Source organism: Lysobacter sp. Root667 (assembly GCF_001427715.1).
Taxonomy (GTDB): Bacteria; Pseudomonadota; Gammaproteobacteria; order Xanthomonadales; family Xanthomonadaceae; genus Lysobacter.
Genome location: NZ_LMHF01000010.1, coordinates 1 through 56,696, shown reverse-complemented (window position 1 = coordinate 56,696; position 56,696 = coordinate 1). Strand labels below are relative to the sequence as shown.

The 56,696-nt window shown below is 67.7% G+C and carries 47 protein-coding genes, 2 pseudogenes and 1 riboswitch (1 of these 50 running past the window's edge); of the genes and pseudogenes, 24 read left to right on the top strand and 25 right to left on the bottom strand.

Annotation, left to right across the window (positions count from 1 at the left end):
• Both ASD78_RS08080 and ASD78_RS08075 read left to right on the top strand, forming a co-directional pair.
• On the top strand, positions 1-203 hold the end of the coding sequence (locus ASD78_RS08080; RefSeq protein WP_156087658.1) for a hypothetical protein. It extends 901 nt beyond the left edge of the window; 203 of the gene's 1,104 nt are visible here — the last part of the coding sequence; the start codon falls outside the window, past its left edge; its stop codon occupies positions 201-203.
• 342 nt (positions 204-545) lie between these two features.
• On the top strand, positions 546-1,181 hold the full coding sequence (locus ASD78_RS08075; RefSeq protein WP_056100068.1) for a hypothetical protein: 636 nt from the start codon (positions 546-548) through the stop codon (positions 1,179-1,181).
• A 746-nt stretch (positions 1,182-1,927) separates the two neighbouring features.
• On the opposite strand, the gene ASD78_RS19975 is transcribed toward ASD78_RS08075, so the two are convergent.
• On the bottom strand, positions 1,928-3,073 hold the full coding sequence (locus ASD78_RS19975) for a UvrD-helicase domain-containing protein (RefSeq protein ID WP_082575499.1): 1,146 nt from the start codon (positions 3,071-3,073) through the stop codon (positions 1,928-1,930).
• Positions 3,070-4,752: an AAA family ATPase gene (locus ASD78_RS08070; RefSeq protein WP_200944139.1), complete on the bottom strand. Its 1,683-nt coding sequence runs from the start codon at positions 4,750-4,752 to the stop codon at positions 3,070-3,072. The genes ASD78_RS19975 and ASD78_RS08070 overlap by 4 nt, the downstream gene beginning before the upstream one ends.
• Positions 4,753-4,983: 231 nt before the next feature.
• Here ASD78_RS08070 and ASD78_RS08065 point away from each other — a divergent pair, with 231 nt between their 5' ends.
• Positions 4,984-5,388, top strand: coding sequence for a hypothetical protein (locus ASD78_RS08065; protein WP_056100065.1), 405 nt, complete (start codon positions 4,984-4,986; stop codon positions 5,386-5,388).
• Positions 5,389-5,641: 253 nt separating this feature from the next.
• Entirely contained in the window at positions 5,642-5,824 is a 183-nt protein-coding gene (locus ASD78_RS08060) for a hypothetical protein (RefSeq protein WP_056100062.1), read from the top strand.
• Here the strand turns inward: ASD78_RS08060 and ASD78_RS21500 are convergent.
• The 7 genes and pseudogenes from ASD78_RS21500 to ASD78_RS08030 form a co-directional block, all read right to left on the bottom strand.
• Positions 5,797-6,246 (bottom strand): annotated as a pseudogene (locus ASD78_RS21500) (XVIPCD domain-containing protein); the annotation flags it as partial. The gene ASD78_RS08060 and the pseudogene ASD78_RS21500 sit on opposite strands and share 28 nt — an antisense overlap.
• Before the next feature lie 704 nt (positions 6,247-6,950).
• Positions 6,951-7,382, bottom strand: coding sequence for a hypothetical protein (locus tag ASD78_RS20640; protein WP_156087657.1), 432 nt, complete (start codon positions 7,380-7,382; stop codon positions 6,951-6,953).
• A 235-nt stretch (positions 7,383-7,617) separates the two neighbouring features.
• A complete protein-coding gene (locus ASD78_RS20635) occupies positions 7,618-8,661 on the bottom strand; it encodes a hypothetical protein (protein WP_156087656.1) in 1,044 nt (347 codons plus the stop codon).
• A gap of 667 nt (positions 8,662-9,328) precedes the next feature.
• Positions 9,329-10,618: a threonine synthase gene (gene thrC, locus ASD78_RS08045; protein ID WP_056100055.1), complete on the bottom strand. Its 1,290-nt coding sequence runs from the start codon at positions 10,616-10,618 to the stop codon at positions 9,329-9,331.
• A complete protein-coding gene (locus tag ASD78_RS08040; protein ID WP_056100053.1) occupies positions 10,615-11,598 on the bottom strand; it encodes a homoserine kinase in 984 nt (327 codons plus the stop codon). Before ASD78_RS08040 ends, thrC begins: the two co-directional genes overlap by 4 nt.
• The gene (gene thrA / locus ASD78_RS08035; protein WP_056100049.1) at positions 11,595-14,102 is read right to left on the bottom strand and encodes a bifunctional aspartate kinase/homoserine dehydrogenase I; all 2,508 of its coding nucleotides are present in this window, start codon (positions 14,100-14,102) and stop codon (positions 11,595-11,597) included. Before thrA ends, ASD78_RS08040 begins: the two co-directional genes overlap by 4 nt.
• A 355-nt stretch (positions 14,103-14,457) precedes the next feature.
• Complete coding sequence (locus ASD78_RS08030) at positions 14,458-15,150, bottom strand: hypothetical protein (protein WP_056100045.1); 693 nt, start codon at positions 15,148-15,150, stop codon at positions 14,458-14,460.
• Positions 15,151-15,573: 423 nt separating this feature from the next.
• Between ASD78_RS08030 and ASD78_RS08025 the strand changes: the two genes are divergently transcribed.
• Positions 15,574-16,725: a M23 family metallopeptidase gene (locus tag ASD78_RS08025; RefSeq protein ID WP_156087655.1), complete on the top strand. Its 1,152-nt coding sequence runs from the start codon at positions 15,574-15,576 to the stop codon at positions 16,723-16,725.
• An 84-nt stretch (positions 16,726-16,809) separates the two neighbouring features.
• On the opposite strand, the gene ASD78_RS20630 is transcribed toward ASD78_RS08025, so the two are convergent.
• Both ASD78_RS20630 and ASD78_RS08015 read right to left on the bottom strand, forming a co-directional pair.
• The gene (locus ASD78_RS20630) at positions 16,810-17,478 is read right to left on the bottom strand and encodes a hypothetical protein (RefSeq protein WP_156087654.1); all 669 of its coding nucleotides are present in this window, start codon (positions 17,476-17,478) and stop codon (positions 16,810-16,812) included.
• 98 nt (positions 17,479-17,576) lie between these two features.
• On the bottom strand, positions 17,577-17,828 hold the full coding sequence (locus tag ASD78_RS08015) for a hypothetical protein (RefSeq protein ID WP_055902129.1): 252 nt from the start codon (positions 17,826-17,828) through the stop codon (positions 17,577-17,579).
• A gap of 445 nt (positions 17,829-18,273) precedes the next feature.
• A riboswitch (TPP riboswitch) is annotated at positions 18,274-18,378 on the top strand.
• A gap of 90 nt (positions 18,379-18,468) precedes the next feature.
• Between ASD78_RS08015 and thiC the strand changes: the two genes are divergently transcribed.
• The 7 genes from thiC (at position 18,469) to ASD78_RS07985 (ending at position 30,400) form a co-directional block, all read left to right on the top strand.
• Positions 18,469-20,346: a phosphomethylpyrimidine synthase ThiC gene (gene thiC, locus ASD78_RS08010; protein ID WP_055902126.1), complete on the top strand. Its 1,878-nt coding sequence runs from the start codon at positions 18,469-18,471 to the stop codon at positions 20,344-20,346.
• 1,412 nt (positions 20,347-21,758) lie between these two features.
• Entirely contained in the window at positions 21,759-22,445 is a 687-nt protein-coding gene (locus tag ASD78_RS08005; protein WP_056100033.1) for an ion channel, read from the top strand.
• A gap of 287 nt (positions 22,446-22,732) precedes the next feature.
• A complete protein-coding gene (locus ASD78_RS08000; protein ID WP_156087653.1) occupies positions 22,733-25,090 on the top strand; it encodes a winged helix-turn-helix domain-containing protein in 2,358 nt (785 codons plus the stop codon).
• Between the two features lie 143 nt (positions 25,091-25,233).
• Positions 25,234-26,166 (top strand): helix-turn-helix domain-containing protein, encoded by a 933-nt coding sequence (locus tag ASD78_RS07995; protein ID WP_056100028.1) that lies wholly within the window; start codon positions 25,234-25,236, stop codon positions 26,164-26,166.
• Positions 26,167-26,465: 299 nt separating this feature from the next.
• Entirely contained in the window at positions 26,466-26,645 is a 180-nt protein-coding gene (locus tag ASD78_RS21790) for a hypothetical protein (protein ID WP_343123535.1), read from the top strand.
• A 26-nt stretch (positions 26,646-26,671) separates the two neighbouring features.
• Entirely contained in the window at positions 26,672-29,272 is a 2,601-nt protein-coding gene (locus ASD78_RS07990) for a TonB-dependent receptor (RefSeq protein ID WP_343123534.1), read from the top strand.
• 138 nt (positions 29,273-29,410) lie between these two features.
• Positions 29,411-30,400, top strand: a complete 990-nt coding sequence (locus tag ASD78_RS07985; RefSeq protein ID WP_056100025.1) for an aspartyl/asparaginyl beta-hydroxylase domain-containing protein — start codon at positions 29,411-29,413, stop codon at positions 30,398-30,400.
• A 397-nt stretch (positions 30,401-30,797) separates the two neighbouring features.
• Here ASD78_RS07985 and ppa read toward each other — a convergent pair whose 3' ends face one another.
• A complete protein-coding gene (gene ppa / locus ASD78_RS07980) occupies positions 30,798-31,352 on the bottom strand; it encodes an inorganic diphosphatase (protein ID WP_055902112.1) in 555 nt (184 codons plus the stop codon).
• Between the two features lie 372 nt (positions 31,353-31,724).
• Here ppa and ASD78_RS07975 point away from each other — a divergent pair, with 372 nt between their 5' ends.
• Positions 31,725-33,239, top strand: coding sequence for an adenosine deaminase (locus tag ASD78_RS07975; RefSeq protein ID WP_056100023.1), 1,515 nt, complete (start codon positions 31,725-31,727; stop codon positions 33,237-33,239).
• A gap of 69 nt (positions 33,240-33,308) precedes the next feature.
• On the opposite strand, the gene ASD78_RS21495 is transcribed toward ASD78_RS07975, so the two are convergent.
• Together ASD78_RS21495 and ASD78_RS07970 are read right to left on the bottom strand one after the other, a co-directional pair.
• Positions 33,309-33,674 (bottom strand): OmpA family protein, encoded by a 366-nt coding sequence (locus ASD78_RS21495; RefSeq protein WP_235566479.1) that lies wholly within the window; start codon positions 33,672-33,674, stop codon positions 33,309-33,311.
• Positions 33,675-33,728: 54 nt separating this feature from the next.
• Positions 33,729-35,753, bottom strand: a pseudogene (locus tag ASD78_RS07970) (sodium-translocating pyrophosphatase); the annotation flags it as partial.
• A 188-nt stretch (positions 35,754-35,941) separates the two neighbouring features.
• Here ASD78_RS07970 and ASD78_RS07965 point away from each other — a divergent pair.
• On the top strand, positions 35,942-36,451 hold the full coding sequence (locus tag ASD78_RS07965; protein ID WP_156087652.1) for a hypothetical protein: 510 nt from the start codon (positions 35,942-35,944) through the stop codon (positions 36,449-36,451).
• 67 nt (positions 36,452-36,518) lie between these two features.
• Here ASD78_RS07965 and ASD78_RS07960 read toward each other — a convergent pair whose 3' ends face one another.
• The 6 genes from ASD78_RS07960 to ASD78_RS07935 form a co-directional block, all read right to left on the bottom strand.
• Complete coding sequence (locus ASD78_RS07960) at positions 36,519-37,001, bottom strand: DUF2846 domain-containing protein (protein WP_056100013.1); 483 nt, start codon at positions 36,999-37,001, stop codon at positions 36,519-36,521.
• Between the two features lie 7 nt (positions 37,002-37,008).
• The gene (locus ASD78_RS07955) at positions 37,009-37,683 is read right to left on the bottom strand and encodes a hypothetical protein (protein ID WP_056100010.1); all 675 of its coding nucleotides are present in this window, start codon (positions 37,681-37,683) and stop codon (positions 37,009-37,011) included.
• A gap of 366 nt (positions 37,684-38,049) precedes the next feature.
• Positions 38,050-38,856 carry a hypothetical protein gene (locus ASD78_RS07950; RefSeq protein ID WP_055902095.1) on the bottom strand — a complete coding sequence of 269 codons (807 nt, stop codon included), beginning with the start codon at positions 38,854-38,856 and terminating at the stop codon, positions 38,050-38,052.
• 161 nt (positions 38,857-39,017) lie between these two features.
• The gene (locus tag ASD78_RS07945) at positions 39,018-39,458 is read right to left on the bottom strand and encodes a VOC family protein (RefSeq protein ID WP_056100007.1); all 441 of its coding nucleotides are present in this window, start codon (positions 39,456-39,458) and stop codon (positions 39,018-39,020) included.
• A 243-nt stretch (positions 39,459-39,701) separates the two neighbouring features.
• Positions 39,702-40,520, bottom strand: coding sequence for an AraC family transcriptional regulator (locus ASD78_RS07940; RefSeq protein WP_056100003.1), 819 nt, complete (start codon positions 40,518-40,520; stop codon positions 39,702-39,704).
• Between the two features lie 10 nt (positions 40,521-40,530).
• Entirely contained in the window at positions 40,531-41,787 is a 1,257-nt protein-coding gene (locus ASD78_RS07935; RefSeq protein WP_056100001.1) for a 6-phosphofructokinase, read from the bottom strand.
• 169 nt (positions 41,788-41,956) lie between these two features.
• Here ASD78_RS07935 and ASD78_RS07930 point away from each other — a divergent pair, with 169 nt between their 5' ends.
• The 5 genes from ASD78_RS07930 (at position 41,957) to ASD78_RS21670 (ending at position 46,274) form a co-directional block, all read left to right on the top strand.
• Entirely contained in the window at positions 41,957-42,535 is a 579-nt protein-coding gene (locus ASD78_RS07930) for an adenylate kinase (protein WP_055902085.1), read from the top strand.
• A gap of 234 nt (positions 42,536-42,769) precedes the next feature.
• Positions 42,770-44,176 carry a UDP-N-acetylmuramate:L-alanyl-gamma-D-glutamyl-meso-diaminopimelate ligase gene (gene mpl, locus ASD78_RS07925; protein ID WP_056099998.1) on the top strand — a complete coding sequence of 469 codons (1,407 nt, stop codon included), beginning with the start codon at positions 42,770-42,772 and terminating at the stop codon, positions 44,174-44,176.
• A 364-nt stretch (positions 44,177-44,540) separates the two neighbouring features.
• Positions 44,541-44,927 (top strand): hypothetical protein, encoded by a 387-nt coding sequence (locus ASD78_RS07920; RefSeq protein WP_055902080.1) that lies wholly within the window; start codon positions 44,541-44,543, stop codon positions 44,925-44,927.
• 39 nt (positions 44,928-44,966) lie between these two features.
• Positions 44,967-45,569, top strand: coding sequence for an LON peptidase substrate-binding domain-containing protein (locus tag ASD78_RS07915; RefSeq protein WP_055902075.1), 603 nt, complete (start codon positions 44,967-44,969; stop codon positions 45,567-45,569).
• Positions 45,570-46,139: 570 nt separating this feature from the next.
• Entirely contained in the window at positions 46,140-46,274 is a 135-nt protein-coding gene (locus tag ASD78_RS21670; protein ID WP_255355378.1) for a hypothetical protein, read from the top strand.
• A gap of 25 nt (positions 46,275-46,299) precedes the next feature.
• Here ASD78_RS21670 and ASD78_RS07910 read toward each other — a convergent pair whose 3' ends face one another.
• Positions 46,300-48,321 carry a bifunctional DedA family/phosphatase PAP2 family protein gene (locus ASD78_RS07910; RefSeq protein ID WP_056099996.1) on the bottom strand — a complete coding sequence of 674 codons (2,022 nt, stop codon included), beginning with the start codon at positions 48,319-48,321 and terminating at the stop codon, positions 46,300-46,302.
• Positions 48,322-48,453: 132 nt separating this feature from the next.
• Between ASD78_RS07910 and ASD78_RS07905 the strand changes: the two genes are divergently transcribed.
• Positions 48,454-49,110, top strand: a complete 657-nt coding sequence (locus ASD78_RS07905) for a serine/threonine protein kinase (protein ID WP_056099992.1) — start codon at positions 48,454-48,456, stop codon at positions 49,108-49,110.
• A gap of 179 nt (positions 49,111-49,289) precedes the next feature.
• Entirely contained in the window at positions 49,290-50,135 is an 846-nt protein-coding gene (locus ASD78_RS07900) for an NAD(P)-dependent oxidoreductase (RefSeq protein ID WP_056099988.1), read from the top strand.
• 86 nt (positions 50,136-50,221) lie between these two features.
• Here ASD78_RS07900 and ASD78_RS07895 read toward each other — a convergent pair whose 3' ends face one another.
• A complete protein-coding gene (locus ASD78_RS07895; protein WP_056099986.1) occupies positions 50,222-51,808 on the bottom strand; it encodes a M20/M25/M40 family metallo-hydrolase in 1,587 nt (528 codons plus the stop codon).
• Between the two features lie 58 nt (positions 51,809-51,866).
• Between ASD78_RS07895 and ASD78_RS07890 the strand changes: the two genes are divergently transcribed.
• Together ASD78_RS07890 and ASD78_RS07885 are read left to right on the top strand one after the other, a co-directional pair.
• Positions 51,867-52,265, top strand: a complete 399-nt coding sequence (locus ASD78_RS07890) for a glutathionylspermidine synthase family protein (RefSeq protein ID WP_235566468.1) — start codon at positions 51,867-51,869, stop codon at positions 52,263-52,265.
• A 121-nt stretch (positions 52,266-52,386) separates the two neighbouring features.
• On the top strand, positions 52,387-53,613 hold the full coding sequence (locus tag ASD78_RS07885; protein ID WP_056099978.1) for an acetylornithine/succinyldiaminopimelate transaminase: 1,227 nt from the start codon (positions 52,387-52,389) through the stop codon (positions 53,611-53,613).
• Positions 53,614-53,807: 194 nt separating this feature from the next.
• Here the strand turns inward: ASD78_RS07885 and hemL are convergent, their stop codons facing one another.
• Both hemL and thiE read right to left on the bottom strand, forming a co-directional pair.
• Positions 53,808-55,091: a glutamate-1-semialdehyde 2,1-aminomutase gene (gene hemL / locus ASD78_RS07880; protein WP_055902056.1), complete on the bottom strand. Its 1,284-nt coding sequence runs from the start codon at positions 55,089-55,091 to the stop codon at positions 53,808-53,810.
• Complete coding sequence (thiE, locus tag ASD78_RS07875) at positions 55,084-55,746, bottom strand: thiamine phosphate synthase (RefSeq protein WP_056099976.1); 663 nt, start codon at positions 55,744-55,746, stop codon at positions 55,084-55,086. Before thiE ends, hemL begins: the two co-directional genes overlap by 8 nt.
• Positions 55,747-55,816: 70 nt before the next feature.
• Here thiE and ASD78_RS07870 point away from each other — a divergent pair, with 70 nt between their 5' ends.
• Positions 55,817-56,008: a rubredoxin gene (locus ASD78_RS07870; protein WP_055902052.1), complete on the top strand. Its 192-nt coding sequence runs from the start codon at positions 55,817-55,819 to the stop codon at positions 56,006-56,008.
• Between the two features lie 10 nt (positions 56,009-56,018).
• Here the strand turns inward: ASD78_RS07870 and ASD78_RS07865 are convergent, their stop codons facing one another.
• Positions 56,019-56,468: a DUF192 domain-containing protein gene (locus ASD78_RS07865; protein ID WP_055902048.1), complete on the bottom strand. Its 450-nt coding sequence runs from the start codon at positions 56,466-56,468 to the stop codon at positions 56,019-56,021.
• Between the last annotated feature and the right edge of the window lie 228 nt (positions 56,469-56,696).

Genomic DNA, 56,696 nt, shown 5'->3' with positions numbered 1-56,696 from the left:
ATTGTGCGTTGACCGGTTACGACCTCATCCGCATTCAGGCCATTCCGGGGGACATGGAGAAGGCCAATGCCGCAGCGCGCGGTTTTCCGAAACTCAGCCAACTCTTGACCAAGATCCAGTACCGCGAGCTGACGATGGCGGCAAAGGCCGACCCAAAAAAGCGGGATGGTAGGCAGGTGTATTTTGTTGAACTGGGGAAATGAGGCCGGCCGGTTGTTAGCGGCACGATCTCGTTTCCCGGTTTGTCGCCGCGGCCGCTTTTGGCGTTCGCGGCGATCTAGGTTTGCGGGAGGGCCTCGCTCACCCTGATGGCGGTATGCGTCCTTGAACGCCCAGGTCCCGATCGCCGAAGAAGGGTTGGCGTGCACTTTTGCCGAGCGTCCTCGAAAAAGTGCACTCTCCAGCGCGCAATCGAACAGGAAACACTCAGCATCGCCGCTAGTGGGGGCTTGGCGGCGCTGGACATGCAAACGGGCGAGATCGTCGGCGCCTGAACGCCACACCGCCGGCCGCGCCGCGGCCGGCCTATCAGGGGAAACGCAAGAATGTGGAAGTGGCTGTGCGCAATTGCGCTACTGGCTGCGTCGGCCAATGCCGCCGCGCAAACCGAAAACTACAAGCACGTCGGCTCGCGCTCGCCGGCCGGGCAGCTCGACAAGGACTACTACGCCTTCTCCTACATCGCGCCCAGCAGCACCTACGGCGATATCGAGTGGGAGGAATACCGCGACAAGAAGGAAAAGCGCAACACGGTCATGGTGATCGGCCTGAGCGGTTACGACACCTACGCGCTGAGCGTGCTCTACAAGGGCAAGTCCGAGGCCGGCCAGTCCGTTCTGGACGCAGCCAAGCAGCGCTACCCCAGCGCCAACTTCGCCGTCACCGACCTCAACCCCGGTTGCGCGACCACGCCCGTGGACAAGCCCTTCGCCCTGGACGGCCGCATGCTCACCTTCCTGGCCGTATGCGTCGACGAGCGCTCGCGCGCTGTGTACGAGCTGGGCATCTCCTGGAGATCGCTGATCCTGGCGATGAAATCCCTGGACCGCGTGGCTGAAGAATCGGAAGCCTGCGCCGAGCAGAAGCGCAACGACCCGCAAGCGCGCTGCCCCGATTACCTGGGCGCCTATTCCGCCGCCTACCGCAAGGCCCTGGGTAGCTTCGCGATGAAGGGCAAGTAGGACGCGGCGAGCGCAGCGAACCGCCTCGCGCCGCGGCGCACCTGCTAGCCCCCAACCGCTTCTGAGCCCCTCTCCCGCGTGCGGCGCCCGAAGGGTGTGCAAGGCTGAGAGGGGTTGGGGTGAGGGCAAGCAAGCAAACAACCTCGCACCACAACCGAGCCCCGACTCGCGCCCACCGAACAGAGCGCCACGCCCGATCGCTCCAGCGCCCATCCCACGCCGCCCCACGTACCAAGCAAAATCGCACCACCCTTGCGGAGATAACAGCATGAACAACCCGCCCCCGTTCTGCGCCCTCTACCGCTAGCGCCTGCATCCGGGCACCGAACAGACCTTCATCGAAGCCTGGTCGCGGCTGACCCAACTGTTACGTGCCGAACGGGGCTCGCTCGGATCGCGCTCGCACCGAGGGCCGGACGACGTTTGGTACAGCTATATGCTGTAGCCACCGGCGGCGGCGAAGGCCGAAGGGCTCGCGCGTCCGTCCGCGGATGCTGAGGTGTGGGGCGGATGCGCTCGTGCATCGCTGAGAGTTTGCCTGACCTGATCCTTGAGCCGGTTGCCGACCTTCTTGCTCCGCTTCGGAAGGTTGATGCCTGAGGAAAGTGACGCTGACCCCATTCCCTGGATGGCGGTATGCGCCCTTTAGCGCCCACGTCCGGATCGCCAAAGAAGGCTCAGAGCGCACTTTCGCGGCCCCATGTTTCAGTGGGTCACTTTCAACTGCTTCGATGTTGGTCGTTAATTTAGGGCTCTGCTCGGTAGATCGACATCCCGTTGGGTGGAGTATCGCTCTTCCAGTTGGTACGGATCGCGACGCTAAGTCTTGCTCTTGTTAGGGCGACATAGAATCTGGCTCGCGTTTGGGATTTCAGTGCGACTGAACTGGATTCAATCCATTTCGCCATATCCCTTGTCGGAAGGACGGTGACTCGGTCAAACCCCATTCCTTTTGACTGTCCAAAGTTCATTGCCGGGAAGCGAATATCCACGTTTTGCTCTGTCACTTTGTCCCGGAGCTGCATAGGTGAGAACTTCTCCATGTAAGCCCCGTAGTCCTTCGGTCGAACGATAAAGACACCAGAGTGGTGGTCTGCTCCGCTCCGGCATTCTGTGCAATCGCAGGGTATAGATTTCGGCATTCCGGGATATAGGCGCGATGAAAATTCGCATACCTCTACCGGATTCCTGTGCGACGTCCGAAGTGATTCTGTGTCTACTTCAAAGCCTAGTCTCTTTGGTGCTTTTTCTCTTAAGAAATCCACAATTCTCCCGTCAAGATACCGCTTGTACTTCGCGTCATTATGGGTCACGTACACTGTCTGGCGTGGGTCTCCAACCAATAGAACTCGCGTGGAACTTTTGAATAGCGCAATGATCAAGTCCAGGTCGTGGCCTGCCAAATCTTGGCACTCATCTACAAACACGTGAGCAAATATTTTTGAGATTCTATCGAATACGGCTTCGCCACTCTTGGCGTTGCAGCAGGATGCAAGTTTGGCTAATTTGTCCGAGTAAATACGGTAGTCGGGAGTAAAGTAGTGTCGAGTGAAGTTCTCCTTCTCGCCCCAATAGCGTGCTCGTCCGGGACGACTCAATGGGTGCTCTCCAGAACGCCCCGACACCAGCAACATTCCATTCACCTGAGAATCGAATAGCATTCCCTGAAATGGCTTCACCCCATGCACGATAAGAAAGGTGAACCACGTCATGATTGTTACATTGGCGGGGACGTATCCCACTTGTTCGATGAACTTCCGCCTGATCTCGGCTTCGTTGTTCTCTGTATATGTTGTGATAAGGACCCTTTCTCCCTTCACCGCTAGAGCTTCCTGTACCAAACGCCGGGTCTTGCCGGATCCTGCTGCAGCGATGATCAGGAGATTCTTCATGACGGATCGCCAATTGCCTCAAGGATGTAGCTGGGATACTTGATCTTCTTCGCAGATTCGAAAATGGCAAGGGCGCAGTCCGTCTTGTTTCTCTTCATGTGCCGGTGGAGGTCGTCCTCTGACGTCGGTTTTAGTCCAATCACCTCCGCCATTGCTTGCCAACCGTTCTCCTTGACGAGCTTTGGTTCAAGCGTGTTGTAGTTGAATGGCAACCCCGATATCTGCAGGCCGCCAGAGTCGACGGTAGTGTCGTAGCAAACTTTTATGCCTGGCTTTGTGGAGTAGTTCGCGTACTTTTTGGCCACAGCGGTGGGATCACCGTCGTTGTCCGTCATCACGGCCACTGGAATCACGAGCTTATTGGCGAGCTCAAGGAACCGCAGGAAGGATGTGCCTACCGAAATCACGTCGATATCGTCTGCGATGGGAAGTCGGCCATGTCTGTCCAAGTACGCTCTCTGGACAATCAATTCGTCTGAATCGCCTTCGACTAGAATGGCTCGCTTAGCCAGGGTCAGTCTTAAGGTGTCGTATCCGGCGAGCTTCCTGAAGAACTTGTCGGCGTCCAAATCGCCAACACGTGCAAGATTCTGGTTGCGCAGAACCGCAAGATTTTCCAGCCCCAGCTTGTTGGCTACGAAGCTGCTGTGCGTGGAAATAATCAGCTGCTTTCCATTGCTTTCCTCGGAAATGTCATGGAGCAGTTCATTCAACCGGCCGTGGGATAGGTGATTCTCAGGTTCTTCTATGAGGATCACTGGGGCCTTGGTGGCTTTTCTTCCATTCAATGCCAGTTTTGTCTTAACAATGCATTGCTCACCTTTTCCGATCTGATGAAAAGGGACATCGTCGACGAAGGTCATCAAGCTACTTTCCCAGGCAGTATGGGAAGATAGATCGACAGAGATGCTTACTGTCTTCCTGCTTATTTTTGCTGCCTTATTGAGCTTATCGTTTATGCCTTTGATCGCATCGTCGCGCATAAACTCTTCGCGCAGATGGCGATGGGCCTGTGATACGGATGCTCGCTCATCTTCCTCTAGTAGATCTTTTACGATTCGAGATACATACAAGTCAGAACCGTTCTGTAGTCGAGAGCTAGCGGAGTCGATCATTGCGGCCTTCAAGGGGATGTCGCGCGCTGTGATCCCCTTTCTCGCAAAAGACCACATGGATGCTTCGTAGTACTCAACCGGGATTGAGTTCAGGTCCTTCTTTTCGAGAAGGGCTTGATAGCCTGAGGCATAGCTGTTTTCGTTGAACGCAATTCTATATGTGACTCCACTCGCTTTAACTTTGTCAGAATTTCCATCTCCCGTAAACTCGGCGTACTCGGGGCCCTCGCCTGAGAAGTAAACTTCAATAGATATTTCAGGTGGAGTTTGTGGTTTGGAACTCTTAAGGCTGGCGATGTATTCTCGTTCGACTTGCCTATTAAAGAGGTAGGTCGAAAGCTCATTGCGTACGTAGCGGCCACTCAGTAAGCCAGTAAGCGCGAGGTTTATGGCTTCTAGAATTGTTGACTTCCCCGATTCGTTGTTGCCAACAATGATGTTCACGCCGTCTTTGAACGTAGTCTCGAACATGCCCCTGTAGCATTTGAAGTTACTTATTTTTACTTTTCTAATTTTCATCACGCCCCCCAATATGACGAGAAATAGTACAGACACCTCATTCATCTCTTTGCTCTCGCAGTCTACGAGTTTATTTAAGAACCGGTGGATTCAAGGCTTGCATCGTCCGGAGAGGATGGTTGGCGACCGCTAGATGCTGTCATTCGACGTGGGATATCGACTTTTCCGATACCCAGGCCCCAGCGATATAAGAGTGTCCGGAGCGCCTACCCGGACCCCGCTGGATAGCTACCGGGCCCGACGCCTCCGACCCTTCCACAGGTAAGGACCGCAGTCATGACCCTCCCCGACCAACTCACCCTCCCGCCCGACCTACTCCTGCAGCTCTGGCCCGCCCCGGACGACCCCACCACCGACGCCCTCGCCCTGTCCGCCCTAGGCCCGGAGCGCCTGGACCGCTTGTGCCTGCACGCCACCGACCGGACACAACGGGCGATGGAGGAGGCGCGCGGCTTGTTGGAGGTCGCGCTGGAAACCTTGGAGTTGCAGTTGTCGGCCGACAGCCAGCGGCGTTTGCTGGAGCGGGCGGACGACGAGCTGGCCGCGGCGCTGCGCTGGGGCACCTTGGCGGCCAATGCGCGCTTCTGCCGGGAGCAGCCGGAGCTGGCGCGGCAGCTGGCCGGGGCGGTGGATGAGGCACGCGCAGGCCACACAGGCAAACGCCGGGCGGGCGCGGGGTAGGGCGCGCCGCGTTGGGCTTGGGTGGCGCGCGCGGCACACGAATCTCGGGAGACTCCTGCAAGCGATTCGGAATTCGCCTACAGCGTGGCGCGGAATTTCCCTATTTCGCGGCGGCACCGGTCCGCGACACTCTGGGTGCGTCCGGGCATGACGCCCGGGCCGTACCGCAGGGGCCGATGGCCGTTATGCACGTAACGGTTGCGGTGGTCCGGGCGGTGCGTCCGTCCACTCAGTACGCAGAAGGAACTCGTGTATGAGTCAGCACCTGTTGTCGCTGCCCCTGCCCGACGATCAGCTGGCCGCGATCGACGCGAGCTTGAGCCAACTGGAGTCGCAGCTGTCCGGGCTGGTGTCGTTGCAGATCGAGGAGTGTCGCGCGCGCAAGCTGCGGGCGCATCGGCTGCGCCTTCACGTCGCCGATCTGGAGGCCCTTTGAGCGGGGTCGTCGATGCCGGTTGCCAGCTTCGGTTGCTGCACCGACATTCGTTCCTGGGCGATGCTTTGGTTGGCGGCCCGTAGTATTTCGTCCGACTGCTCGACGGGGGTGCGGATCGCGGTCTCGACCGATACGAAGGCGCGCTTGTGGGCAGGGTCGTCCAGCTTTCCCTCGACCGCGAAAATGTTGCCTGTCGTCCCCATCACCACATGATCGACACGGTTCAGGGCGTGCGCCGCAAGCGACGGGCCACGCGCGTCCGGGTACATCTGCCGATGGTCCTTGCATGCGGCCAGCAGGCAACGGCTGACGCGTTCGCTGATGTCGTCGTAGGCCTTGCCGACCGCTTGGTCGACCTTGCGTACGCCGGCACGGATCTGCTCCAGCAGGGCGTGGTCCGGGTGACTGGGGTCGGCGGGGCTGCTTGGGGCGTTGCGGGAGGCATGCGGCTCCAGCTTCGGGGCGATGTACTGCGCGTAGTCGCGCAGGTACGAGTCGCGATGGGTCAGCTGGCGGTCCGCGTTCTGATCTTGCAGCGGTCCGCCCAGGGTGTAGGGCCTGTCCGGCACCTGGGTCGCAATCCGGTCGATGACGGTTTTGTCGTCCAACTCGCCATTGCGCCATTGCTTGTACATCTGACCCAGTTCCATCCCCTGGAGGTAGCCGATGGAGCCGAATGGAAAGCCATCCTTGAAGTCCGGGTGCCGTTCCAGGTCCTTGAAGATGGGGAACGCGTTGAAGATGGCCTGGGCTTCAAGCCCGGCCCGGTACTGCACGTATTCGTCGGCGGTTTTGCCGGTGAACGGCACGGTGCCGGTGTTGTAGCGGTCGTGGCCGATCTCGTGGGCGAGGGTGCCGAAGGCGAAGCGTTGGGGCGATTCTAGGGCGTCTGGTTCGCGTGCTCTTTCCCAGGCTTCTTTGTTAACTGTGATCTTTGGCGGTTCAGTTGACTCGTAATAGGGCAGGCGAATGCCACTCATCTGGTTAATGGTTCCGCCATTCCTGAAAAAATTTGCGAAGCCAGAAGTGGCATGTTCCGATTCGCGAATCCACTCTTGGATCTTTCCCGGCATTCTGAGGAATTCTTGATCCTGCTTAAGGAAATCAATGTCGCTCTGCGCGTCGGTCATCGCGCAGTTCTTTTGATTGGATGCACATTGATCGAAGTCACGCAGCGATAGGTTTCAGGCGTGGTCGTGAAACTGACCCGCACACCATTGCCCTTGGCATCGTAATTCCTGCCGCGATCGACCCCGTGCGCGTCCTGAAACACAGGGCTCAGTGTCGCCTTTGAGATTTCCGCCGCTCGCGTAGGAGACAAGCAGGGCTCCGACTCCAATCCGATGTTGAGAGTTTCTGAGGGCACGCCAATCCATACGAAGCTCAAGATGTAGCCATCTCCAAGCTGCATGGGTCCGTCCCTCCGAAGATCAGCGGGCGGAAGCGGCCTGAAGCCGGGAAATGTTCGGCGCAGCTCGGCGCCAGCTTTCGCGACACCCGCCGGCCCCTCCAACGGCCAGCGCAGCAGATCCTCGATGGTCATCGTGTTCTTCGACACGCCCGCAGATCCGGAGACGGGGGAAACGGCATGAGAGGGCGTTGTCGCCGGAGCGGGCGCGCTAGTGGCGCAGCCCTGTAGCCCGAGGAAGCACATCAGCGTTGACGATGCGGCTATGGGAAACCTTTTTCCATTCATCTTTCTCATTCTCCTTCTCCTCGGACCGAAGTGGCTCGGAGTTGCCTGAAGAACTCTTGATCCTGCTTTGGAAAATCAATATCGCTTTGCATGTCGATCATCGGTCAGTTCCTTGGATCAGATGCACCTGGATCGAATCTACGCAGCGATAGGTCTCTGGGGTGGTGGTGAAATTGATCCACACACCATTGCCCTTGGCGTCGTAGTTCCTGCCGCGATCGACGCCGTGTGCGTCCTGAAATACCGGGTTCAGTGTCGCCTTTGAAATCTCCGCCGCTTGCGCAGGCGTTAAACAAGGCTCCGACTCCAGTCCGATGCTGAGACTTTCCGAAGGCCCGCCAATCAGCACGAAGCTCAAGACGTAGCCATCCGCAAGCTGCATAGGCCCATTGCCAAGAAAATCAGCGGGCGGAAGTGGTTTGAACACCGGGAATGTGCGGCGCAACTCGGCGCCAGTTCTAGCGACGCCCGCCGGCCCTTCCAACGGCCAACGCAGCAGGTTCTCGACGGTGATCATGTCTTTCGACACGACTGCAGATTTGGAGGCGGGTGAAACCATAGGAGATGGCGTTTCAGTTCCATCGATCGGATGCACCTGGATTGATGTCACGCAGCGATAGGTCTCTGGGGTGGTGGTGAATCTGATCCGCACTCCATTGCCCTTGGCGTCGTAGTGCCTGCCGCGATCAATCCCATGTGCATCTTGAAACACAGGGCTTAGTGCCGCTCCTGAAATCTCCGCAGCGCGTTTAGGAGGAAAGCAAGGCTCCGACTCCAAGCCAATGCTTAGACTCTCGGTGGGCACGCGAATCCACACGAAGCTCAAGATGTAACCATCTGCGAGCCGCATGGGTCCGTCCCTCTGAAGATCAGCGGGTGGAAGCGGCTTAAAGTCAGGAAACTTCCGGCGCAGCTCAGTGCCAGCTTTAGCGACACCCGCCGGCCCCTCCAACGGCCAGCGCAGCAGGTTGTCGACAGTCATCGCTTGCTTCGGTGCAGCTGCATATTCCGACGATGGCGACGCTGCTGGAGAGGGCGTTGCCGGTGGAGCGGGTGCGGTTGTCGTAGCGCATCCCTGCAGGCCGGCGACCCAGATCAGTGCCGCCAATGCGCGTGCGGGGCAGCTGCTTTTCTTGTGCATCTTTGCCCTCTCCTTAGGCGGAAGCAGAGACGATCGCCGAGGCATGCTGGGTAGCTCGGTGCAAGGGTGTCAAGGGTGTTTTTTCGAGTGGGTGTAGCGGTTGCGGATGCTTTCCGTGCTTGGTGTGCGGTTTCGCTGGCGGAGGTGTGCCGGGTGGTGGGTGGAGAGTGCCGGATGGGGGATTTCTTGCAGGCGAATCTGCGTGGGGTGAGTTTGTTGATGAGGCGCTGGGATGTTGAAGAGCGTGAGGTGTCGAGTTGCTGAGGGGTTTGAGGGTGGTTGTGGGAGCTGCGATGGGCGTGGGTGGGTGCGCTGCTTCGGTGAGATGGTCGCGGCTTACGCCGCTCCTACCCCAAGGCTAGGTTGCGTTTAGGGGTGGGGAGGCGATCGCGGCTTACGCCGCTCCCACAGAGAGCGGTGGGTATGAGTCGTGGCTTGCGATGCTCCTGCCCCAAGGCTGAGGTTGCGTTGGGGGATGGGGAGGCGATCGCGGCTTGCGCCGCTCCCATAGAGAGCGGCGGGTATGAGTCGCGGTTTGCGTTGCACCTACCCCAAGGCTGAGGTTGCGTTGGGGGGTGGGGGGGCGATCGCGGCTTACACCGCTCCCACAGAGAGCGGCGAAGGCGGTCGCGGCTTACGCCGCTCCTACCCCAAAGCGGTGGGGTGTTTATCGGTGCAGCAGGTGTTCGCGCAGGGCGGGGTAGTCGGCGGGCAGCGGGTCGGCCGAGGCCGGGCGCGCGAGGGCGGCGGCCAGGGCCGGTGGGGGTTCGACGGGGTGGCCGACGAGGGGCTCGACGATGCTGTCGAACTTGGCCGGGTGCGCGGTGGCGACCACGGCCCAGGGGCGGGTGTCGCCTTCCGATCGCAGGCGTTCCAGCAGGTGCAGGCCGGTGGCGGTGTGCGGGCAGGGCACTACGCCGTGGCGCTGCGGGGCGTGGCGGATGGTTTCGGTGATGGTGGTGTCGTCGACGGCGGTGGCGTGGATGGCGGCGCGCAATGCGTCGTCGTCGTCGAACCAGTGGCGCAGGCGTTCGACGTTGCTGGGCGCGCCGACGTCCATGGCGTTGGCCAGGGTCGCGCGGGTCGGCTGCGGGGCGTAGTCGGCGCCGTTCAAGTAGCGCGGCAGGGTGTCGTTGGCGTTGGTGGCCAGGCGGATCTCGCCGATCGGCGGGCCCATGCGCTGGGCGACCAGCGCGGCGCAGGCGTTGCCGAGGTTGCCGGTGGGCACGATGAAGTTCAGCGGCGTGCCGTGGGCGTGGTGATGGTGGACGGCGGCGTGGGCGTAGTACGCGGCCTGCGGCAGCAGCCGGCCCAGGCTGATGCTGTTGGCCGAGCTCAGCGGCCGCGCGCGGCGCAGTTCGGTGTCGGACAGGGCTTGCTTGGCCAGGCGTTGGCAGTCGTCGAAATCGCCGTCCACGCGCAGCGCCTGCACGTTGTCGCCCCAGCAGCCCAGGCCGTGGGCCTGGCGCGGCGAGACGCGGCCGTCGGGGTAGAGGATCAGCACGCGGAAGCCGGGGCGGCGGTGGAATGCGGCGGCGACTGCGGCGCCGGTATCGCCGGAGGTCGCGACCACGATGGTGGTCGGCGCGGCGTCGGGCTGGCGCAGGCCGGCCAGGGCTTCGGCCAGGAAGCGCGCGGCGTAGTCCTTGAATGCGGCGGTGGGGCCGTGGAACAGCTCCAGCAGCAGGTCGTCGTCTTGCGACAGCGGGCGCAGCGGTGCGGGGAAGGCGTAGGCGCTGCGGCACAGGTCGGGCAGGCGTTCGCGCAAGGCGGACTGGGCGAAGTAGGGCGCGAGCACGGCGTGCGCGGTGTCGGCCAGTGCGTCGTAGACGGGCAGCGCGGCGAGCGTGGGCAGGTGTTCGGGCACGTACAGGCCGCCGTCGGGCGCGAGACCGGCGGACAGGGCGTCGTCGATCGCGGTCGCGGCGGTTTGGCCGCGGGTGCTGAAGAAGTTCATGCGATCAGCTCCGCGCGTGGTCCCGCCACCGGAGTGACGTAGGCGCGCGAGTCGAAACCGGCGTCGGCGAAGGCCTGGCGCATCGACGGCGCAGCGGCGCGCGCCTGCGCTTCGGATTCGAACCAGGCGAAGGTGCTGGGGCCGGCGCCGGAGATGCTGGCGCCTAGGGCGCCGTGGTCGAGCGCGGCGGCTTTGACGGCGGCGAAGCCGGGGATCAGCGGGGCGCGGCGCGGTTCGACCAGCAGGTCGACCAGGCCTTCGCGCAGCAGGCCGGCGTCGCCGCGCTGCAGGCCGGTCAGGAACAAGGCCAGGTGCGCGCTCTGTTCGACCACGGTGTGCAGCGGATACGGGTCGGCGAGCACGGCGCGCGCGCGCCGGGTTTCCAGGACCTGGTCGGGATGCACCACCACCGCGTACAGCCAGGACGGCACGGCCAGCGGAATCATGCGGGTGGCGGTGGCCATGACCACGCCGCCCAGCAGCATCGGCGCGACGTTGTCGCCGTGGCGGCTGCCGCTGGACACCGACTCGCCGTCCAGCGCGAATTCGTACAGCGCTTCGCGCGGCAGCGGCGCGTCCAGCAGGGCGTTGGCCGCGACCACGGCGGCCACGCAGGAGGCGGCCGAACCGCCCAGGCCGGAGCCCAGCGGGATGCCTTTTTCCAGTTCCAGTTCGAAGCCGTGGCCCAGGCCGAGTTTGTCGCGCAGCGCGATCAGGGCCTGGCCGGCGGTGTTGCGCGCGGCCTCCAGCGGCAGTGAGTCGGCGCCGGCGACGTCGCCGCGGATCGCGGCGATGCGCACTTCCGGCGCGGCGATGCGGCGCACCACGGCGACGTCGCGCGGGCCGTCGATGGAGTGGCCGAGCAGGTCGAAGCCGACGCCGATGTTGCCGACGCTGGCGGGCGCGAACGCGCGCACGCTGCCGGCGGCGTCGGTGCGCGCGGCATCGATGGGGGACGAACCGGGTGTTGCGGCGCTCATGCGCGGGCTCCGAGGGTCTGCGCGATGGAAAGGATGTCGCCGAACACGCCGGCCGCGGTGACGTCCGGCCCCGCGCCGGGCCCTTGCACCACCAGCGGATTATCCGCGTAACGGCGGGTGCGGAACTGGATCAGGTTGTCGGTGAGCGCGCCGTGCATGGAGGCGTGGCCCGGCGGCGGCGAGACCACGCCGACGCTGGCGCGGCCGTCGCGGTCCAGCCGCGCCAGGTAGCGCAGGCCCAGGCCGGCGGCGCGGGCGGCGTCGAAGCGCTGTTTCAGCGGCGCGTCGAGTTCGTCCAGGCGCGCCATGAACTCGTCCTTGGACACCGTGCGCAGCGCGTCGGGGACCAGGCTTTCGACGTCGACCTGTTCCAGCGACAGCGGCCGCCCGGCTTCGCGCGCCAGGATCACCAGCTTGCGGGCGACGTCGGTGCCGGACAGGTCGTCGCGCGGGTCGGGCTCGGTGTAGCCCAGGCGGTGGGCTTCGCGCACCAGTTCGGAGAACGCGGCGCTGCCGTCGTAGCGGTTGAACAGCCAGGCCAGGGTGCCGGACAGGATGCCTTCGACTTCGGTGAGCTCGTCGCCGGTGTCGAGCAGCGAACGCAGGGTCTGGATCACCGGCAGGCCGGCGCCGACCGTGGCTTCGTAGCGGAACTTGCCGCCGCCGTTGCGGGTGGCGGCGCGGATTGCCTCGTAGCGCGCAAGCGGGCCGGCGCCGGCCTGCTTGTTGGGCGTGACCACGTGGATGCCGGCGGCCAGCCACTGCGGGTAGTAGGCAGCGACCGCGTCGCTGCCGCTGCAGTCGACGATCAGCGCGTGCGGCAGGTGTTCGGCGCGTACGTGCGCGGCGAAGCGTTCCAGGTCCAGGGCTTCGCCGCTTTCGAGGGTCGCGACCGCGTCCTGCGGCGGCATCGCCTTGGCCGACAGCTGCATGCGCCGGCTGTCGGCGATCGCGCGCAGGCGCAGTTCCAGGCGCGAGTCGTGTTCGAAGCGCGGCTGCGCCGCCGCCAACTGCGCGAGCAGCGCGCGGCCGACCTTGCCGGGGCCGATCAGGCCCACCGACACGCACTGCGGCGACAGCCAGAACGCGGAGTGCGCGGCGCGCAATGCGCGCGTTGCGTCGCGCGCGCCGATCGCGACCGAGATGTTGCGCTCGCCCGCGCCCTGGGCGATCGCGCGTACGTTGACCCGCGCCTGCGCCAGCCCGCCGAGCAGGCGCGCGGCCACGCCCGGGGTGCCGACCATGCCGTCGCCGACCGCGGCCAGCACGCACACGTCGGGGGTGACGCTGACTTCCTGGGCCTGGCCGTCGGCCATGGCGTCGGCGAAGGCGGCGACGATGGCCTCGCGTCCGCGCTGGGCCTGGTCGGCGCGCACCACGCAGCAGATCGAATGCTCGGACGAGCCCTGCGAGATCATGGTCACCGACACGCCGGCGCCGCGCAGCGCGCCGAACAGGCGCTCGGCGGTGCCGGGCACGCCGACCATGCCGTTGCCGATCAGCTCGAGCACCGCCAGGTCGTGGACCAGGCTCAGGCCCTTGACCGGAGCGCCGTCGGCCGAGGGCGTGGTGCTGATCAGGGTGCCCGGCGCCTGCGGGTTGCGGGCGTTGCGGATGCGCAGCGGGATACCGCGCTGCTGCACCGGCGCCAGGGTCTGCGGGTGCAGCACCTTGGCGCCGAAGTAGGCCAGTTCGCAGGCTTCGGCGTAGGACATCGACGGCAGGCAGACCGCGTCGGGCACCAGGCGCGGGTCGGCCGAGAGCACGCCGTCGACGTCGGTCCAGATGGTCAGCGCGTCGGCGTCGAACAGGTGGGCGAAGATCGCGGCGGAGTAGTCGCTGCCGTTGCGGCCCAGCGTGGTGGCCTCGCCGTCTGCGTCGCGGGCGACGTAGCCGGTGACGACGATGCGCTCGCCGGGGTGGCGCGCGCGCCAGTCGCGCAGGCGCGCGCGGCTGGCGTCCCAATCCACGGCCACGCCCATTTCGCCGGGATGCACGACCAGCACCTCGCGCGCGTCCAGCCGCTGCCAGCCGGCGGCGTCGCCGCCGAGCGCGGCGTGCATCAGGTACGAGGACAGCACTTCGCCCAGGCCCGGCAGGGCGGCGGCGATGCGCTGGGCCTGTTCTTCGGGCCAGCGTCCGACGACCAGGCGGTCCAACTGCGCGTGCAGCGCGGCGAGTTCGCGCCGCAGCGCCTGCGCCACGCGGTGGCGGCCACCGGGATCGAGCTCGGCGGCGGCATCGAGGTGGCGCTGGGACAGGCTGGAGAGGGCGGGTTCCAGGGCGCGGCCCGCGCGCGCGGCGGCGGCCAGCTCGACCAGGGCGTCGGTCACGCCCTGCATCGCCGAGACCACCACCAGGCGCGCGGACGCGCCGTCGTCGATCAGCGGCGGGACGGCGCGGTAGCGGGCGGCGTCGGCGACGCTGCTGCCGCCGAACTTGTGCACGTGGCAGGCGGGTGCGGCGACGGCAACAGCGGCGGACGAGGGTGGCGCGGACGACATGGCGAGAGCTCCGTTTGGGGCTCCGCGGCGCGACTCGGGGGAGGCCGGCAGGCCGCACCCGGATCGGGTGCGGAGCGGCGTGTTTGGATCAGTTGGACACGCCCGTCCGCACCACTGGGGTAGTGGTGGTACCGGTGGTGGTAATCGACAGCGCCCGCGCGGCCGGGCCCCGGCCTTGCGGCTGGGCGGCGATGCGGGCGGTGGCGAGAGCGGGGTGCATGGGCGACAGCAATACCCGAGGTTTGTGCGGTGCGTCAAGCGGCGCCGACGCAGGTCGCGTTTTGCGGGGGGCAGGCTTGTGCGGGTATGGGCGCGGGTGGGCGCCGGTACCGGCCGGCGCCGTCGCGCCGCGGACTCAGCGCAGCTTTTTCGCCCGCGGCGCGCGCTGGGGCTTGGCCGCGGCCGGCGCCGGCTCGGCCGCGCCCCAGGGCGGCGGCGGGATCGCCAGCGGCTGGGTCAGGTCGAATTCGACCCGGAACAGCCGCCCAGGCCGGGCCAGCTTGTAGACGAAGCTGCGGCCGTCATCGAGTTCGATCGACCACACGTTCTGCGCGGATTCCGGCCGGCCCAGGCGCCGGAACAAGGCGCGCGAGTCGGGGTCGGCGGGGAAATCGGCCTGGGCGCTGCCGGCGTCGATGGCGATGCGGCTGCTGTCGCCGCCATAGCCCGAGAGCGGGTCGGCGGCGCCGTCGGCGTGGCGGTGGTCGTGTTTGAGCTGCAGCGCGTGGCCGTGCTGGCTCAGCACCCAGGTGCGCGAGCGGTCGCTGCCGACGTGGAAGGGGATGCGGATCTCGCGCTTGCCGCATTCGCGCACATGCATCACCAGGGCGCGGCCGGAATAGGGGTCGGCGGCGTTTTCCGGGATGTCGGCGACCACCCTGCCCAGGTAGGCATTGCCGCACAGCGCGGACAGGCGCCGGAACAGCTCGCTGGCGTCGTCCGCGACCGGCGCGGGGGCCTCCTCGCCGCGGAACGGCCACAGCGAACAGGCACTGGTGGCGAGTACGACGCAGAACAGGGCGATCAGGCGCGGGGAGGGTCGATTCATGCGGCCGGAGCGTGCGTCGTGGCGATGACGGCATCGTGGCACGCAGGGCGCCGGTACCGATAGGTGCAGGGTGCGCGGTTTTGCGATACGTCGCAGGCACTTGATGTGAATAGGAAAAGTGCGCTTGTCGCGCCGCCGGCGCGCAGGAGTTGCTGCGGTGCCTGCGCCGGCCGCAGCCGCGCTCATGTCGATTTGGAATGACGGAACTGCGGGATTTGTCTCATTTGGACCTAAACGACCGGACCTGTGTCCCGCGACATCGCCACTCCCGGGCGCCAAAGTTTTTCCGCCGCGCATCCCTCAAGGGCGGCGGATGCGGGCGGAGTGGAGAGACGTTTAGCCGGACGTTACGACTCGGCGCGGGACCCGACGGCTCGGGACGGCGCGGACAGTTCGCCCATTCATCTATCAAGGAGCAAGACCATGAAGGAGATTTCCCAGGCAAGAATGGCGCTGTTGGCGTGCTGTATCGCCGCTGCGATGTGCGGCAACGCGGTCGCGGCGGAACCCGCGGCGATCGCCGGGCTGTCCGGGCAGGACCTGGTCTACAGCTACGACGAGATGTTCGACTTCGACATCGACGCCTACCTGGCCAAGCGCGCGCCGCATCTGTCGCGTTACGGCGAAACGATCTCGCACTGGGCCGGCTACAGCGGCATCAGCCCGAAGGTGCTGATCGCGCTGATGGAACAGCAAAGCGGCGTGGTCACGCGCAAGCGCGCCGCCGCCGATGCGCTGAGCCGTCCTTACGGCAAGCTCGCCCAGGGCCGCGATTTCAGCGCGCAAACCCGCGAGGTGGCGCTGGCCTTGCGCGAGGCCTTGTATGCGCAGGACGGGCCGAACGCGAAAGGCCCGGTGTCGCTGGCGCGCGCCAATCCGATTCAATCCTTGTTCGCGCGCGCCGGCGCCAGCGAATCCAGCGCGGCCTACAGCGGCGACAGCGAGTTCCAGCAGGTCTACGCCGGCCTGTTCAACGAAACCCGCAAGGCCGCCCCGGCCTCGGCGCGATTCGCCGCCGGTCCGGACGTCGGCGCCTTGGCCGGTCCGGCCAACGGCTTCCTGCAGTTCCCGTATCCGCGCGGGCAGCGTTGGCACGTCGGCGGCGCGCACACCAACACCGGCTCGGGCAACTACCCGATGTCGTCGCTGGACATGTCGCTGGGCGGCGGTTGGGGCAGCAACCAGAGCGGCACCTGGGTGTCCTCGTCGGCGGCCGGCTCGTTCAAGCGGCATTCCTCGTGTTTCGCCGAAGTGGTCCACAGCGGCGGCTGGTCGACGACCTACTACCACCTGATGAACATCCAGTACGGCACCGGCGCCAGCATCGCGGCCAACACCCGCATCGCCAATCCGGCCAACACCCAGGCCCAGGCGCTGTGCAACGGCGGCGCGTCCACCGGCCCGCACGAGCACTGGTCGCTGAAGTCCAACGGCAGCTTCTATCACCTCAACGGCGTGTACGTGTCGGGCTTCCAGATCACCGCGATCGGCACCAGCTACGACACCAACTGCAGCCGTTTCTATCTGACCAAGAACGGAACCCGGTACTGCTCGGGCTGGTTCACCAACCCGTGATGCGGCTGCGGATGCGCCGACGCGCTCGGTGATCCGCACGGCGTGCCCGGCTGGCGTTTCCAGCCGGGCAACGCTTTTGGCCGCCTATCGCCGCTTGCCGGAAGTGATGAATCCGCCTGTGCCGCGCGTCGTGAAGAGGAACCGCGCTTCGGTCGAGCCATCGGGCGAGGCGATCAAGCGATAGGAAAATGCGGGAATGGGTAAGGTCGCCTGGCCCTGGAGCGTATTGGCCCAGGCCTGGAGTTCCTTGCGCTTCGTGCCGATATTGATCGAGCCCGCGCAGAACGTTCCGCCACAGGCGAAGCGATCCAAGGTGCCCAGCTCGGGGTGGCGTTGCAGCGACTCTTCGACCTCGATGCGATAAGCCGAGCTTCGTTGGCCCGCATCCGAAACCTTTGCCGCCTGCAGCGAAACCATGAAGTCGTCGAAGTGTTCGGATACCAAGGTGTCGTTGGCCCGGTCGTTCACCATGCCTTGAGTCAGTAGTGCGGATTCCACCGGCGATAAGGCCTGTGCATTGTCGGCGCTAGGGTTCTTGGCGATGCCTGTCTCGGGATCGGTGCGTGCGGTTCGAGGGGCTGTTTGTTCGGAGCCGCCGACCGATGGACCTGTGACTGGCCCTGCAGTTGAGGCCTCCGGCTGCTCAAGTGCGACGGGCGGTTTGGCCTGTCGCTCAGCTGCGCGACGATTCAGAAGCCAGGCAGATAGCGCAATTGCTGACAAGGCGATCGCGGCGATGAATAGCTTTCGCATTCCAGAACTCCTTGGGCCTCTGCGAGCCTGCAGCCTTGCAGGCAGACATGCACCGAAGCCCCTTCACCGCATCGTTCAAGGAGGGGCTCGGATGGAGCTTAGGACTCCGGAGGAGTCGTATCGGTCAGGTCCTCGGTTTTGATCGAGCCGCCCTTGGAGTCGGTGACCGAGGTTCCTCCGCCAGGATAGGTGCGGACAACGCACTCGTTCTGACACGTGTAACGCACGTTGTTGACGATGACCGATTCCGCAGCGACGACGGCGAACGTCGCCGCCAGCAGGAGCAAGAGTTTCTTATGCGCCGTATTCTTCGTGAGCTTCATTTTCGTCCTTCCATAGATGATGGTCATGCATGCGACGGATGGTTTCGGTCGCATCTCGAGTCTAGTTTCCAGTGCCGAAAAAGATAGACGGGGGAAATGTGGTTTCAGCTCGCCGATAAGGTGGCGGGCGCAGTCTGAATGTGTGTGTTCCGTGGCTTGCCGTGGGCGCGCGCTGGTCAGGCGGTCGATCTTGCCGAGCTACGCTTGGACAGCTGAGGCGGCGTCGCCTAACGGATCAGGTTCAGCCCCATCCGCAACCACCTGGCACTGCGTGCGGATAATCTCCGGCGATGGGCGGCGAGCGCGGGTTAGGAGATACGACTCGCCGCGGGCCTGCGCCGCAGCTGCGGGCAAGGTGCCGGCGCGGGTCCGCTCTGCCTGGTCCGCTCGGCCAGATCCGTGAGGCATGCCCGGGCGGAATCGCGCCCGCCCGGCGGATACTGGCCCTGCAGCGTCTATCGTGGTGAAATGCGCACTGAAGCGGGGGTACCGCGGCGGTTCCAGGCCGGCGGTTGAGACAGTCCCTTCGAACCTGATGCGGTTGAGACCGCCGTAGGGAAGCTTCGCCGGCCGCGCTTCGCGACCGCGCGCCGCCCGCTTTGTGCGTTCACTCGCATGCGCCCGCACGTCCCGTGCGGATGTCTTCACCCAAAGCGGATCCGATCCCATGAATGCGGTGCCCTCCGAACTGCTGCAGCAGGCCGAACGTCTTTCGGCCGACGTCGTGCGTCCGATCCCCGGTTCGCGCAAGATCCACGTCGAAGGGTCGCGCCCGGACCTGCAAGTGCCGATGCGCGAGATCGCCCTGGCGCGCACGCCGACCATCTTCGGCGGCGAGGACAACGCCGCGCTCGCGGTCTACGACACTTCCGGCCCTTACACCGATCATGAGGCGGTCATCGATCTCGCCGCCGGCCTGAAGCCGCTGCGCGCGACCTGGATTGCCGAGCGCGGCGACACCGAGGTGCTGAGCGGGCTGTCGTCGGAGTTCGGCCGCAAGCGCGAGCACGACCCCAAGCTGGCGCACGTGCGCTTCGGCAACCGGCCGCTGCCGCGCCGCGCCGTCGCCGGCGCCAACGTCACCCAGATGCACTACGCGCGCCGCGGCATCGTGACGCCGGAAATGGAATACATCGCGATCCGCGAGAACCAGCGCCTGGAGTCGATCCGCGAAGCGCACCTGCTGAACCAGCACCCGGGCCACAGCTTCGGCGCGAACATCCAGAAGATCATCACGCCCGAATTCGTCCGCGACGAAGTCGCGCGCGGCCGCGCCATCATCCCCAACAACATCAACCACCCGGAAAGCGAGCCGATGATCATCGGCCGCAACTTCCTGACCAAGGTCAACGCGAACATCGGCAACTCCGCGGTGTCCTCGGGCATCGCCGAGGAAGTGGAGAAACTGGTGTGGTCGATGCGCTGGGGCGCGGACACGGTCATGGACCTGTCCACCGGCAAGCACATCCACGAAACCCGCGAATGGATCATCCGCAATTCGCCGGTGCCGATCGGCACGGTGCCGATCTACCAGGCGCTGGAGAAGGTCGACGGCCGCGCCGAAGAACTGACCTGGGAGATCTTCCGCGACACCCTGATCGAACAGGCCGAGCAGGGCGTGGACTACTTCACCATCCACGCCGGCGTGCTGCTGCGCTACGTGCCGCTGACCGCCAAGCGCGTGACCGGCATCGTCTCGCGCGGCGGCTCGATCCTGGCCAAGTGGTGCCTGGCGCACCACAAGGAGAATTTCCTCTACACGCACTTCGAGGACATCTGCGAGATCATGAAGGCCTACGACGTGGCCTTCTCGCTCGGCGACGGCCTGCGTCCGGGCTCGATCGCCGACGCCAACGATGCGGCCCAGTTCGGCGAGCTGGAAACCCTGGGCGAGCTGACCAAGATCGCCTGGAAGCACGATGTCCAGACCATGATCGAAGGCCCCGGCCACGTGCCGATGCAGCTGATCAAGGAGAACATGGACAAGCAGCTGGAGGTGTGCGGCGAGGCGCCGTTCTACACCCTCGGCCCGCTGACCACCGACATCGCGCCGGGTTACGACCACATCACCTCCGCGATAGGCGCGGCGATGATCGGTTGGTTCGGCACCGCGATGCTGTGCTACGTGACGCCGAAGGAGCACTTGGGCCTGCCCAACAAGCAGGACGTGCGCGAAGGCCTGATGGCCTACAAGATCGCCGCGCACGCGGCCGATCTGGCCAAGGGCCACCCCGGCGCGCAGGCGCGCGACAACGCGATGAGCAAGGCGCGCTTCGAGTTCCGCTGGGAAGACCAGTTCAACCTGGGCCTGGACCCGGAGCGGGCGCGCGAGTACCACGACGAGACGCTGCCCAAGGATGCGCACAAGGTCGCGCATTTCTGCTCGATGTGCGGGCCGCATTTCTGCTCGATGAAGATCACGCAGGACGTGCGCGACTACGCCAAGGAGCATGGGGTTGAGGAGGCGGCTGCGTTGAGCGAGGGGATGGCGGAGAAGTCGGCGGAGTTTTTGGCGCAGGGGGCGGAGGTTTATCGGCGGGCGTAGGCTTGCCGATCTGCCGGCGGCCTCGGCCTCGGCCGCGTTCGCGCCGCTCTTGCTTTGGGGTAGGAGCGGCGTGAGCCGCGACCGCGACCTTCGGCTGCCGCGCTGGCTTCGATTCGGATTGGCTCCGCTTTATGCTTCCTGTGGGAGCGGCGTAAGCCGCGATTGCGAACTCCGGCGTTCTGCGATGGCTTCGGTTCTTTAGGTCAAAGGCTTCCGCCCGCTGCGCGTGCGGGTCACTTTCTCTTGCTACTCGCCTTGGGGTAGGAGCGGCGTGAGCCGCGACCGCGATCTTCGGCTGCCGCGCTGGCTTCGATTCGGATTGGCTCCGCTTTCTGCTTTCTGTGGGAGCGGCGTAAGCCGCGATTGCGAACTCCGGCGTTCTGCGATGGCTTCGGTACTTTAGGTCAAAGGCTTCCACCCGCTGCGCATGCGGGTCACTTTCTCTTGCCACTCGCCTTGGGGTAGGAGCGGCGTAAGCCGCGACCGCGATCTTCGGCTGCCGCGCTGGCTTCGATTCGGATTGGCTCCGCTTTCTGCTTTCTGTGGGAGCGGCGTGAGCCGCGATTGCGAATTCCGTTTGCTGCGTTGGTTTCGTTCTTAAGCAACAGCTTCCGCCCGCTGCGCATGCGGGTCACTTTCTCTTGCTAGCCCAAGAGAAAGTAACCAAAGAGAAGGGCTGTTTCTTGACAACCCTCCCGTGCGGGTTCGGAGCTGGCGCGGGGATTTTTCGAAGGAACATCCTGTTCCTCGAAAAACGGCGCGCGTCCTGCGCGCCGCCCTTCGGGTCTACGGTTGTTCGTCGTAGCGCGGGGATTTTTCGAAGGAACATCCTGTTCCTCGAAAAACGGCGCGCGTCCTGCGCGCCGCCCTTCGGGTCTACGGTTGTTCGTCGTAGTGCGGCTCGATGGATTTCAATGCCGCAGCAACAGCAACAGCAACAGCAACGGCAACGGCGACCTCATTCAGCCCCGTAGGATGCGGTGAGCCACAGGCGAACCGCATCGTCACCAGACCATGGCGGTGCACGACGGTGCGGTTGCCACCGCACCCTACGTATCCGCCGGCTGCGGTGAATGCAGCCCGTAGGATGCGGTGAGTCACAGGCGAACCGCATCGTCGTCAGCCCATGGGGGTGTACGACGGTGCGGTTGCCACCGCACCCTACGTATCCGCCGGATGCGATGAATGCAGGCGGGATGCAGGGGCGCGAGACCGCCGTGTTCTCGATCTTCCTGCTCTGCGACGACAAATCGAAAGACAATGTCGCAACGACTTTCGTTTCGCGCACTCGCCTCCACAAGCCGACCCTCGCGCACATCCCGACCCACCCGGCGCTCCCGCTCCATATATAAGGAACCCAAGCCCGACCCCTCCCCTGGGCGCCGTCCGCCAAGTCCTGCACACTCCGCCGCATGAGCGACCACAGTTACGCTTCCCTGAAATGGCGCGCCTTGGCGCGGCGGCATCCGTCGGCGTTCTTGTTGGCGGCGCAGTTGTTGAGCCTGGTCGCCTATCCGCTGTTCGAGCCCTCCGGCGGCGGCAGGGTGGTGTTCGGGGCGTTCGGTGTGCTGGTGCTGGCGCTGGCGGTGTGGGTGGTGAACCGCAGTCCGGCGAACATGTGGGTGGCGTGGCTGCTGGCGACGCCGGCGTTCGCGCTGTCGATCCTGTCGGTGGTGCTGGCCAGCGACACGCTGCTGGTGGCCTCGTCGGCGCTGGAGGCGCTGCTGTACTTCTATGCGGCCGGCAGCCTGATCGGCTACATGATGAGCGACCACCGGGTCACCGCCGACGAACTGTTCGCGGCCGGCGCGACCTTCACTCTGCTGGCCTGGGGCTTCGCCTACGCGTTCCTGGTCTGCCAGGCCCTGTATCCGGGCAGTTTCGTCGGCGCCGAGCGGCCGGGCGAGCCGCGGACCTGGATCGAATTGCTGTTCCTGAGCTTCACCAATCTGTCGGCGGTGGGCCTGGGCGACGTGATTCCGCTGGGCTCGGGCGCGCGGGTGCTGGTGATGCTCGAGCAGTTCGCCGGGGTGGGCTACATCGCCGCGGTGGTGTCGCGCCTGATCGGGCTGACCATCCTGCATCGGGAGCGACGCTGAACGGATCTTCAGGAAACTCGGAGGCGGCGGGCGCGGATAAAAAAATCGCGCCCCAGCCCCGTGAAGGCTGCGACGCGAAAGTGGAACGATACGTTCTGTAAGACGTCGGCGAGAGAGGGCCTGTGTGCCACCCGCGATGAATGCGGAGGTACCCGGCGACGTTAGAATGGTGCCTTCAGGCGCGTTAGCCCGTTCGCGCCTCCGCTGTGTGCCGGGTCTGGCTGTTGACCGTTCAGGTCTTCAGGCACATGACGCCGATGCGGTCCGCCGCGACCATTGCAGGATTCATGTCCCGACCCCCCGAGCCATCGCCGCCGCTGCCGTCCGAGCGCCTGCGCGTGGGCGATTGCCTGGTCGACGTGCCGCTGCGCGAGATCCTGGCGCCGGGCGCGCGCCGGCCGCGCCGGATCACGCCCAAGGCGATGGGCGTGCTGCTGAGCCTGGTCGAACACCAGGGTCGGGTGGTCAGCCGCGACGCGCTGCTGGCCGAGGTGTGGCCGGACACGCTGCCGACCAACGACGTCATCACCCAGGCCATCACCCAGTTGCGCAAGGCCTTCGACGACGAGCGCGGCAATCCGCGCTACATCGAAACCATCGCCAAGAACGGCTATCGCCTGCTGACGCCGGTGACCTGGCTGGACGCGGTCGTGTCCGCCGGCGCCACCGCGCGCAGCGAGCGCAACGACCGCGTGCGCCACGATGCGGTGCTGGTCGATCCTTCGCGTACCACCGCCGAGCATCCGTCGTTTCCGGGCCCCGAACGCGAAGACGCGGTCGCGGCGATTCCGCTCGTGGCCGCGCCCAGCGCGCGCGGCGCCTGGAGCTCGATCCTGGGCGCGATCGTTGCCGTGGCGGTGCTGGTCGGCGCGATCGTGCTGTGGTCGATGCTGCGCGCGCCGGCGCCGGCGCCGCAGGATGCGCGCGCCAACAGCGCGATGGCGTTGCCGAGCGAGCGTCCGTACCGCCTGATCACCTCGATGCCCGGCTTCGAGCTGGCGCCGACCCTGTCGCCGGACGCGTCGATGGTGGCCTACGTCGCCATCCCCGAACGCGCGCGCGCCACCGCGATCATGGTCCAGACCACCGACCAGACCCAGCCGCGCGCGCTCAGCCATCCCAGCGGCGCGGCCGAGGACAGCGCGCCGGCCTGGTCGCCGGACGGGCGCTCGATCGCGTTCCTGCGCGTGGAGCCGGGCGCGGCCTGCCGGATCATGGTGATCGCGGCCAACGGCGGCGCCGAGCGCGAAGTCGGCACCTGCGACCATCGCAGTCCGCCCAGCTTCGACTGGACCCCGGACAGCCACGGCCTGGTGTTCGGCAGCATGCCGACCGCCCTGGGCGTGGTCGGCATGCGCCAGCTCGACCTGGCCAGCGGCGAGTGGACCGTGCTCAACTACCGCCGCGGCCGCGCGGACCTGGACACCGCGCCGCGCTATTCGCCGGACGGGCGCTGGATCGCGTTCGTGCGCAACGCCCCGCTGGGCGACTTCTGGCGGGTGCCGGCCGAAGGCGGCGAAGCCGAGCGCCTGACCGAGCTGCGCGCCGACGTGCGCGGCTGGGACTGGCTGCCCGACGGCAGCGGCCTGCTGTTCGGCCGCGCCATCGACGGCGACATCCGCATGTACCGGCTCGATTTCGACAGCGGCCGGATCAGCGACACCGGCATCGCCGATGCGCAGAATCCGGTGGCCGCGCGGACCCGGCCGGCGGCGGTGTTCGTGCAGCGCAAACCCTATTTCGGCCTGTACCGGGTCGCGGTGCCGGAGCATTCCGGCGGCCTGGTGCACGTGGTCGAGCCGCTGTTCGCGTCCTCGGCGCGCGACGTGCTGCCGTCGGTGGCGCCGGATTCGCGCCAGCTGGTGTTCGTGTCCGACCGCTCCGGCAGCAACGGCCTGTGGTGGGCCGATCTGCAGCGGCCGGAATCGCTGCGCATGATCGCCGGCGTGCAGCCGGCGACGCGCTACGTATCGAGCTGGTCGGCCGACGCCCGCAGCGTGCTGGTCAGCGGGCGCGACCGCGCCGGCCGGCCGGTGGTGCATGAGGTGGTGCCGTCCAGCGGCCGGGTCTCGCAGCTGGACCTGCCGCTGAGCGAGCCGGTCCAGGCCCTGTACCTGCCCGACCCGTCGCGGATCCTGGTCCTGGCCGGGGCCGGCGACGGCCACCTGCGCCTGCATCTGTTCGACCGCCGCCAGAGCCCGATGCGGCCCCTGGCCACGATCGACGACGTGTCCCAGGTCCAGCTCGACCCGGCCGGCCAGCGCGTGCTGTTCACCCGGCCGACCCGCAGCGGCCTGTGGCAGGCCGACCTGGCCCTGTCGCCGGGCAGCGTGCGCGAGCTGAACGCGGAAGAGCCGATCTCCGACCGCTACCGGCTGTGGGCGGTCGCGGGCGACGGCCAGGTCCGGTACCTGGAGCAACTGCAGACCTGCGCCGCTCGCCTGCGTCGCATCGACCTTGGAGACGCACCGGCGGCGCCGCCCCTATGCCTGGACCAAAGCCGCCGCGCGGCGGTCAACGGCTTCTCGGTCAGCCCGCGCGGCGATGCCGTGTACGTGGCCCTGGTCGAGTGGGACGGGGCTGATATCGGTTACATGGACCTGCTGCAGGCTCCGAAGACGGAAGTGCCGGGCTGGTTCAAGTGATTGATGCAAAAGGTAAATGGTCTTTCGGAAGTTCTTCGGTTTTGCCCTCGTTGCGATTTCGCATAACTCTCCGGCAATTTTCCTGAAGCCGGACTCGGTGTCCGGCAAAAGCATTGGCCATTCTCGGCACATGAGGTGGACCAATGGAGCAATCGCAATGGGCGGACCGCGGACAGCTGCTGCAGCTCGACAGCCCGGACAACGCAGCGCTGGGTAGCTGCGTCGGCGTCTCCCGTCTCGGCAGCGCTCAGCTGTCGGGCGCCAACTTCTCGATCTGGGTGCAACTGCGCGGCGCCTCCTGGGTCGAAGCCAAGGAAGGCAAGTTCCGGCTCAAGCGCGGCGACTGGATCGCGTTCGAGCGCGACTCCAAGCCGGTGCTGCAGGCCGACCGCCACGGTTTGTGCGTGGGCCTGAACCTGAGCGCCGACGCGCTCAAGGCGATGGCGCGCTTCGCCGACTGCGGCCTCTATGCCGGTCGCGGCCGCATGAGCCGGCGCGACGCCCGCGTGGTCCTGCGCCTGTGGCGCCAGGCCAGCGTGCGCGCCGCCGACACCGAGGCGCCGGCCGAGGTCACCTCGCTGCGGCCGATCCTGCTGCACCTGGCCGGCATCCAGCGCGAGCTGGCTTCGCGCATCCCGCGTTGCCCGGGCCGCTCGCGCAGCCGCAAGCGCCAGGTGTTCGGCCGCCTGCAGCGCGCGCGCCTGTACCTGGAAGGCAATTGCGATCGCGTCGTGCGCATCAGCGAACTCGCCGAGCTCACCAGTTTCTCCAGCTGGTACTTCTCCAAGACCTTCCACAGTCTCTACGAAGAGAGCCCGCAGGCCGCATCGGCGCGCATGCGTCTGGAACATGCGGCGGATCTGCTCAAGAGCACCACGATGATGATCGGCGAAGTCGCCGCGGCCAGCGGCTTCGACAACTGCTGCAGCTTCGCGCGTGCGTTCCGCGCGCGCTTCGGCGTGTCCGCCACGCGCTATCGCAGCGCCGCCGCCAGCAACGCGGGCTTGAGCTCGCGGGCCGACTCGGCAAAGTCTCGCGGCAGTGTGCGCAAAGCGGCGCTGGCCACCGCAATCTGATGCGGCGTCGGCGCGCATGCGTTGATCGCATGCCGCCGATTTTCCGGCGCGCCGCGACCACGCCCTACGTCCGTCGCGGCGCACTTTTTCGATAAGCACTTCGGCAGCGCGCGGGTTTCGCGTGCGCTTGCGCGTGTCCGCGCTGCGCTATCGCAACGACGTTGCGAACGATGCGGGCGTGAACTCGCGGACCGACTCGGCAAAGTCTCTCGGCCTCGCATGCAAAGCAGCGATGGCCATCGGAACGTAATTTTGCTGGGCGTTTTAACACGCCCATAACGATTACTGGAGAGAGATAGATGAACCATCGCAATTTGCGTCCCGTGGTGCGGCTCGGCTTGTTGCCGGCCGGCATCGCGATCGCACTGGTGCCGGCGTTCGCCAGCGCCCAGGAAGCCGATGCAGCTCCCGCCCAACAAGATGCTACGACCCTCGATCGCATCGCGACATCGAAACTTCGCAGCCGATCTTCACCCTGACCCGCGCCGAGATCGACAAGCAGGGCGTGACCTCGGTCGCCGACGTGCTGCAGCGCATCTCCAGCAACGGCGCCGCGCTGAACTCGACCTTCAACAACGGCGGCGACGGTTCCTCGGGCATCAGCCTGCGTAACCTCGGCTCCAGCCGTACCCTGGTCCTGGTCAACGGCCGCCGCTGGACCACCCAGCTCGACGGTTCGGTCGACCTCAACACCATCCCGGCCTCGATCATCGAGCGCGTGGAAGTGCTGAAGGACGGCGCGTCGACCATCTACGGTTCCGACGCCATCGCCGGCGTGGTCAACATCATCACCCGCCGCAACTTCGAAGGCGCCGAAGCCGGCGCGTACTTCGGCCAGTACAGCCAGCAGGACGGCGACCGTCAGGCGTACGACTTCACCATGGGCGTCAGCAACGATCGTTCCTCGATCCTGCTGGGCGCGTCCTACGTGAAGGAAGAGGCTGTCATGGCCGGCGCGCGCAAGATCTCGTCCGGCGGTCCCCCGTTCTTCGGCGGCCAGAGCGGCACCGGCTTCCCGGGCTCGTTCGTCGACAACCAGGGCACCGCGTCCAACACCGACGACGTGCGCTATGTCCTCGACGCGCAGGGCAACAAGGTTCCCTACAACTCGGCCGTGCACGGCTACAACACCGCGCCGGACAACTACCTGCTGACCCCGCAGGAGCGTACCTCGCTGTTCGCGCAGGGCACGTTCAACATCACCGACAACCTGACCTTCCGCACCGAGACGCTGTACAACCAGCGCATCTCCGAGCAGCTGCTCGCGGCCATGCCGGTCACCGGCCAGACCCTGAGCAAGGACAGCCTGTACGCGCCGGCCGAGTACAAGGGCGTGCGCGACCTGATCGGCGTCAACCGCCGCTTCCAGGAAACCGGTGGCCGTTCGTTCAACCAGGACGTCAAGAACTTCCATTTCTACGGCGGTCTGGAAGGCTTCTTCAGCGTCGGCGAGCGTCAGTTCGATTGGGACGCCGGCTACCGCTACGACAAGTCCGACGAGAACACCCTGACCTACGGTCTGTTCAACCTGGCCGCGCTGCGCAACGCCTACGGTCCGTCGGAAATGCGCGACGGCAAGGCCGTGTGCGTGTCCGCACCGGGCGGCGCCATCATCGCCGGCTGCGTGCCGATCAATCCGCTCGGCGGCCTGGGTTCGATCACCCCGGAAGGCCTGGCGTACACCGGCTTCACCGCGCACGATTCGGCCAAGGTCGAGTCCAAGAGCTACACGCTGAACCTCAGCGGCGACATCATCGACCTGCCGGCCGGCCCGCTGGGCTTCGCCGCGGGCTATGAGCACCGCACCGAGAGCGGCCAGTTCGATCCGGACGCGTTCATCGCCGCCGGCCTGAGCACCGGCAACGCGCGTTCGCCCACGGCCGGTTCGTACTCGCTGGACGAGTTCTACCTCGAAGTCGCCGTGCCGGTGCTGTCCGACCTGCCGTTCGCCAAGCTGCTCGACTTCTCGGTCGCCACGCGTTACTCGGACTTCAGCAACTTCGGCGACACGCTGAACAGCAAGTTCGGTTTCCGCTGGAAGCCGATCGACGACCTGCTGATCCGCGGCAACTGGTCGGAAGGCTTCCGCGCCCCGAGCATCAGCAACCTCTACGGCGGCAACACCGACTCGTTCGAGAGCTACATCGACCCGTGCTCCAGCCACTCGCCGCTGCGTGGCAACGCCCAGGTCGCGGCTCGCTGCGCCGCCGAAGGCGTGCCGGCGAACTTCGTCCAGCCGGGTAACGGCGCGTCGCGTCAGACGCTCGAAGCCTTCACCTGGACCTCGAACGACCAGCTGGCCCCGGAAACCTCGACCAGCAAGACCCTGGGCTTCGTCTACAGCCCGAGCTGGCTGCAGGGCTTCGACATCGCGGTCGACTGGTACAAGGTCAAGATCGAGAACGCGATCACCCGTCCGGAAGCGCAGTTCATCCTCGACAAGTGCTACGCCGGTACCGCGGGCGAGCAGGCTGCGTACTGCGGTCTGTACTCGCGCGGCGGCACCTCGGCCGGCAACCCGAACATCATCGACAAGCTCGAGATGCCGCTGCTCAACCTCGCTCAGTACGAGGTCGAGGGTTACGACGTGACCCTGAACTACCGTCTGCCGGAAACGGCGTACGGCAAGTTCTCGATCACCTGGGACACCAGCTACACCTCCAAGTGGATCGCCACCGCCACCAAGGATTCGACCCCGGAAGAGCGTCAGGGCCTGTACCTGCCGCAGGATCCGTACTGGCGGATCAAGTCCAATCTGTACCTGGATTGGACCAAGGGCGACTTCGGCGCGACCTGGGGCATGCGCTACAAGTCGGGCATCGACGAGGATTGCCCGTTCACGGGCGCCGACGCGCAGGCCTACTGCTCGGATCCGAACCGCGTGACCATCGACGGTCCGGCGCCGCGCAACCACCTGGGTGCGGTCACGTATCACGACATGCAGTTCCGCTACAACACGCCGTGGAACGCCACCGTCTCGGTCGGCGCGAACAACGTGTTCGACAAGGATCCGCCGCAGTCGCTGACCGCGCCGTACAACATGTTCGATCCGCAGTACGACGTGCCGGGCCGTTACTACTACCTGCAGTACCGTCAGCGCTTCTGATCGACGGTCCAGGCAGTAGGCAACATGCAGTACCGGGAGGCGGGCCATCGGCCCGCCTCCTTTTTTATGCGCGCCCGGGCATGGCGACGGCTTCGCGGTCCTGTGTACGATAGGGCGGTCGCAGGTCCGGATCGCACGATGAAACTGCAGGTGCCGTTCATCCAGTTGCCGCTGTCGTTCGACGCGGCGCGGCTGGCGTCGGAGATCGCCGCTCTGGGCGAGGCGCCGTGGCGCCCGCACCCGCAGGGCTTCGCCGGCAACTCGATGCTGCCGCTGGTCGCCGTCGACGGCGAGCCGGGCAACGAGGCCTTCGCCGGGCAGATGCGCCCGACCCCGGAACTGCAGCGCTGCCCCTATCTGACCCAGGTCTTCGCCAGCCTCGGCGCCACGGCCGGCCGCAGCCGCCTGATGCGCCTGTCCGGCCATGCCGAAGTCACCCGCCATGCCGACCAGGGCTATTACTGGGCCGAGCGCGTGCGCGTGCACGTGCCGATCGTGACCCAGCCGACCGTGCGCTTCGAATGCGGCGACGCCGCGATCAACATGGCCGCGGGCGAGTGCTGGATCTTCGACACCTGGCGCCAGCACCGGGTCATCAACGATGCGGTGCAGTCGCGCATCCATCTGGTCGTCGACACCGTCGGTGGCGGCGAGTTCTGGGACCTGGTCGGGCGCGGACGTCCGCACAACGTCGCCCCCGCGGGCTGGCCGCTGCGCGCGGTTGCGCCGCGCGCGGACGAGGTCGTGCGTTTCCCCTGCGAGACCGTCAACGTGCCCGTGGTGATGAGCCCCTGGGAGCTCAACGCCCACTTCGGCCTGTTGTTCGCCGACGCCGAGCCGCATCCGCAACTGCAGCAGGTGCGGCAGAGCGCGATGCGCTTCGCCCGCGCCTGGCAGGGCCTGTGGTTCGAATACGGCGAGCGCCCGGAAGGCCGCGCGCGCTACCGCGAGACCCTGCAGCGCTTCATCGACGAGGTCAAAGGACCCAGCCAGGGCATCCGCCTGCGCAACGAACTGCGCTGGTTCAACGCGATGATGACCATCGTCGCCAAGTTCGCGGTCGGCGGTGAAGCGCCGGCGGCGGGCAGCAATGCGGAACAGCAGCGGGCGGTGGGCGATAACGCCTGAATGCTTGTTTGGCCCCTCTCCCGCGAGAGCGGAGAGGTTGGGGTGAGGGCAGCGCGGCGCGTAGCTGCGACCTCGGCCGCTGCCCTCATCCGCCCTTCGGGCACCTTCTCCCGCGAGCGGGAGAAGGGACGGCAAGAGCCTCGCGTGCTTTAGCCCCTCTCCCTCAAACTGAAGACGGGACAACAAGATCTCCGCGCGCTTTAGCCCCTCTCCCGCGAGCGGGAGAGGGGTTGGGGTGAGGGCCGGTGCGCGACTGCAACTGCAACCCGGACCCTCATCCGGCGCTACGCGCCACCTTCTCCCCTGGCAGAAGGAAGATCAAAAGTTCGAATCCAAAAAACAAAGGCCGCCCTGGGGCGGCCTTCGTCGTGTCCGAGCGGCGCCGACGGCGCCCGCCTCAGAACTTGGGCTTGTCGCCTTCTTCGGTCGCGTTGTAGCGATCGATCGCTTCGAGCAGGATCTGCTTGGCCTCGGCGGCGTTGCCCCAGCCGTCCAGCTTGACCCACTTGCCCTTCTCGAGATCCTTGTAGTGCTCGAAGAAGTGGCCGATGCGGTCCAGCCAATGCTGGCTGACCTGGCCGATGTCGGCGATGTGGCTGTAGCCGGCGAAGACCTTGTCGATCGGCACCGCCAGCAGCTTCTCGTCGCCGCCGGCCTCGTCGGTCATTCGCAGCACACCGACCGGACGGCAACGGATCACCGAGCCCGGGATCAGCGGCAGCGGCAGCACCACCAGCACGTCGGCCGGGTCGCCGTCGCCGCAGAGGGTGTGCGGCACGTAGCCGTAGTTGCAGGGGTAACGCATCGGCGTCGACAGGATGCGGTCGACGAAGATCGCGCCGGAGGCCTTGTCGACCTCGTACTTGACCGGCTCGGCGTCCTTGGGGATTTCGATGATGACGTTGATCTCATCCGGCGGGTTCTTGCCGGTGGGGACGAGGTCCAGGCCCATGCGTAGCTCCGACTGCTGGTGGCCCGCCGGGGGACGGGCCGATGAAAGAGCGGGCATTCTACGCGGCTGGCTGCTGCGATGCAGCATGGGACGGTGGTGTGCGCTGCCCCGGGGTCGCCCGGGAGCTGCCGTCGGCGGGCCGCACACTTGCGTGGCGTGGCCCGAGTCCGAACGCCCGGGCTCGAACGCACGGGCCCGGCCGGCGCGGATCGCCTGGCGACGGGGGTCTGCGAGGCCGTCTTTCCACAGGACAGGGGCGACGGAGGAAAAGCCGGGCGAGCGGCCGCGCCGCGTGCGCCGCATGCCGGGCGCCTTGAGCGCGGGGCGTCGCCGGTGTCCAATCCACTCAGGAAAACGACCGCGATGCAGGGAATGAAAGAACGAACCGGATGTCGAGAAACCGCATTGCTGGCCGTCTTGTGGTTGGCCTGCATGCCCGTCGCGGCCAGGCCCGCCAGCGACGAAGCGCGCACCGCCGCGTACTTCGACCGTATCGCCGCCAGCCCGCCGCAACTGCGGATATTCCTGCAGGCCATGCCCAAGGGCGCCGACCTGCACAACCACGCCAGCGGTTCGGTCTATGCCGAGGACTTTCTGCGCTGGGCGGCGGAGCAGGACTATTGCATCGCCAGCGACAGCCATCGCATCGTGCGCCCGCCGTGCGTAGCGCCCGCGTCGGTGCCGGCGCGTGATCTGGCGAGCAAGGACTACGGCGCCTACAGCCGCGCCATCGACGCGTTGTCGATGCGCAATGCGAGCCTGCCGGATTTCGAGCGCTTCTTCGCCAGCTTCGACGGCTTCCGCGCCTTGTCCAGCGGCGACGGCAGCCGGTTGGTCGCGGCCGCACGCGAGCTGGCGGCCGACGACCGCGTCTCCTATCTGGAGCTGATGACGATGCCGCGCAGCGCGCAAGGCCTGCTGGACGCGGCCAAGGCCGGCGGACAGGACGGCAACGACTTCGGCGCCTTGGCCGCCGTACTGGCGCCCTTGCTGCCGGCCGCGATCGCCGAAGCGCGCGCGGAGCTGGACCGCTACGAGGCGACTCTCGCTGCGGCGCAGGGCTGCACGGGCGCCGCAGCGCAACCGGCCTGCACGGTCGAGGTGCGCTATCAGATTCCCGTGCCGCGCCATCGCCCGCCGGCGCAGGCCTTCGCCGCGATGGCGTTCGGCTTCGCCCTGGTCGAGGCCGATCCACGCTGGGTCGGCGTCAACATCGTCGGTCCCGAGCATCATCCGTTGGCGCAGCGCGACTATGCGCTGCATATGCGCATGTTCGCCTACCTCAAACAGCGCCATCCCACGGTGCCGCTGTCGCTGCACGCGGGCGAGCAGACCCTGGGCCTGGTCGCGCCGCGCGAACTGCGTTTCCATGTGCGCGACGCGGTGATGGTGGCCGGCGCCAAGCGCATCGGCCACGGCGTCGATATCGCCTACGAAAGCGACGCGCAGGCCTTGCTGCAGCGGATGGCGCGCGAGCGGATCGCGGTCGAGATCAACCTGAGCAGCAATGCCGCCATCCTGGGCGTGAAAGGCGCCGATCATCCTCTGCGGCTGTATCGCGAGGCGGGCGTGCCGGTGGTGCTGGCGAGCGACGACCAGGGCGTGCTGCGCAGCGACATGAGCAACGAGTACCTGCGCGCGGCGCAGGAGCATGGACTGCGCTACGCCGACCTCAAGCGGATCGCCCGCGACAGTATCGAGTATGCCTTCCTACCCGGCGCCAGCCTGTGGCAAGGCACGGTGGGCGGAGCCCGGGTCGCGGCCTGCGCCGCCGCGCTGTCGTCGCCGGACGCGGCCTGCGAGCGCTACCTGCAGGGCAGCGAGAAGGCGCGGATGCAATGGCGCCTGGAGCAACAGTTCGAGCGGTTCGAGCGCGAGCCACGCTGACGGATACGGCGCAGCAACGAGAACGGCGGCCGTAGCCGCCGTTCTCGTCGCCGGTAGCGGACGGCCGGATTACTCGACCACGACCTCGACCCGGCGCGCTTCCTTGGACGTGCCGTTGCCGGTGGTCTCGACCGGCTTGTCCATGCTGACGCGGTCGGCCGGCAGGCCCTGCGCGATCAGCCAGTCCCTGACCACCGAAGCGCGCTGCTTGGCCAGCTCTGCGTTGGCCGCGGGGTCGCCGCTGCGGTCGTGGAAGCCGGACACGCGCGCCTTCAGCGCCGGATCGCGTTGCAGGCGGTGATACACGTTCGACAGCGCGGTTTCGAACTCGGCCGGCAGCGCCGCCGAGTTGCTTTCGAAGTACAGCGTGGCGCGCGAATCCGGCGTCGCGGCGGCGGCGCCGGCGGCCGGCGCGACCGTCGCCGGGGCGCTCATCTCGGTCGGGGCCGCGTGCGCCGCCACCGCATCGGCTGCGCCGCTGCCGGCCGGCAGCAAGGGCACCAGCAACAGGGCGACGATGTTGATGATCTTGATCAGCGGATTGATCGCCGGGCCGGCGGTGTCCTTGTACGGATCGCCGACGGTGTCGCCGGTGACCGCGGCCTTGTGCGCCTCGGAGCCCTTGCCGCCGTGGTGGCCGTCCTCGATGTACTTCTTGGCGTTGTCCCAGGCGCCGCCGCCGGTGGTCATCGAGATCGCCACGAACAGGCCGGTCACGATGGTGCCGATCAGCAGGCCGCCCAGCGCCTTGGGCCCCAGCAGCAGGCCGATCACCACCGGCACTGCGACCGGCAGCAGCGAGGGCACGATCATTTCCTTGATCGCCGACTTGGTCAGCATGTCCACGGCGCGCGAGTAATCCGGCTTGCCGGTGCCTTGCATGATCCCGGGAATGTCGCGGAACTGGCGCCGGACCTCCTCCACCACCGCGCCGGCGGCGCGGCCGACGGCTTCCATCGCCATGGCGCCGAACAGGTAGGGGATCAGGCCGCCGATCAGCAGGCCGATGATCACGTAGTGGTCGGACAGGTCGAAGGAGAACACCGTGCCCGGATGCGCGGCCTGCAGGTTGTGGGTGTAGTCGGCGAACAGCACCAGCGCGGCCAGCGCGGCCGAGCCGATCGCATAGCCCTTGGTCACCGCCTTGGTGGTGTTGCCGACCGCGTCGAGCGGATCGGTCACCGCGCGCACTTCCGGCGGCAGTTCGGCCATCTCGGCGATGCCGCCGGCGTTGTCGGTGATCGGGCCGTAGGCGTCGAGGGCGACGATCATGCCCGCCATCGACAGCATCGAGGTCGCGGCGATGGCGATGCCGTACAGGCCGGCGAACGCGTGCGCGCCCCAGATCGCCAGGCACACCGCGATCACCGGCAGCGCGGTCGACTTCATCGACACGCCCAGGCCGGCGATGATGTTGGTGCCGTGACCGGTGGTCGAGGCCGCCGCGACGTGCTGCACCGGCTTGAACTGAGTGCCGGTGTAGTACTCGGTGATCCACACGATCACGCCGGTCAGGACCAGGCCGATCAGCGCGCACCAGTACAGGTTCATCGCGCCGTAGGACGAGTCGGCCATCAGCTGGGTGGTGATCGGGTAGAACGCGACCGCCGCCAGCACCGCCGACACGATCACGCCCTTGTACAGCGCGCCCATGATCGAGCCGCCGGCCTTCACCTTGACGAAGAACGCACCGATGATCGAGGCGACGATCGACACGCCGCCCAGCACCAGCGGGTACAGCACCGCATGGGTGCCGGCCTGGGCCATCATCAGCCCGCCCAGCAGCATGGTCGCGATCACCGTGACCGCGTAGGTTTCGAACAGGTCCGCGGCCATGCCGGCGCAGTCGCCGACGTTGTCGCCGACGTTGTCGGCGATCACCGCCGGGTTGCGCGGGTCGTCCTCGGGGATGCCGGCTTCGACCTTGCCCACCAGGTCGGCGCCGACGTCGGCGCCCTTGGTGAAGATGCCGCCGCCCAGTCGGGCGAAGATCGAGATCAGCGACGAGCCGAACGCCAGGCCGACCAGCGCGTGCAGGGCCGCTTCGCCGGTGATGCCCATCTTGCCCAGCGCCAGCCAGTAGCCGGCCACGCCGAGCAGGCCCAGGCCGACCACCAGCATGCCGGTGATCGCGCCGCCGCGGAAGGCGACGTCCATGGCCGGGCCGATGCCCTTGCGCGCGGCTTCGGCGGTGCGCACGTTGGCGCGCACCGACACGTTCATGCCGATGTAGCCGGCCGCGCCGGACAGCACCGCGCCGATCAGGAAGCCGATCGCGGTAGGCCAGTTCAGGAAGATGCCGATGACCACGAACAGCACCGCGCCGGCGATGCCGATGGTGCTGTACTGGCGGTTGAGGTAGGCGCGCGCGCCTTCCTGGATCGCGCCGGCGATCTCCTGCATGCGTTCGTTGCCGGCGGGTTGCGCGCTGATCCAGCGCGCGGAAATGATCCCGTACAGGATCGCGATGACGGCGCAAGCCAGCGCCAAGGTCAAACCGTACTGCTCCAGCATGAACCCCTCCCCAGAGTGGACATCAGGACAACAACGGGATTGCCTAGTTTTAAGGTCGCGAGCCGGAGTTCCGGCGCGGCAACGCTGGGACTATCGCACAGGCCCCGGGCCTGTGAAACCTCGTGAAACCAGGGTTCAGCCCGAGCGTGCCAGCCTGCGACCCCAGTCACGTAACGATGGAGCCGTTCATGCGCATCGCCGTCGCCCTGTTCGCCGTCGCCCTGTCGCTGCCGGCCCTGGCCGCCGATCCGACGCCGGAAATCCAGCGCCCCGCCGCGCAGCCGCAGGCGGTGGGCGCGGTCCATACCCTGCGCCAGATCCCCGAGGCCTGCGCGCGTATCGAAGGCCAATTCACCGGCCAGGCCGCGCAGCCGTACAAGTTCGCCGTGGTCCGCACCAGCCCCAATTGCCAGGCGCGGGCGCGTTTCGTCGACGCGGCCAAGGCCCAGCCCTCGCTGGCCGCGGGCTGGAAGTTCAACGATCTGATCCGTGTCCCCAACGCGGCCTGCCCGTCGCAGCAGGCGGTGGTGCGGGTGTGGCGCAAGCCGGCCGACGTGGCGCCGCCCAAGCTCGATGCGCAGGGTCAGGCGCGCCTGTACCTGAGCGACGAGAAGGCCAAGGCCGCGGCCAGGCAGCTCGCGGCGATCCCGATGTTCGCCGCGGCGATGTCGGTCGAGGGCAAGGCCTGCGGCGGTTGAGGCGCGCCGCGCGCCGATCGCATCACGCGACGGGCGCCGCTGCGGCGCCCGTCGCGATCGGTGAGGCTTACTTGGCGAGCTTGAGCTTGTCGGCCAGGGCGTTGAACGCCGCCGCGTCGGTCGGCGACAGGTTCGGACGGCCGGCCACGATGCCCATGCCCAGCGTGCCCTGCACGTAGTAGGTTTCGCCGGCCTCGATTTCCATGGTCAGCACGTCCTTGGTCTCGCCGTGGACGCGGTACTCGTGCGTGCCCGGATCGGCCACGTGGACGAAGTACTTGCCGCTGCGCAGCTTGCCCAGCTCGGTCTCGCCCTCGCGCACCTTGAAGCCGACCGCGGCGCCCACGAACTTGGACGGACGGAAGAACACGATCTGGCCCTTGCCCTGGGGCGGCACGCCGATCGTGCCGGCGGCCTGCGCGTCGGTGGCGTCGTCCGACGCTTCGGCGGCGGCGGCGGTCGCGGCCGGCTGGGCGACGTCCTGGGCCAGCACGGCGCCGGAGAACATCAGGCCGAGGGCGAGTGCGGAAACACGGAACTTCAGGTTCATCTAAGGACTACTCCTTGGGTGGTTGAACGACGTCGGTCGTGGCGGCCGACGACGGAGAAACGGGGAGGGCGGCGGTCGCGGCGACCGTGCCGGCGACGGGCAGATCCAGGTCCTGGGCGAGCTTGGCGTGCAGAGCGGTGTCGGCCGGGATCTCGATCTCGCGCCCGCGCACGAACATCGCGAACGGGCCGATCAGGAAGGCCGCGCCCATCGCGCCGTTGATCTGGTCGCGTCCGCTTTGCCCCACCGACAGGCCGCGCAAGGGGATCTGGCGGCCGTTGAATTCCAGATAGCGGCCGGCGATCAGCAGCTCGCCCGGATGACCGCCGCCGCGCGAACGCGCGCCGTGCACCACTTCGCCGACGGCGGGCGTGCCGGCCGGGATCGGGTCCGCGCCCTCGACCGCCAGCGGCTGGCTCAGACGCAGCGCGAAGCGGTCGCCGCGCTTGTGGCGCGCGGAGGACAGGCTTCCGCCGAGTTGCAGTTCGACCACGCTGCCCGCCGCGAGCCGGCAGCAGGGCGCGGGCGCGGCGGCGAGGCTGGCGTCGGCGGCGGCCGGCGCAGCGACGGGCTGCGCCGTCGGCGCGGGAGTCGTGGTGGGGAGCGGTGCGGCGGCGGCACCCTGCGCCTGCGCGACAGGAACGACGAGCAAAGCCGCGAGCGCGGCTGCGAGCTTGAACATGAGCGACGCCCCCCTGAGCGTGGCCGCACATTAGCCAAGGCTCCGATTTCAGGCAAGCGCCGCGCGCGGGCCTACGCGCCTGCGCGGACCGGGTCTGCATCGATCGCGGCGCGGCGGTGGCACCGCAAGCCGGGCCGACATTGCCGATGCGCGTGAGGCGCCGAGCCAATAGCCGCAAGGGCTGGGCGTCGGCGGGGGAGCGGATGGGTCGCTACTTGGGCAGCGCCAAAACGAGGCATGGAATACGCGCGCGTCTCGCAAGCCGCGCGCCAGAACGGTCGCGTTCGTCGCCGAAGCGGTGCGGCTAGGCTTGGTCGGGAAAGCGAGCGCGCAGGCCGCGCCGAAGCGCGGCCTGCGTATGGCCGCTTACTGCAGACCGCGGCAGTTCGTCAGCCACACCAAGTGACTGGTCTGGTCGTAATGGTCGTAGGTGGCGTTGAGGTACATCTTGTCGCCGGTGCGCATCGCCAGCGAGTAGGCGTTCTGGTCCGGCTGCATGCGGCAGGCGATGCGCAGCTCGCCCCGGCGCGACTTGCTCTGGATCACGCCCGGCACCAGCGAGGGGTTCATGTCGAAGTAGAGCTCGAACGCGCCCTTCTTGCCGGCCACGCCCTTGTTGACGCCCTTGATGTTGTAGACCTTGCCTTCGAAACGCACGTCGATCGCGGCGCCGTTCTCCAGGCCCTGGCGCTCGATGTCGGTGGCCAGCGAGGTGGCCTGGATCTCGATCGCCTTGGCCGCGGCGCGCGCGACCGGCGCCTTGCCCGGCTTGAGTTGGGTCAGCATCTTGCACATCGCGTCGCGGATGCCGTCGGCGTTGCCGAACGAGCCGCGGCGGGTCTTCATCAGCATCGACACCGCGCCGTCGGGCTTGGCGGTGACGTAGACCTGCAGGCCCTTGTGGGCCATGTTGGCCGGCTCCTCGAGCAGCAGCGAACCGCTTTCCGGACTTTCGTCGAGCACGTCCATGCCGTCGGCGATGGCGAGGTTGCGCATCTGGCCGATCGCGCTGGGCACGCTCAGGCCCGGGACCTTGTACGAGGTCGAATATTCGGCGCCGGAGAGCGCGTTGCCCTTCTTGCTGAAGTTGTCGTCGCACTGGCCGGCCAGCGCGGGCAGGGAGGGCAGCAACAGCAGCAGCGGGAGGATCAGCTGGATCGGCTTGGCTTTCATGAGGAGTTCCTTGAAGTGATCGGTCTTCCGTGCGCCCTGCCGTAGGCCTGCGACGCCCGCGGCCGCAGATTGCCGGATTAGCCAGGTCGATTCAACGACCATCCGGCATTAATTCCGCTATCGCGTTCGCATTCCTGCGTTCGAACGTGCCTTTCTTGCGCTCAATTGCAGGGGTCGGCGGGGGAGCGCTGCTGCATTTCCTGTGGCGTGAGTTCTTCGATGCTGTGACCGATGTTCCAGCGGTGGCCGAAAGGATCGATCACCGTGCCCGAGCGTTCGCCGTAGAAATGATCGCGCGGCGCCATCGCCAGCTGTGCGCCGGCGGCGACCGCGCGGGCGACGGTCGCATCGGCGTCGTCGACGTGCAGGTGCAAGGTGTGGCTGTGGCCGCGTCCCGGCTCGGGACGGCGGATGTCGACCTCGGGGAACTCCTCGCACAGCATCAGGGTGCTGCCGCCCAGGGCGAGCTCGACATGGCCGATGCGGCCGGAGGGTTCGACCAGGCGGAATTTCTCGCTGGCCTCGAAGCTGTGGATGTAGAACTCGACCGCGGCCTGGGCATCGGCGACGCAGAGGTAGGGAAACAGTTCGTGTACGGCCATCGCGGTGCTCCGGTGTGGGTGTGCGGGCCAGCCTGCGCCCGGCGCGCGGCGCGCGATTGGACGAAATTTACCCGTTTGCCGTTGCCGGGAGCGGCGTGGGCCTTTCGCTGTCTGTAGGAGCGGCGTGAGCCGCGATCGCGTCACCGCAACTACCGCGCAGGGTCCGCGAGCTTCATCGCTGCCGACTGCCATCGCGGCTCACGCCGCTCCCACAGACAGCCCAGTGCTCGCCCAGTGCTCAGCTCAGCTCAGCGGCAGATGGTTCGGCGACGCCGGTGCGCGCGCTGCGTACTCGCGTGGGCTCACGCCGGCGAATTCGCGGAACTCGCGGATCAGGTGCGATTGGTCGAAATAGCCCGCGTCCAGGGCCAATTGCGCCCAGCCCGGACGTGGCGTCGCCGCCAGCGCGGCGAGCAGGCGCTGGAAGCGCAGCACGCGCGCATAGCGCTTGGGCGCCAGGCCGGCGACGTCGCGGAAGCCGGCGATGAAGCGGCGGTGGCTGCGGCCGCAGGCATCGGCCAGGGCGGCCACGTCGGTGTCGGCCGGCGCGCGCTGCACGCAGGCCAGCGCCTGCACGATCTGCGGGTCCAGTCCGCGCCGGCCGCGCGCGCGGCGCAGCCGCGCCTCCAGGAAGGCCAGCAGCAGCGCACGGCGACGGCCAAGGTCGGCGTCGGCGGCCAGGCGTTCGTACAGCAGTTCGGCCTCGTGCCCGCACAGGTCGGCCAGGTCGACGTGGCCGTCGGCGAGTTCGGCGGCGGATACGCCGAACAGCGCCAGCGCCGCCCCCGGCCGCAACACCGCGCCGACCGAGGCCGCGGGCCGGGCGGTGTCCTTGATGCAGTAGCCGGCGCGGACCCCGCCGACGGTGGCCACGCTGTAGCCGCGGCCCTGGCGGTCGGCGGCGCCGGTGTAGATCCGCAGCGGCGGCCCGTCCAGCCGGACCGTCAGATGCATGGCGCCGCTGGGCAGCGAGTGCTCGCGCGCGTGCGCGGGCGGCGCGTCGGGGCGCGCGCAGGCCCAGACCTGTGCGACCCAGGGCCGCAGCGCCGCCGTCCCGTGCACGGCCGCGGCCTCAGTCCTTGAAGTCCGGCAGCTTGCGCTTCACCGCCACGTTCTTCAGCGCCACGTACTTGGGCAGGCCGTCGCGGCCGTAGGGCGGCGGCGCCTCGCCGCGGATCAGCGGCTCCAGGTACTTGCGCGCGGCCGGCGTGATGCCGTGGCCGTCCTTGCGGATGAAGCCGGCCGGCATTTTCTTTTCGTGATTGGCGACCTTGTCCAGCGGCACCGGCGCGATCTTCCAGCGGTAGGGCGCGTCGGCCGTGCGCACGATCGCCGGCATTACGGCGTTCATGCCTTTGAGTGCGTACTCGACCGCGGCCTTGCCGACCGCGAGCGCCTGCTCGACGTCGGTCTTGGAGGCCAGGTGCCGGGCCGAGCGCTGCAGGTAGTCGGGCAGGGTCCAGTGGACCTTGTAGCCCAGCGCGTCCTTGACCCGGCCGGCCAGGTGCGAGGCCACGCCGCCGAGCTGGGTGTGGCCGAAGGAGTCCTTGCCGCCGCCGGCATCGGCGACGAAGCGGCCGTCGGCGGTCTGGATGCCTTCGCTGGCCACGACCACGCAGTAGCCCACGCGCTCGACCACGGCTTTGACGCGCTTGAAGAAGTCGGCCTCGTCGAACGGCCGCTCCGGGAACAGGATCAGGTGCGGGGCCTGGTCCGGGCCGTCGCCGGCCAGGCCGGCGGCCGCGGCCAGCCAGCCGGCGTGGCGGCCCATGGCCTCGTAGACGAAGACCTTGGTCGAGGTCTCAGCCATCGCGGCCACGTCCAGCGCGGCCTCGCGCACCGACACCGCGGTGTATTTGGCGGCCGAGCCGAAGCCCGGGCAGCAGTCGGTCACGGCCAGGTCGTTGTCGACCGTCTTGGGCACGCCGATGCAGGTCAGCGGGTAGTCGAACTCGGCCGCGAGCCGGGACACTTTGAGCGCGGTGTCGGCCGAGTCGTTGCCGCCGTTGTAGAGGAACCAGCGCACGTCGTGGGCCTTGAGCACGGCCAGCAGGCGTTCGTAGCGGGCGCGGTCGGCGTCCAGCGATTTCAGCTTGACCCGGCAGGAGCCGAAGGCCCCGCCCGGGGTGTGGGCCAGGGCCCGGATCGCGGCCGCCGATTCCTTGGAGGTGTCGATCAGGTCCTCGCGCAGGGCGCCGAGGATGCCGTTGCGGGCCGCCAGCACCTTGACCTTGCGCGCGCGGGCGGTCTCGATCACGGCCGAGGCGGTGGCGTTGATGACGGCGGTCACGCCGCCGGATTGCGCGTACAGCAGGGTTCCAGAGGCCATGGGGGTTCCAGGATTGACGCCGGGATGCGGTAAGCTGACCGCAATATTGACGCCCGGCGGTGGGGTGGCGACGGCTACGAGTGTAGCGCCGCGCCCCGGGCATGCGACCCAGGCCGCTCCGTGGAGAGCGCCGGCCGCACGAGGCATTCTTGTTCTAGGAGCGATGTAGATGCGATTGGTACTTCTGGGCGCGCCCGGTTCCGGTAAGGGCACGCAGGCGGCGCGACTCAAGGACCACCTGCAGGTGCCGCACATTTCCACCGGCGACCTGCTCCGCGGCGAAGTCGCCGCCGGCACCAAGCTGGGCCTGGAAGCCAAGGCGGTGATGGACGCCGGCAACCTGGTCAGCGACGCGATCCTGCTGGGCATGCTGGAGGAGCGCTTCTCGCGTCCCGACACCCATGGCGGCTTCATCCTCGACGGCTACCCGCGCAACCTGGCCCAGGCCGATGCGCTGGACGCGCTGCTGAAGAAGATCGGCCAGCCGATGGACTACGCCGTACAGCTGGAGGTGCCGATCGATCTGCTGGTCGAGCGCATCGCCGGCCGCGCCGCCGAGCAGGGCCGCAAGGACGACAGCCCGGACGCGGTCCGCACCCGTCTGAAGGTCTACGACGAGGTCACCGCGCCGGTCATCGAGTACTACCGCCAGCACGGCCGTCTGACCGCGATCGACGGCGTCGGCTCGCTGGACGAGGTGTTCACGCGCATCGTCGAGGCGCTGTCGCCGGCGCCGGTGGTCGGCTGAGCTTTACCGGCCTGAGTCGCTTTCGCCGCTCATGCCTCGGCTCCCTCTCCCGCAAGCGGGAGAGGGCTGGGGTGAGGGCATACGAACCACAAAACGCGGCGCGAGTTTCCTTGCGTTGACGTAGGCAGACTTGCGGCCGGCGTCGGACGCCGGGTCTCGCGTGCCCTCACCCCTTGCCCCTTTCCCGCAAGCGGGGGAGGGGAGTAGGTAGCGCAGTCTTATCAGGAACGTCGGATCTTGAAGCTACATATTCTGGGCATCGCCGGTACTTTCATGGGCGGCGTCGCCGCGCTCGCCCGCGAACTCGGCCACGAAGTCGAAGGCAGCGACCAGGCGGTGTACCCGCCGATGTCGACCCAGCTCGAACAGCTCGGCATCGCTCTACGCCAGGGCTACCAGCCCGGCAACATCTCGCCCGATTGCGATGAGATCGTGGTCGGCAACGCGCTCTCGCGCGGCAACGGCGCGGTCGAGCAGGTGCTCGACGACGGCCGCCGCTACACCTCCGGCGCGCAGTGGCTCAGCGAACAGGTGCTGCCGGGCCGCGACACGCTCGCCGTCGCCGGCACCCACGGCAAGACCACCACCACCACCATCCTGACCTGGCTGCTCGAAGCCGCCGGCCGCGCGCCGGGCTTCCTGATCGGCGGCGTCGCCGAGGATTTCGGCGTTTCCGCGCGCATCGGCGCCGGCCGCGAATTCGTCGTCGAGGCCGACGAGTACGACACCGCCTTCTTCGACAAGCGCAGCAAGTTCGTCCACTACCGCCCGCTGGTCGCGATCCTCAACAACCTCGAATACGACCACGCCGACATCTTCCCCGACGTGGCCGCGATCCAGCGCCAGTTCCACCACCTGGTGCGGACCGTGCCGCGCCGCGGCCGCCTGATCGTCAACGGCGAGGACGAGCGCCTGGCCGAAGTGCTGGCGATGGGCTGCTGGACCCCGGTCGAGACCTTCGGCCTGGACGCCGGACTGGCCCGGCACGCCGCAGGCGAGGGCGGTGCCGCTTACACCTGGAGCGCGCGCCTGCTGGCCGACGACGGCAGCGCTTTCGTCGTGGTCCACGATGGCGTCGAGATCGGCGAAGTGCGCTGGCCGCTGCTCGGCCGCCACAACGTGATGAACGCGCTCGCCGCGCTCGCCAGCGCCCACGCGGTCGGCGTGGAGGTCGCCTCGGTGCTGCCGGCCCTGGCCGCGTTCCGCAGCGTCAAGCGCCGCCTGGAAGTGATCGGCGAGGCCGGCGGCATCACCGTCTACGACGACTTCGCCCACCACCCCACCGCGATCGCGACCACCCTGGCCGGCCTGCGCGCGCGCGTCGGCGGCGCCCGCATCGTCGTGGCGATGGAACCGCGCAGCAATTCCATGCGCCTGGGCGCTCATGCCGAAGCCCTGGCGCCGTCGCTGGACGGCGCCGACACCGTGGTGTTCCTGCATCGCCCGGAACTGGCCTGGGACGCCGGCAAGGTCGTCGCCGGCCTGCGCGGCGAAGGCGTGGCCGTGCCCGATGCGGCCGCGCTGATCGAAGCCCTGCGCGCCCGCGTGCGCGCCGGCGACCACGTCGTCTTCATGTCCAACGGCGGTTTCGACGGCGCGCCGTGCCGTTTCCTCGCCGTACTGCAGGACGCCGCCGGCTGAATCGGCCGGCGCCCGGTCCCGGGCGCGGCGCCTGCCGAGTTTCCAATCCGAACGTGCAATGGCGATGACGTGCGCGTCGCCGCTTGCGCCGGATCCTGCGTGCCGTTTTCCGGCATATCGCCACGCCTGATAGGCATATAAATCGGCCTAAATGTGCCCATTGCCGACCTCGTGGCACATCCGATGCGAGTCTGGGCACAAGCCGCATATCGCAACTTAAAATTGCTATTTCTGCACACGAAAAGTGCCATTTCAGGGCGGCATATACGCAACAATGAGTTGCGTCATTCCCCGCTCTGCGGGCGCAGCGTCCGCGCCCGCGCAGGAGCCCGTCTCGGCCTGGCAGGATGCATGGGCGGTACCTATGAACTCTACGCACGACGACAAGCCCAAGCACGCAGACTTCGCCCGGCGCCTGAGCCATGCGCTGGACTTCTCGGGCTTCGCCAAGGGCCGCGCCCGCATCGGCGCCTTGTCGATCCATTACAACGTCAGCCGCGAGACCGCACGCAAGTGGCTGCTCGGACTGTCGCTGCCCGAACTGCAGCGCATGATCGAAATCGCCACGCAGCAGCAGGTGAGCTTCGAATGGCTGTCCACCGGCCGCGGCAGCGTCGACGGCAACGGCCTGTCGGTGCGCGATCCCCAGGGCCCGTACGGCGACCCCGAGGAAATGCGCTTGGCCGGCCTGCTGCGGCGGCTCCCGCGCAAGAAACGCCGCGCTCTGATCGAGCTGCTCGACCCGGCTTGAGGCGATAGCCGCCTCGTGCGGCGCGGGTACACTGGCGACATGTCGCTCGCCTCCGATGCCGCGCCGCCCAGCCCGGAATGGCTGGGCCTGTTTCCCCTGCACACGGTGCTGGTGCCCGGTGCCGCGCTCGGCCTGCGCGTATTCGAACCGCGCTACCTCGACCTGGTTCGCGACTGCGGCCGCCGCGGCCGTGGTTTCGGCGTCTGCCTGATCATCGACGGCGAGGAGGTCGGCGCCCCGGCCAGTGCCGCGGCCTTCGGCACCGAAGCGCTGATCGAGGATTTCGGCAACGACGCCGACGGCCTGCTGACCCTGCGCGTGCGCGGCGCGCGCCGCTTCCATGCGCGCCGGGTGCGGGTGCGCGACAACGGCCTGCAGGTGGCCGAGATCGAATGGTGCGCGCCGGACCCGGAACAGGCGGTGCGGCCCGAGCACGGCTTGCTCGCGATCCTGCTGCAGCAACTGGTCGACCGTTTCGGCGGCGAGCACGCGATGGCGCCGCGGGTGCGGATGGAGGACGCGGCCTGGGTCGGCTGGCGCCTGGCCGAGCTGTTGCCGCTGCAGGACGCGCAGCGCCAGGCCTTGCTGCAGATCGACGATCCGCACGAGCGTCTGGACCGTTTGTTGGCGTTGTTGCCCTAGCCGGCACTCGCTCTCGCTCTCGCTCTGGGGTTCGCTTTCTGCTTTCTGTGGAGCAGCGTGAGCCGCGATCGCTTGGCCCGTCCGCCCCGCTCCAGCTTTGGGGTAGGAGCGGCGTGAGCCGCGACCACGACCTCCGGCCACTACGCATATTTCGATGGGGATCGGCTTCGCTTTCTGCTTTCTGTGGGAGCGGCGTAAGCCGCGATTGCGAATTCCGTTTGCTGCGTTGGTTTCGTTCTTAAGCAACAGCTTCCGCCCGCTGCGCGAGCGGGTCACTTTCTCTTGCCACTGGCCTTGGGGTAGGAGCGGCGTGAGCCGCGATCGCGAATCCCAGTTACTTCGTTGGTTTCGTTCTTAAGCAACAGCTTCCGCCCGCTGCGCGTGCGGGTCACTTTCTCTTGCTGGCCCAAGAGAAAGTAACCAAAGAGAAGGGCCTGCCTAGACAACCCTCCCGTGCGAGATCGGAAGTGGCGCCGGGATTTTTCGAAGGAACATCCTGTTCCTCGAAAAACGGCGCGCGTCCTGCGCGCCGCCCTTCGGGTCTGAGCGGGACTGGGCGAGTGCGGCACATTGGATTTCAATGCCGGGGCAACAGCAACAGCAACAGCAACAGCAACAGCAACAACAGCAGCAGCAGCAACAGCAACGGCATGCAAGCAATACAACAGTGAGATTGCGAATGGCCGCCTCGACTTTTCGATGTGAGCCCACGCCGCCTTACCGCGCAACCTCAGCGCTTGCGCTCTTCATCCGGCGAAGGCTCGCCCATCGGCGTGGTCCGCAACCGCAGCACCGGCGTGCCGTGCAGGCCGGTCGCTTCGATGCCGCCGAAGCCGGCCAGCGCGGCGCGGACCGTGGCGTGCGCGCGGACGTCATCGCTGGTCGGCAGCCATAGCGCCGCCGCATCCAGCGGTTTGGTGAGGCGCAGCACCTGGCTCGTGCCCAGCCACAGCGGCGTGCCGTCGTCGAGCTTGGCCGGAGCCCGCCACAAACGCAGCGCGTACTGCTCGTCGGGCCGCGTGCTCGGCCGCAGCAACAGCAGCGATTCGGCTTGCGCGTCCAGGGTCGCGGGCAGCACCGCCTGTTCCAACGGCGCGGCGTCGTCGTTGAGCAGGGCGATCGTCGCCAGCCAGTCGGCCTGCGGTTGCACCCGCCAGCCCTGCGCCAGCAGGGTGTCGCGCAGCGGTTGCAGAGGCCCGGCGACCTGCAGGTTCAAGGGCCAGCGCCGGCGCAGGTCGCGTTCGTTGCGGTGTTCGGGCAGGACCGCCCAATCGCGTCGCCACCAATCGTCGGCGGACAGCACGCGGGTCGGCGCGGCGGCGGCGAACTTGGCCAGCAAGGCGTCGGCCGCGCGCGGCGCGTGCCACAGCGCGGCAGCGACGAAGGTGCCGTAGAACAGCCAGGACAGCGGCCGCATCCAGAACGAACGCGCGACGTGGCGACGGTAGGCGATACCCAGCACCAGCAGCCAGACGATGCCGAACAAGGTGCCGCCGACCAGGTCGCTGGGCCAGTGCGCGCCCAGGTACAGGCGCGCGAAGCCGACCAGGGTGGTGACCACGCCCGCGAGCAGGTACGGCCACACCCGCTGCCGCCCGGGCAGTTCGCGCGCGATCAGCACCGCGAAGAAGCCGAACACGATCGTGGTCATGGTGACCGCGACCGAAGGGAAACCGAAGCCGGCCGGCGCCGTCGGCGGGCGCGGCATGTCGATCGCCGCCTCCAGCAGGCTGGTCAGCGCCAGACCGAACACGATCGCCGCGACCCAATGCGCGGCCGCGAGCCAGCGCCTGCGCCACAGCAGGTAACCCAACGCGACCAGCGCCGCCGGCGCCAGCACCGCGGCGTCGCCCAGGCTCGCCAGCGCGGCCATCAGGCGATCGGCCAGCGGATTGCGCAGGCTCCACATCAGTTCGTGGATGCTGTGGTCCAGGGCCAGCGGACCGCCGCTGGCGAGCAGGGTCGCAAGCAGGGTGAACCAGGCCCAGCTGATCCCGAGCAGGCACACCGCCAGGATCGCGAGCGAGGCCGACTCCGGCCGGTTCGGGTCGATCAGGGCTTCTGCGTAGCGGCCCAGGTGCGGGTGGCGGTGGGTCCAGCGCAGCGCCCGCGCGAGCAGGTTGTTGGCATGCGCGGCGAACCAGCGCCAGGTGTAGAGCACGCAGGCCCAGACCAGGGCGACCGCGACCAGCAGCCCGCCCAGCACCAGCGCCAGGCGATCGGCGACCGCCGCGACCGCGTCGTAGGACGCGCCCAGGACCCAGCCGGGCGCGAGGAACGCGGCCGCCCAGGCGATGCAGGCGAACAGGCTGGGCAGCGCGTAACGGCGCGCCGGCATGTGCAGCATGCCCGCGATCGCCGGCACGAACGGCCGCACCGCGCCGACGAAGCGCGCGATCACGATGCTCTTGCTGCCGTGGCGGCGGAACAACTGCTCGCCGCGGTCCAGCCATTGCGGATAGCGCGAGAACGGCCAGCGCTGGCGCAACTGCGGCCCCCAGCGATAACCGACCCAGTAGCTGAGCCCATCGCCGACGAACGCGCCCAGCGCCGCGCAGGCCAGCGCATACGGCCCGCTGATGTGGCCCAGGCCGACCAGCGCGCCGACCGCGAACAGCAGCGGCAGGGCAGGCACCACGATGCCCAGGATGATGAGCGCGTCGCAGAACGCGATCAGGAAGATCACCGCGCCGGCGGCGGTGGGGTTCGCCGCGATCCATGCGGTCGCGCTTTCGAGCCAGGCTGAATCCATCGGTCGATTATAGGCAGCGCGGAAGACAGGATTAGGGAGTGGGGGCGGTGGAGCGTCGAATTCAAGCGCGGCGCGCGCACCGCATCTCCAAGCCGAATCCCCAAGCCACGGCCCCGAACGTACACTGCGTACATGACCACCGACGCCATCGAAGTCGCCGCGCTCAAGGCCGACAGCTTCGGCCGCATCGCGCTGATGCGCGACGGCGACGGCCTGTTCGTGCGTCGCGACCTCGCCCACGTGCCGCTGTGGCTGCGCCTGCCGGCGTGGTGGCTGGCGCGGCGCGAGGCCCAGGCCCTGCGCTGCGTGAGCGGCCTGGCGGCGCCGCAACTGCTGCGCTGGGACGGGCGCCGGCTCGACCGCAGCTATCTCGACGGAGCCGCCATGTACCAGCGCCCGCCGCGCGGCGACCTCGGCTATTTCCGGCGCGCGCGTCGTTTGCTGCAGCAACTGCATCGCTGCGGCATCGCCCACAACGACCTGGCCAAGGAAGCCAACTGGCTGGTCCTGGCCGACGGCGCCCCGGCGGTGATCGACTTCCAGCTCGCCGTGCGCGGCCGCCCGCGCTCGCGCTGGATGCGCCTGCTGGCGCGCGAGGACCTGCGCCATCTGCTCAAGCACAAGCGCACCTATTGCCCGCAGGCGCTGACCCCGGTCGAGCGGCGCCTGCTGCAGCGGCATTCGTGGCTGCGCGCGGCCTGGTTCGCGACCGGCAAGCCGGTGTACCGCTTCGTGACGCGGCGTATCCTGCATTGGGAAGACAATGAAGGGCAGGGACCCAAGCCCTGAGCCGGCCGGGCCCTGAGCCGGTTCGCAAGCGCGTCCGTACCTGGATGGGCCAGCAGCGCATGGAGCGGCGCCTCGGCTAGGATCGATGGCATAGGCGGGCGCCCGCGCCCACGAACGACGCCACCCACGATGCAGGGATCGCCGCGCGCTGGTCGCCGGCGGTCTCTCAAGGAGTTCTCATGAGCAGCTTGTCCGGCAAGACCCTTTTCATCACCGGCGCCTCGCGCGGCATCGGTCGCGCGATCGCGCTGCGCGCTGCGCGCGACGGCGCCAATATCGCGATCGCGGCCAAGTCCGACGTCGCCAATCCGAAGCTGCCCGGCACCATCCACAGCGTCGCGGCCGAGATCGAAGCCGCCGGCGGTCATGCGCTCGCGCTCAAGTGCGACATCCGCGAAGAGGACGAGGTCCGCGCGGCGGTCGCGGCCACCGTGGATGCGTTCGGCGGCCTCGACATCCTGGTCAACAACGCCAGCGCGATCTGGCTGCGCGGAACCCTGGACACGCCGATGAAGCGCTTCGACCTGATGCAGCAGGTCAACGCCCGCGGCAGCTTCCTGTGCGCGCAGGCCTGCCTGCCGCATCTGCTGAAGGCGCCCAACCCGCACATCCTGACCCTGGCGCCGCCGCTGAGCACCGATCCGAAGTGGTGGGCCCCGCACACCGGCTACACCCTGGCCAAGATGGGCATGAGCTTCGTCACCCTGGGCCTGGCCGCCGAGTTCGGCCCGCAGGGCGTCGCGGTCAACGCGCTATGGCCGCGCACGGTGATCGCCACCGACGCGATCAACATGATCCCGGGCGTGCGGGCCGAACGCTGCCGGACCCCGGAAATCGTCGCCGACGCCGCGCACGCGGTGCTGGTGCGGCCGGCGGAGGGCTACTACGGCCACTTCCTGATCGACGACGACGTGCTGTTCGCGCTGGGCATCACCGACTTCGCCGCTTACGCGGTCGATCCCACCCAGCCGCTGCTGCCCGACCTGTTCCTGGATTTCGACAGCGCGCCCAAGCACCGGCGCTGAGCGAAGCTGGACGCCGGCATCGAGGTGTGGCCGGCGCAGGCTGCGGCGGGCGACGCGAACCGCATCGCCCGCCGCGTGCCGTCGCCTTACTTCTTCGCCGGCTTCAGCGCATCCGACAGTGCGTACATCAGGTCGACATAGAAGCGCTCGGCCTGCGCCAGGCCTGCGATCTTCGAACCGGCCTGCGGTTCGACCACCATGTATTCGTTGGGCGCGTGCGCGCCGCTGCCGTGACCGAGGCCGCCGGAAATCATCGGCAGTCCCAGGGTCTGGGTGAACACGTAGTAGGGCGCGCTGCCGGCCAGGCGCGGTGCGATGGTCGGAGTGAAACCGTACTTGCGGTAGGTGCCGATCGCCGCACGCGACAAGGGCGCGTCGACCGAGGTCTGCGCCGGCGGATAGCCCGAGAGCTGGCGCACCACGATGTCGTCGAAGCCCTGCGCGTCGAGCTGCTTGCGGATCAGCGCCAAGGCCTGTTCCGGAGTCTGGTTCGGCACCAGCCGCGAATCGATCTTGGCCACCGCGCGGTGCGGCAGGATGGTCTTGACGCCTTCGCCGGTGTAGCCCGCGACCAGTCCGTCGATATTGAGCGTGGTGTCGAACAGCTCCGACGCCACCGCCTCGCGCACGCTGCGGCCGTTCTTCCAGCGCGTGGCGCCGAGCACGTCCAGGCTCTTGGCCGCGTCCTTCTCGCGTTCGCCGATCAGGCCGTTGTACAGGCGCTGCTCTTCGGCGTTGGGCGGACGGATCGCATCGCGGTAGCCCGGCACCGCGATCTCGCCCTCGGGCGTGGTCAGGGTCGACAGCGCCTGCACCAGGCGCCAGGTCGGCGAGTCCAGCGTCGCCGCCATCGAACCGTGGACCTCGCTCTTTTGCGAACCGCCGGTCTTGGCGTTGCCGCGCGCTTCCAGTTCGAAATACAGGATGCCCTTCACGCCCAGGAACATCCCAGCCTTGCCGTCGCGGCCCTGGGTGTTCATCGGGAAGAACACGCCGTCGGCCTTGCGCAACTGCGCCTGGTACTTGGCCACGATCTCCGGGTAGTGCGGCGAACCCAGTTCCTCCTCGCCCTCGGCCAGCACGATCAGGTTCACCGGCGGCTTGCCGCGCACCTTGATCATCGCCTCCAGCGCATTGAGGAAGGCGCGTTGCGGGCCCTTCTGATTGGTCGCGCCGCGCGCCATCAGCACCTTGCCCAGACCGGGCTCGTCGACCAGCTCGCCCTTGAAGGCGTCGACCTTCCAGCCGGTGGGCTCTATCGGCTGCACGTCGTACATCATGTAGACGACCAGCGTGTGCTCGGCGCCGGCGTCGTAGTAGCCGTAGACGCCCGGATGGCCGGAGGTCGGCACCAGCGCGGTGTCGCGGAAGCCCAGGCCCTGCAGATCGGCGCGCAGCAACTCCGCCATTTCCTGGATGCCTTTGTTCTGGGCGCTGATCGAAGGCTGGCGGACCCAGCGCTGCAACTGCGCCAGATTCTCGGCACGGTGTTGGTCGAGGTAAGTGTAGATGTCGGCGTAGTCGCCATTGAACGCCGGCACCGAAGCCGCATCGAACGCGGCGGTTTCGGTGATCGAGATCTTGGGCGCGTCAGGCGCTGCGGCGACGGCGGACGTGACGACAAGCAGGGCGGACAACAGGCAGGCGAACGACGAGCGGCGCGGCTGGGTCATGAGCGTGTGGGTCCCCGGAGTGGTTCTGCGATTCTGCGCGCAGGCACCGGCTCGCCGCATGACGCAGCGCACAGTGCCCTGCAGCGCTTGTCGACCCCACGGTGCGCGGCTACTGCTGTCGAACAAGTCGCTGCTGCCTTTGTTGTGGCGGCTGTTTCCCGGCCATCCCAACCTGCTGCCGGCCTCGCACGACCCGGCCGACCTCGACGGGCCGCTGGTCGCCAAGCCGCGCCACGGTCGCGAAGGCGAGGGCGTGATGGTGTTCGAAAGCGCGCCGTTGCTGGCCGCGCCGGCCACGGTCTACCAGGCCTATTCGCCGCTGTACCGCAGCGCCGCCGGCCATGCGGTGCTCGGATCCTGGGTGGTCGGCGATGTCGCCGCCGGCCTGGGCATGCGTGAGGACGACGACCGCGTGACCCGCAACGGCAGCCGCTTCGTACCGCACTGCTTCGATTGATCGTAGCGGCCGATAAGGGGTCTCCGGCACGGGGGCCGCGTGGCCGCATGGCGCCGGAAGGCCAGCGCCGGCTGCCGACTTGGGCGAGAATACGCATTCTCCCCAACCGACTCCGCGTCCGATGACCGCCTCGACCGAATCGCTGTTCGCCCTTTCCGAGCGCTACTACCTGCCGGTCTACCGTCCGCGCCGGATCGTGCTCGATCACGGCAAGGGCGCGCGGGTCTGGGATCGCGACGGTCGCGAGTACGTCGATTTCGGCGCCGGCATCGCGGTCAACGCGCTCGGCCACGCCCATCCGGCGCTGATCGCCGCGCTGACCGAGCAGGCCGGCAAGCTCTGGCACACCAGCAACGTGTTCGTCAGCGAGCCGCCGCTGCGCCTGGCCGAAACCCTGGTCCAGGCCTCGGGTTTCGCCGAGCGGGTGTTCTTCTGCAATTCCGGCGCCGAGGCCAACGAGGCCGCGATCAAGCTCGCGCGCAAGTGGGCGACCGCGCAGGGTCGCGCGCCCGAGCGCCGCGCGATCCTCAGCTTCCGCGGCAGCTTCCACGGCCGCACCCTGGCCGCGGTTACCGCGACCGCGCAGCCCAAGTACCACGAAGGTTTCGAGCCGCTGCCGCCGGGCTTCCGCTACAGCGACTTCAACGACCTGGCCGCGGCCGAAGCCGCGATGGCCGGCGGCGACGTCTGCGCGGTGCTGGTCGAGCCGGTGCAGGGCGAGGGCGGGGTGACGCCGGCGACGCAGGAATTCCTGCAGGGCCTGCGCGCGCTCTGCGATCGCCACGACGCCTTGCTGATCCTGGACGAGATCCAATGCGGCATGGGCCGCACCGGCCGCTTGTTCGCCTGCCACGGCTACGAAGTCGTGCCCGACGTGGTCACCCTGGCCAAGGCGCTGGGCAGCGGTTTCCCGATCGGCGCGATGCTGGTCGGCGCGCGCGCCGGCGAGAGCATGCAGTTCGGCGCCCACGGCACCACCTTCGGCGGCAATCCGCTCGCCGCCGCGGTCGCCGGCGCCGCGCTGCGCGAGCTGTCGTCGCCGGCGCTGCTGGCCAACGTCGAACGCCAGTCGGCGGCCCTGCGCGCCGCGCTGAGCGCTTTGGATGCCGAGTTCTCGCTGTTCTCCGACATCCGTGGCCGCGGCCTGATGCTGGGCGCGGAGCTGCGTCCGGAGCACGCCGGCAAGGCCGGCGAGATCCTCGACCGCTGCATCGACCACGGCCTGTTGCTGCTGCAGGCCGGTCCCGACGTACTGCGTTTCGTGCCGGCCCTGAACATCGCCGACGCCGACCTCGCCGAAGGCCTGGCGCGCCTGCGTGCCGCGTTGGCCGGGTTCCTCGGTCGCTGAGCGTGCGGCGGGTGAGCGGTCGTGTCTTCGCGCGATCGCGGCCCGCACCCGGCCGATCAGCCTGGTTCACGAAGACGAGTTCGCGCCGGTCTGCCTAGAACTGCGCGATGCAAACAGAACGGGCCGACGCAAGTCGGCCCGTTCGCGTTTCCGGAGCCGCGCGTGCGCGGCCTGGCCGACTCACTCGGTACGGATCACAGCGCGGCGAAACTCGCGCGTGCGGCCTCGATCGTATGCGCGATCTCGGCCTCGCCGTGCGCACTGGACATGAAGCCCGCCTCGAACGCCGACGGCGCCAGGTACACGCCGCGCTCGAGCATGCCGTGGAAGAAGCGGTTGAAGCGGGCGGTGTCCGAGCCCATCGCATCGGCGAAGCTTTCGACCGGCCCTTCGCGGAAATACAGGCCGAACATGCCCGGCGCGCGGGTGGTGTGGAAGGCGACGCCGGCTTCGCGCGCGGCCGCTTCCAGGCCGTCGCAGAGCGCGTGGGTGCTGCGTTCCAGCGCATCGTGGAAGCCCGGTGCGCGGATCAGGTCCAGCGTCGCCAGGCCCGCGGCCATCGCCACCGGATTGCCGCTGAGCGTGCCCGCCTGGTAGATGGGGCCGCTGGGTGCGACCTGGCTCATCAGATCGCGGCGACCGCCGTAAGCGCCGACCGGCATGCCGCCGCCGATGATCTTGCCGAAGGTGCTCAGGTCCGGAACGATGCCGTAGCGCTGCTGTGCGCCGCCCAGGGCGACGCGGAAACCGGTCATCACCTCGTCGAAGATCAGCAGCGCGCCGTAGCGCGTGCACAACTCGCGTAGGTGCTGAAGGTAGCCGTCCTTGGGCAGGATGCAGTTGGCGTTGCCGACGATGGGCTCGATGATCAGGCCTGCGATCTGGTCGCCGACATCGTCGAACAAACGCGTCGCGGCGTCGAAATCGTTGTAGGGCAGGGTCAGGGTCAGATCGGCCAGCGCCGACGGCACGCCTGGCGAATTCGGCAGGCCCAGGGTCAGCGCGCCGCTGCCGGCCTTGACCAGGAAGCTGTCGCCGTGGCCGTGGTAACAGCCCTCGAATTTGACGATGCGGTTGCGCCCGGTCGCGCCGCGCGCGACCCGGATCGCCGACAGCGTGGCCTCGGTGCCCGAGTTCACCATGCGCACCATCTCGCAGCTGGGCACGATCGCGGTGATCGCCTCGGCCATGGTCACTTCCAGCGCATTGGGCACGCCGAAGCTGAGCCCGTCGCGCATGGTGCGCGCGACCGCGTCCAGCACCTGCGGGTGGGCGTGGCCGGCGATCATCGGGCCCCAGGAGCCGACGTAGTCGACATAGCGGTTGCCGTCGACGTCGTACAGGTACGCGCCTTCGGCGCGCTGGGCGAAGAACGGCTCGCCGCCTACGGATTTGAACGCGCGCACCGGCGAATTGACGCCGCCGGGCAGGAGCTCGGAAGCGCGGGTGAACAGGGCGTGCGAACGGGCGTTATTCATAGGCGGGCGCGGGGTCTTGGGAAAGGGGAGCGGGGTCGAAACAGGCGCGGTAGGCGCGGGTCGCGGCGGCCGGGTCGGGCGCGTCGAACACGCCGCTGATCACCGCCAGCAAGTCGGCGCCGGCCTCGACCAGGCCGCGCGCATTGTCCGGGGTGATGCCGCCGATCGCCACCCGCGGCACCGCCAGCGCGGCGCCGTCGCTCAGCAACTGCGGCGCGGCACGGCGCGCGTGGGGCTTGGTCGAGGAGGGAAAAAACGCGCCGAAAGCGACGTAATCGGCGCCTGCCGCGACCGCGGCGCGGGCCAGATCGGCGCGGTCGTAGCAGGAGGCGCCGAGCAGGGCGTCGCCGCCCAGGGCCTGCCGCGCGGCCGCGATCTCGCCGTCGTCCTCGCCCAGATGGGCGCCGTCGGCGCCGATCGCCGCGGCGAGGCGCCAGTCGTCGTTGACGATCAGCGGCACCCGGTGGCGGCGGCACAGCGGCAGCAGGGCGCGCGCCTGGCGCTCGCGGGTCGCGGCGTCGGCGGCCTTGTTGCGGTACTGCAGCCAGACCGCGCCGGCGGCCAGGACCTGTTCGACCCGCGCCAGCAGGCGCGCGTCGTCGTTCTCGTCGGGAGTGATCGCGTAAACGCCGCGGCGCGGCCAGGATGAATGCATGACGGCGCTTCCGTGGGCGCGACTGGAGTGGGACAATGTACGTTCCGCAGAAAACGCATTATCCGCCCATATGTCCGAGACCGCCGTCGTCACCGTCTTCCGCACCTGGATGTGCGTCGTGTGCGGCTTCATCTACGACGAGGCCAAGGGCCTGCCGGAGGAGGGCATCGCCCCCGGCACCCGCTGGGAGGACGTGCCCGACACCTGGACCTGTCCGGACTGCGGTGTGACCAAGGACGACTTCGAAATGATGGAGGTCTGAGGCCGCCGCCTCAGGGCTTTGGCGGCAGTCCCGGGCCGAAGGTCAGGACCGCGCCGTCGTTCAGCTTCAGCTTGGCCGCCTGGCCGGCATTGAGTTCCAGCACATAACGCGCCGGCGCATTGCTCGGATAGGGCGGGCACTGGTTGCCGGCCGAGCACGGCGGCACGTCGCGCTGCTGCGACACCAGCTTGCGGGAATCGTCGAAATACAGGATGTCCAGCGGGATCTTGGTGTTCTTCATCCAGTACGACTGCGGCTCCTGGCGCTCGTGGATGAAGATCATGCCGCTGCCCTCGGGCATTTCCTCGCGGAACATCAGGCCCATCGCGCGCTCTTCGTCGTCGTCGGCGACCTCGACGGTGTAGCGCTGACCGCCCAGCTCCACCCAGGAATCGGCGCCGCTGGCGCAACCGGACAGGACCAGGGCGCCGCAGGCGGCCAACAGACGTAGCGTGGACATCGAGTTTTTCCTTGTTCCGTAAGGGTGCGGCGACCTTCGGGCAGGCCGGCGCGGCGGTCAAGTCGAAAAAATTTTCGCCGCCCCCCTTCCCAATTCAGATTTGGCTGTGCACAATGCGCGCCCCGCTCACCGGGACGGCCGAACGGCCTGAACGGAAGTCGGGAAGCGGTAAGAAAAAAGGTTTCGCAGGGTGTTGACGGTCGCGAAATCTGCTGTAAGATGCGCGGC

Excerpts from the sequence above, each read along its gene's own strand:
- hemL (WP_055902056.1), bottom strand. The coding sequence starts at position 55,091 with ATGAATAACGCCCGTTCGCACGCCCTGTTCACCCGCGCTTCCGAGCTC.
- ASD78_RS08040 (WP_056100053.1), bottom strand. The coding sequence starts at position 11,598 with ATGAGCGCCGCAACACCCGGTTCGTCCCCCATCGATGCCGCGCGCACC.
- ASD78_RS08070 (WP_200944139.1), bottom strand. The coding sequence starts at position 4,752 with ATGAATGAGGTGTCTGTACTATTTCTCGTCATATTGGGGGGCGTGATG.
- ASD78_RS19975 (WP_082575499.1), bottom strand. The coding sequence starts at position 3,073 with ATGAAGAATCTCCTGATCATCGCTGCAGCAGGATCCGGCAAGACCCGG.
- thiC (WP_055902126.1), top strand. The coding sequence starts at position 18,469 with ATGAATGCGGTGCCCTCCGAACTGCTGCAGCAGGCCGAACGTCTTTCG.
- ASD78_RS21495 (WP_235566479.1), bottom strand. The coding sequence starts at position 33,674 with ATGAGCGCCCCGGCGACGGTCGCGCCGGCCGCCGGCGCCGCCGCCGCG.
- ppa (WP_055902112.1), bottom strand. The coding sequence starts at position 31,352 with ATGGGCCTGGACCTCGTCCCCACCGGCAAGAACCCGCCGGATGAGATC.
- ASD78_RS08000 (WP_156087653.1), top strand. The coding sequence starts at position 22,733 with ATGTCCCGACCCCCCGAGCCATCGCCGCCGCTGCCGTCCGAGCGCCTG.
- ASD78_RS07930 (WP_055902085.1), top strand. The coding sequence starts at position 41,957 with ATGCGATTGGTACTTCTGGGCGCGCCCGGTTCCGGTAAGGGCACGCAG.
- ASD78_RS21790 (WP_343123535.1), top strand. The coding sequence starts at position 26,466 with ATGAACCATCGCAATTTGCGTCCCGTGGTGCGGCTCGGCTTGTTGCCG.
- ASD78_RS07905 (WP_056099992.1), top strand. The coding sequence starts at position 48,454 with ATGACCACCGACGCCATCGAAGTCGCCGCGCTCAAGGCCGACAGCTTC.
- ASD78_RS07920 (WP_055902080.1), top strand. The coding sequence starts at position 44,541 with ATGAACTCTACGCACGACGACAAGCCCAAGCACGCAGACTTCGCCCGG.
- ASD78_RS07885 (WP_056099978.1), top strand. The coding sequence starts at position 52,387 with ATGACCGCCTCGACCGAATCGCTGTTCGCCCTTTCCGAGCGCTACTAC.
- ASD78_RS08005 (WP_056100033.1), top strand. The coding sequence starts at position 21,759 with ATGAGCGACCACAGTTACGCTTCCCTGAAATGGCGCGCCTTGGCGCGG.
- thrC (WP_056100055.1), bottom strand. The coding sequence starts at position 10,618 with ATGAACTTCTTCAGCACCCGCGGCCAAACCGCCGCGACCGCGATCGAC.
- ASD78_RS07865 (WP_055902048.1), bottom strand. The coding sequence starts at position 56,468 with ATGTCCACGCTACGTCTGTTGGCCGCCTGCGGCGCCCTGGTCCTGTCC.
- ASD78_RS07960 (WP_056100013.1), bottom strand. The coding sequence starts at position 37,001 with ATGAACCTGAAGTTCCGTGTTTCCGCACTCGCCCTCGGCCTGATGTTC.
- ASD78_RS07945 (WP_056100007.1), bottom strand. The coding sequence starts at position 39,458 with ATGGCCGTACACGAACTGTTTCCCTACCTCTGCGTCGCCGATGCCCAG.
- ASD78_RS07995 (WP_056100028.1), top strand. The coding sequence starts at position 25,234 with ATGGAGCAATCGCAATGGGCGGACCGCGGACAGCTGCTGCAGCTCGAC.
- ASD78_RS07965 (WP_156087652.1), top strand. The coding sequence starts at position 35,942 with ATGCGCATCGCCGTCGCCCTGTTCGCCGTCGCCCTGTCGCTGCCGGCC.
- ASD78_RS08030 (WP_056100045.1), bottom strand. The coding sequence starts at position 15,150 with ATGAATCGACCCTCCCCGCGCCTGATCGCCCTGTTCTGCGTCGTACTC.
- ASD78_RS07955 (WP_056100010.1), bottom strand. The coding sequence starts at position 37,683 with ATGTTCAAGCTCGCAGCCGCGCTCGCGGCTTTGCTCGTCGTTCCTGTC.
- ASD78_RS07935 (WP_056100001.1), bottom strand. The coding sequence starts at position 41,787 with ATGGCCTCTGGAACCCTGCTGTACGCGCAATCCGGCGGCGTGACCGCC.
- ASD78_RS07950 (WP_055902095.1), bottom strand. The coding sequence starts at position 38,856 with ATGAAAGCCAAGCCGATCCAGCTGATCCTCCCGCTGCTGCTGTTGCTG.
- ASD78_RS07900 (WP_056099988.1), top strand. The coding sequence starts at position 49,290 with ATGAGCAGCTTGTCCGGCAAGACCCTTTTCATCACCGGCGCCTCGCGC.
- thrA (WP_056100049.1), bottom strand. The coding sequence starts at position 14,102 with ATGTCGTCCGCGCCACCCTCGTCCGCCGCTGTTGCCGTCGCCGCACCC.
- ASD78_RS08060 (WP_056100062.1), top strand. The coding sequence starts at position 5,642 with ATGAGTCAGCACCTGTTGTCGCTGCCCCTGCCCGACGATCAGCTGGCC.
- ASD78_RS07870 (WP_055902052.1), top strand. The coding sequence starts at position 55,817 with ATGTCCGAGACCGCCGTCGTCACCGTCTTCCGCACCTGGATGTGCGTC.
- ASD78_RS08015 (WP_055902129.1), bottom strand. The coding sequence starts at position 17,828 with ATGACCATCATCTATGGAAGGACGAAAATGAAGCTCACGAAGAATACG.
- ASD78_RS20635 (WP_156087656.1), bottom strand. The coding sequence starts at position 8,661 with ATGCACAAGAAAAGCAGCTGCCCCGCACGCGCATTGGCGGCACTGATC.
- ASD78_RS08075 (WP_056100068.1), top strand. The coding sequence starts at position 546 with ATGTGGAAGTGGCTGTGCGCAATTGCGCTACTGGCTGCGTCGGCCAAT.
- ASD78_RS07975 (WP_056100023.1), top strand. The coding sequence starts at position 31,725 with ATGAAAGAACGAACCGGATGTCGAGAAACCGCATTGCTGGCCGTCTTG.
- ASD78_RS07915 (WP_055902075.1), top strand. The coding sequence starts at position 44,967 with ATGTCGCTCGCCTCCGATGCCGCGCCGCCCAGCCCGGAATGGCTGGGC.
- ASD78_RS07985 (WP_056100025.1), top strand. The coding sequence starts at position 29,411 with ATGAAACTGCAGGTGCCGTTCATCCAGTTGCCGCTGTCGTTCGACGCG.
- ASD78_RS07890 (WP_235566468.1), top strand. The coding sequence starts at position 51,867 with ATGACGCAGCGCACAGTGCCCTGCAGCGCTTGTCGACCCCACGGTGCG.
- ASD78_RS08065 (WP_056100065.1), top strand. The coding sequence starts at position 4,984 with ATGACCCTCCCCGACCAACTCACCCTCCCGCCCGACCTACTCCTGCAG.
- ASD78_RS08025 (WP_156087655.1), top strand. The coding sequence starts at position 15,574 with ATGAAGGAGATTTCCCAGGCAAGAATGGCGCTGTTGGCGTGCTGTATC.
- ASD78_RS07895 (WP_056099986.1), bottom strand. The coding sequence starts at position 51,808 with ATGACCCAGCCGCGCCGCTCGTCGTTCGCCTGCCTGTTGTCCGCCCTG.
- ASD78_RS07910 (WP_056099996.1), bottom strand. The coding sequence starts at position 48,321 with ATGGATTCAGCCTGGCTCGAAAGCGCGACCGCATGGATCGCGGCGAAC.
- ASD78_RS20630 (WP_156087654.1), bottom strand. The coding sequence starts at position 17,478 with ATGCGAAAGCTATTCATCGCCGCGATCGCCTTGTCAGCAATTGCGCTA.
- thiE (WP_056099976.1), bottom strand. The coding sequence starts at position 55,746 with ATGCATTCATCCTGGCCGCGCCGCGGCGTTTACGCGATCACTCCCGAC.